General features: G+C 51.6%; 60 protein-coding genes and 1 pseudogene (1 of these 61 cut by a window edge). 33 read left to right on the forward strand and 28 right to left on the reverse strand.

Annotation, left to right across the window (positions count from 1 at the left end):
• Positions 1 to 197: 197 nt before the first annotated feature.
• Together mobB and mobA are read right to left on the reverse strand one after the other, a co-directional pair.
• Positions 198 to 716: a molybdopterin-guanine dinucleotide biosynthesis protein MobB gene (mobB, locus tag OGX83_RS00040; RefSeq protein ID WP_095533157.1), complete on the reverse strand. Its 519-nt coding sequence runs from the start codon at positions 714 to 716 to the stop codon at positions 198 to 200.
• Positions 698 to 1282, reverse strand: a complete 585-nt coding sequence (mobA, locus tag OGX83_RS00045) for a molybdenum cofactor guanylyltransferase MobA (RefSeq protein ID WP_003028614.1) — start codon at positions 1280 to 1282, stop codon at positions 698 to 700. The genes mobB and mobA overlap by 19 nt, the downstream gene beginning before the upstream one ends.
• A gap of 69 nt (positions 1283 to 1351) precedes the next feature.
• On the opposite strand from mobA, the gene OGX83_RS00050 reads away from it, so the two are divergent.
• From OGX83_RS00050 to dsbA, 3 genes are all read left to right on the forward strand, one after another.
• Entirely contained in the window at positions 1352 to 1621 is a 270-nt protein-coding gene (locus tag OGX83_RS00050) for a YihD family protein (RefSeq protein ID WP_003028616.1), read from the forward strand.
• Between the two features lie 76 nt (positions 1622 to 1697).
• Positions 1698 to 2684, forward strand: a complete 987-nt coding sequence (locus tag OGX83_RS00055) for a serine/threonine protein kinase (protein ID WP_057066642.1) — start codon at positions 1698 to 1700, stop codon at positions 2682 to 2684.
• A 16-nt stretch (positions 2685 to 2700) separates the two neighbouring features.
• On the forward strand, positions 2701 to 3324 hold the full coding sequence (dsbA, locus tag OGX83_RS00060; RefSeq protein ID WP_003028621.1) for a thiol:disulfide interchange protein DsbA: 624 nt from the start codon (positions 2701 to 2703) through the stop codon (positions 3322 to 3324).
• Between the two features lie 13 nt (positions 3325 to 3337).
• Here the strand turns inward: dsbA and yihG are convergent, their stop codons facing one another.
• Positions 3338 to 4201, reverse strand: a complete 864-nt coding sequence (gene yihG / locus OGX83_RS00065) for a 1-acylglycerol-3-phosphate O-acyltransferase, YihG family (RefSeq protein ID WP_225624899.1) — start codon at positions 4199 to 4201, stop codon at positions 3338 to 3340.
• On the opposite strand from yihG, the gene OGX83_RS00070 reads away from it, so the two are divergent.
• The 3 genes from OGX83_RS00070 (at position 4086) to spfP (ending at position 7637) form a co-directional block, all read left to right on the forward strand.
• Positions 4086 to 4421, forward strand: coding sequence for a hypothetical protein (locus tag OGX83_RS00070; RefSeq protein WP_231504644.1), 336 nt, complete (start codon positions 4086 to 4088; stop codon positions 4419 to 4421). The genes yihG and OGX83_RS00070 overlap by 116 nt on opposite strands.
• Positions 4422 to 4636: 215 nt before the next feature.
• On the forward strand, positions 4637 to 7423 hold the full coding sequence (polA, locus tag OGX83_RS00075; protein WP_286587207.1) for a DNA polymerase I: 2787 nt from the start codon (positions 4637 to 4639) through the stop codon (positions 7421 to 7423).
• A gap of 166 nt (positions 7424 to 7589) precedes the next feature.
• Positions 7590 to 7637, forward strand: a complete 48-nt coding sequence (spfP, locus tag OGX83_RS22825) for a small protein SpfP (RefSeq protein WP_071892919.1) — start codon at positions 7590 to 7592, stop codon at positions 7635 to 7637.
• A 119-nt stretch (positions 7638 to 7756) separates the two neighbouring features.
• On the opposite strand, the gene yihA is transcribed toward spfP, so the two are convergent.
• Complete coding sequence (yihA, locus tag OGX83_RS00080; protein ID WP_286587208.1) at positions 7757 to 8389, reverse strand: ribosome biogenesis GTP-binding protein YihA/YsxC; 633 nt, start codon at positions 8387 to 8389, stop codon at positions 7757 to 7759.
• Between the two features lie 209 nt (positions 8390 to 8598).
• Here yihA and OGX83_RS00085 point away from each other — a divergent pair.
• The 3 genes and pseudogenes from OGX83_RS00085 to hemN all read left to right on the forward strand — a co-directional run bounded on the left by OGX83_RS00085 (position 8599) and on the right by hemN (position 11025).
• Positions 8599 to 8784, forward strand: a pseudogene (locus OGX83_RS00085) (hypothetical protein).
• Positions 8785 to 8953: 169 nt separating this feature from the next.
• Positions 8954 to 9463: a Der GTPase-activating protein YihI gene (gene yihI, locus OGX83_RS00090; protein ID WP_003028627.1), complete on the forward strand. Its 510-nt coding sequence runs from the start codon at positions 8954 to 8956 to the stop codon at positions 9461 to 9463.
• A gap of 188 nt (positions 9464 to 9651) precedes the next feature.
• On the forward strand, positions 9652 to 11025 hold the full coding sequence (hemN, locus tag OGX83_RS00095) for an oxygen-independent coproporphyrinogen III oxidase (protein WP_286587209.1): 1374 nt from the start codon (positions 9652 to 9654) through the stop codon (positions 11023 to 11025).
• A gap of 87 nt (positions 11026 to 11112) precedes the next feature.
• Here the strand turns inward: hemN and OGX83_RS00100 are convergent, their stop codons facing one another.
• The 4 genes from OGX83_RS00100 to glnA all read right to left on the reverse strand — a co-directional run bounded on the left by OGX83_RS00100 (position 11113) and on the right by glnA (position 15497).
• The gene (locus OGX83_RS00100; RefSeq protein WP_020996121.1) at positions 11113 to 11223 is read right to left on the reverse strand and encodes a YshB family small membrane protein; all 111 of its coding nucleotides are present in this window, start codon (positions 11221 to 11223) and stop codon (positions 11113 to 11115) included.
• 112 nt (positions 11224 to 11335) lie between these two features.
• On the reverse strand, positions 11336 to 12745 hold the full coding sequence (glnG, locus tag OGX83_RS00105; RefSeq protein WP_003825317.1) for a nitrogen regulation protein NR(I): 1410 nt from the start codon (positions 12743 to 12745) through the stop codon (positions 11336 to 11338).
• Between the two features lie 10 nt (positions 12746 to 12755).
• Positions 12756 to 13805: a nitrogen regulation protein NR(II) gene (gene glnL / locus OGX83_RS00110; RefSeq protein ID WP_008786986.1), complete on the reverse strand. Its 1050-nt coding sequence runs from the start codon at positions 13803 to 13805 to the stop codon at positions 12756 to 12758.
• 282 nt (positions 13806 to 14087) lie between these two features.
• Complete coding sequence (glnA, locus tag OGX83_RS00115; protein WP_008786987.1) at positions 14088 to 15497, reverse strand: glutamate--ammonia ligase; 1410 nt, start codon at positions 15495 to 15497, stop codon at positions 14088 to 14090.
• Between the two features lie 379 nt (positions 15498 to 15876).
• Here glnA and typA point away from each other — a divergent pair, with 379 nt between their 5' ends.
• Complete coding sequence (typA, locus tag OGX83_RS00120; RefSeq protein ID WP_008786988.1) at positions 15877 to 17700, forward strand: ribosome-dependent GTPase TypA; 1824 nt, start codon at positions 15877 to 15879, stop codon at positions 17698 to 17700.
• Positions 17701 to 17767: 67 nt separating this feature from the next.
• On the opposite strand, the gene OGX83_RS00125 is transcribed toward typA, so the two are convergent.
• A complete protein-coding gene (locus OGX83_RS00125; protein WP_008786989.1) occupies positions 17768 to 18556 on the reverse strand; it encodes a DeoR/GlpR family DNA-binding transcription regulator in 789 nt (262 codons plus the stop codon).
• A 39-nt stretch (positions 18557 to 18595) separates the two neighbouring features.
• Positions 18596 to 19492, reverse strand: a complete 897-nt coding sequence (locus tag OGX83_RS00130) for a sugar kinase (protein WP_008786990.1) — start codon at positions 19490 to 19492, stop codon at positions 18596 to 18598.
• Between the two features lie 172 nt (positions 19493 to 19664).
• Here OGX83_RS00130 and yihU point away from each other — a divergent pair, with 172 nt between their 5' ends.
• From yihU to fabY, 10 genes are all read left to right on the forward strand, one after another.
• Positions 19665 to 20555: a sulfolactaldehyde 3-reductase gene (gene yihU / locus OGX83_RS00135; RefSeq protein WP_008786991.1), complete on the forward strand. Its 891-nt coding sequence runs from the start codon at positions 19665 to 19667 to the stop codon at positions 20553 to 20555.
• A 25-nt stretch (positions 20556 to 20580) separates the two neighbouring features.
• Positions 20581 to 21468 carry an aldolase gene (locus tag OGX83_RS00140; protein WP_234691960.1) on the forward strand — a complete coding sequence of 296 codons (888 nt, stop codon included), beginning with the start codon at positions 20581 to 20583 and terminating at the stop codon, positions 21466 to 21468.
• 31 nt (positions 21469 to 21499) lie between these two features.
• Entirely contained in the window at positions 21500 to 22510 is a 1011-nt protein-coding gene (locus OGX83_RS00145; RefSeq protein WP_153687766.1) for a zinc-dependent alcohol dehydrogenase, read from the forward strand.
• Between the two features lie 69 nt (positions 22511 to 22579).
• Entirely contained in the window at positions 22580 to 24013 is a 1434-nt protein-coding gene (locus tag OGX83_RS00150) for an MFS transporter (protein ID WP_008786994.1), read from the forward strand.
• Between the two features lie 104 nt (positions 24014 to 24117).
• Positions 24118 to 25443 carry an MFS transporter gene (locus OGX83_RS00155; protein WP_048215206.1) on the forward strand — a complete coding sequence of 442 codons (1326 nt, stop codon included), beginning with the start codon at positions 24118 to 24120 and terminating at the stop codon, positions 25441 to 25443.
• 30 nt (positions 25444 to 25473) lie between these two features.
• A complete protein-coding gene (locus OGX83_RS00160; RefSeq protein WP_235125979.1) occupies positions 25474 to 26364 on the forward strand; it encodes an aldose epimerase family protein in 891 nt (296 codons plus the stop codon).
• Positions 26365 to 26454: 90 nt separating this feature from the next.
• Positions 26455 to 27054, forward strand: coding sequence for a glucose-1-phosphatase (gene yihX, locus OGX83_RS00165; RefSeq protein ID WP_008786997.1), 600 nt, complete (start codon positions 26455 to 26457; stop codon positions 27052 to 27054).
• Positions 27048 to 27920: a virulence factor BrkB family protein gene (locus OGX83_RS00170; RefSeq protein ID WP_008786998.1), complete on the forward strand. Its 873-nt coding sequence runs from the start codon at positions 27048 to 27050 to the stop codon at positions 27918 to 27920. The genes yihX and OGX83_RS00170 overlap by 7 nt, the downstream gene beginning before the upstream one ends.
• The gene (gene dtd / locus OGX83_RS00175; protein ID WP_003825289.1) at positions 27917 to 28354 is read left to right on the forward strand and encodes a D-aminoacyl-tRNA deacylase; all 438 of its coding nucleotides are present in this window, start codon (positions 27917 to 27919) and stop codon (positions 28352 to 28354) included. The genes OGX83_RS00170 and dtd overlap by 4 nt, the downstream gene beginning before the upstream one ends.
• Positions 28355 to 28398: 44 nt before the next feature.
• The gene (gene fabY / locus OGX83_RS00180) at positions 28399 to 29340 is read left to right on the forward strand and encodes a fatty acid biosynthesis protein FabY (protein WP_003825286.1); all 942 of its coding nucleotides are present in this window, start codon (positions 28399 to 28401) and stop codon (positions 29338 to 29340) included.
• A gap of 17 nt (positions 29341 to 29357) precedes the next feature.
• On the opposite strand, the gene OGX83_RS00185 is transcribed toward fabY, so the two are convergent.
• The 3 genes from OGX83_RS00185 to OGX83_RS00195 form a co-directional block, all read right to left on the reverse strand.
• A complete protein-coding gene (locus tag OGX83_RS00185) occupies positions 29358 to 29804 on the reverse strand; it encodes a helix-turn-helix domain-containing protein (protein ID WP_048215203.1) in 447 nt (148 codons plus the stop codon).
• On the reverse strand, positions 29801 to 30112 hold the full coding sequence (locus tag OGX83_RS00190) for a type II toxin-antitoxin system HigB family toxin (RefSeq protein ID WP_048215202.1): 312 nt from the start codon (positions 30110 to 30112) through the stop codon (positions 29801 to 29803). The genes OGX83_RS00185 and OGX83_RS00190 overlap by 4 nt, the downstream gene beginning before the upstream one ends.
• A gap of 84 nt (positions 30113 to 30196) precedes the next feature.
• Positions 30197 to 31126, reverse strand: coding sequence for an alpha/beta hydrolase (locus tag OGX83_RS00195; protein WP_111466282.1), 930 nt, complete (start codon positions 31124 to 31126; stop codon positions 30197 to 30199).
• A 219-nt stretch (positions 31127 to 31345) separates the two neighbouring features.
• On the opposite strand from OGX83_RS00195, the gene OGX83_RS00200 reads away from it, so the two are divergent.
• Together OGX83_RS00200 and nadS are read left to right on the forward strand one after the other, a co-directional pair.
• Positions 31346 to 31657 carry a hypothetical protein gene (locus OGX83_RS00200; RefSeq protein WP_060683044.1) on the forward strand — a complete coding sequence of 104 codons (312 nt, stop codon included), beginning with the start codon at positions 31346 to 31348 and terminating at the stop codon, positions 31655 to 31657.
• A complete protein-coding gene (nadS, locus tag OGX83_RS00205) occupies positions 31658 to 31945 on the forward strand; it encodes a NadS family protein (protein ID WP_038635893.1) in 288 nt (95 codons plus the stop codon).
• A 43-nt stretch (positions 31946 to 31988) separates the two neighbouring features.
• On the opposite strand, the gene fdhE is transcribed toward nadS, so the two are convergent.
• Genes fdhE through fdnG form a run of 4 tightly spaced genes read right to left on the reverse strand, consistent with a single transcriptional unit; the run spans position 31989 to position 37512 of the window.
• The gene (gene fdhE, locus OGX83_RS00210; protein ID WP_286574073.1) at positions 31989 to 32918 is read right to left on the reverse strand and encodes a formate dehydrogenase accessory protein FdhE; all 930 of its coding nucleotides are present in this window, start codon (positions 32916 to 32918) and stop codon (positions 31989 to 31991) included.
• Positions 32915 to 33550, reverse strand: a complete 636-nt coding sequence (fdoI, locus tag OGX83_RS00215) for a formate dehydrogenase cytochrome b556 subunit (RefSeq protein WP_003028686.1) — start codon at positions 33548 to 33550, stop codon at positions 32915 to 32917. Before fdoI ends, fdhE begins: the two co-directional genes overlap by 4 nt.
• Positions 33547 to 34449: a formate dehydrogenase O subunit beta gene (gene fdoH / locus OGX83_RS00220; protein ID WP_003825273.1), complete on the reverse strand. Its 903-nt coding sequence runs from the start codon at positions 34447 to 34449 to the stop codon at positions 33547 to 33549. Before fdoH ends, fdoI begins: the two co-directional genes overlap by 4 nt.
• Before the next feature lie 12 nt (positions 34450 to 34461).
• A complete protein-coding gene (gene fdnG, locus OGX83_RS00225) occupies positions 34462 to 37512 on the reverse strand; it encodes a formate dehydrogenase-N subunit alpha (protein ID WP_100247862.1) in 3051 nt (1016 codons plus the stop codon).
• A 194-nt stretch (positions 37513 to 37706) separates the two neighbouring features.
• Here fdnG and fdhD point away from each other — a divergent pair, with 194 nt between their 5' ends.
• Complete coding sequence (gene fdhD / locus OGX83_RS00230; RefSeq protein WP_071992584.1) at positions 37707 to 38543, forward strand: formate dehydrogenase accessory sulfurtransferase FdhD; 837 nt, start codon at positions 37707 to 37709, stop codon at positions 38541 to 38543.
• Here fdhD and OGX83_RS00235 read toward each other — a convergent pair.
• Positions 38510 to 39016, reverse strand: a complete 507-nt coding sequence (locus tag OGX83_RS00235; protein ID WP_032945569.1) for a YgjV family protein — start codon at positions 39014 to 39016, stop codon at positions 38510 to 38512. The genes fdhD and OGX83_RS00235 overlap by 34 nt on opposite strands.
• 58 nt (positions 39017 to 39074) lie before the next feature.
• Complete coding sequence (locus OGX83_RS00240) at positions 39075 to 39596, reverse strand: Crp/Fnr family transcriptional regulator (RefSeq protein WP_100271687.1); 522 nt, start codon at positions 39594 to 39596, stop codon at positions 39075 to 39077.
• A gap of 129 nt (positions 39597 to 39725) precedes the next feature.
• Here OGX83_RS00240 and OGX83_RS00245 point away from each other — a divergent pair, with 129 nt between their 5' ends.
• Positions 39726 to 39938 carry a YdgH/BhsA/McbA family protein gene (locus OGX83_RS00245; protein ID WP_003825262.1) on the forward strand — a complete coding sequence of 71 codons (213 nt, stop codon included), beginning with the start codon at positions 39726 to 39728 and terminating at the stop codon, positions 39936 to 39938.
• A 42-nt stretch (positions 39939 to 39980) separates the two neighbouring features.
• Here OGX83_RS00245 and OGX83_RS00250 read toward each other — a convergent pair whose 3' ends face one another.
• Both OGX83_RS00250 and OGX83_RS00255 read right to left on the reverse strand, forming a co-directional pair.
• On the reverse strand, positions 39981 to 40304 hold the full coding sequence (locus OGX83_RS00250) for an AzlD domain-containing protein (RefSeq protein WP_003825260.1): 324 nt from the start codon (positions 40302 to 40304) through the stop codon (positions 39981 to 39983).
• A complete protein-coding gene (locus OGX83_RS00255; protein ID WP_003825259.1) occupies positions 40304 to 40963 on the reverse strand; it encodes an AzlC family ABC transporter permease in 660 nt (219 codons plus the stop codon). Before OGX83_RS00255 ends, OGX83_RS00250 begins: the two co-directional genes overlap by 1 nt.
• Positions 40964 to 41064: 101 nt before the next feature.
• On the opposite strand from OGX83_RS00255, the gene OGX83_RS00260 reads away from it, so the two are divergent.
• Entirely contained in the window at positions 41065 to 41613 is a 549-nt protein-coding gene (locus tag OGX83_RS00260; protein ID WP_286587210.1) for a helix-turn-helix domain-containing protein, read from the forward strand.
• 83 nt (positions 41614 to 41696) lie between these two features.
• Here the strand turns inward: OGX83_RS00260 and rhaM are convergent, their stop codons facing one another.
• From rhaM to rhaB, 5 genes are all read right to left on the reverse strand, one after another.
• Positions 41697 to 42011 (reverse strand): L-rhamnose mutarotase, encoded by a 315-nt coding sequence (gene rhaM / locus OGX83_RS00265; protein ID WP_003825253.1) that lies wholly within the window; start codon positions 42009 to 42011, stop codon positions 41697 to 41699.
• Positions 42008 to 43156, reverse strand: a complete 1149-nt coding sequence (gene fucO / locus OGX83_RS00270) for a lactaldehyde reductase (RefSeq protein WP_286587211.1) — start codon at positions 43154 to 43156, stop codon at positions 42008 to 42010. Before fucO ends, rhaM begins: the two co-directional genes overlap by 4 nt.
• 74 nt (positions 43157 to 43230) lie before the next feature.
• Positions 43231 to 44058: a rhamnulose-1-phosphate aldolase gene (gene rhaD, locus OGX83_RS00275; RefSeq protein WP_008787010.1), complete on the reverse strand. Its 828-nt coding sequence runs from the start codon at positions 44056 to 44058 to the stop codon at positions 43231 to 43233.
• Between the two features lie 146 nt (positions 44059 to 44204).
• On the reverse strand, positions 44205 to 45464 hold the full coding sequence (gene rhaA, locus OGX83_RS00280) for an L-rhamnose isomerase (protein ID WP_008787011.1): 1260 nt from the start codon (positions 45462 to 45464) through the stop codon (positions 44205 to 44207).
• Positions 45461 to 46930, reverse strand: a complete 1470-nt coding sequence (gene rhaB, locus OGX83_RS00285; protein ID WP_270423513.1) for a rhamnulokinase — start codon at positions 46928 to 46930, stop codon at positions 45461 to 45463. The genes rhaA and rhaB overlap by 4 nt, the downstream gene beginning before the upstream one ends.
• Positions 46931 to 47233: 303 nt before the next feature.
• Between rhaB and rhaS the strand changes: the two genes are divergently transcribed.
• Together rhaS and rhaR are read left to right on the forward strand one after the other, a co-directional pair.
• Positions 47234 to 48082 carry an HTH-type transcriptional activator RhaS gene (rhaS, locus tag OGX83_RS00290; RefSeq protein ID WP_008787013.1) on the forward strand — a complete coding sequence of 283 codons (849 nt, stop codon included), beginning with the start codon at positions 47234 to 47236 and terminating at the stop codon, positions 48080 to 48082.
• 147 nt (positions 48083 to 48229) lie between these two features.
• Entirely contained in the window at positions 48230 to 49078 is an 849-nt protein-coding gene (gene rhaR, locus OGX83_RS00295) for an HTH-type transcriptional activator RhaR (RefSeq protein WP_048215191.1), read from the forward strand.
• On the opposite strand, the gene rhaT is transcribed toward rhaR, so the two are convergent.
• On the reverse strand, positions 49075 to 50109 hold the full coding sequence (gene rhaT / locus OGX83_RS00300) for an L-rhamnose/proton symporter RhaT (protein ID WP_003825242.1): 1035 nt from the start codon (positions 50107 to 50109) through the stop codon (positions 49075 to 49077). The two genes, rhaR and rhaT, sit on opposite strands and share 4 nt — an antisense overlap.
• Before the next feature lie 289 nt (positions 50110 to 50398).
• On the opposite strand from rhaT, the gene sodA reads away from it, so the two are divergent.
• Positions 50399 to 51019, forward strand: a complete 621-nt coding sequence (gene sodA / locus OGX83_RS00305; RefSeq protein WP_003825239.1) for a superoxide dismutase [Mn] — start codon at positions 50399 to 50401, stop codon at positions 51017 to 51019.
• A gap of 233 nt (positions 51020 to 51252) precedes the next feature.
• Positions 51253 to 52236, forward strand: a complete 984-nt coding sequence (gene kdgT / locus OGX83_RS00310; RefSeq protein WP_020996114.1) for a 2-keto-3-deoxygluconate transporter — start codon at positions 51253 to 51255, stop codon at positions 52234 to 52236.
• A gap of 41 nt (positions 52237 to 52277) precedes the next feature.
• Here kdgT and OGX83_RS00315 read toward each other — a convergent pair whose 3' ends face one another.
• On the reverse strand, positions 52278 to 53174 hold the full coding sequence (locus tag OGX83_RS00315) for a dihydrodipicolinate synthase family protein (RefSeq protein ID WP_286587212.1): 897 nt from the start codon (positions 53172 to 53174) through the stop codon (positions 52278 to 52280).
• A 152-nt stretch (positions 53175 to 53326) separates the two neighbouring features.
• Between OGX83_RS00315 and yiiM the strand changes: the two genes are divergently transcribed.
• The 4 genes from yiiM to OGX83_RS00335 all read left to right on the forward strand — a co-directional run.
• Complete coding sequence (gene yiiM, locus OGX83_RS00320) at positions 53327 to 54001, forward strand: 6-hydroxyaminopurine reductase (protein WP_128317275.1); 675 nt, start codon at positions 53327 to 53329, stop codon at positions 53999 to 54001.
• 227 nt (positions 54002 to 54228) lie between these two features.
• A complete protein-coding gene (locus OGX83_RS00325; protein ID WP_128612238.1) occupies positions 54229 to 54933 on the forward strand; it encodes a GntR family transcriptional regulator in 705 nt (234 codons plus the stop codon).
• A gap of 8 nt (positions 54934 to 54941) precedes the next feature.
• Entirely contained in the window at positions 54942 to 55895 is a 954-nt protein-coding gene (locus OGX83_RS00330; RefSeq protein WP_020996111.1) for a sugar phosphate isomerase/epimerase family protein, read from the forward strand.
• 122 nt (positions 55896 to 56017) lie between these two features.
• On the forward strand, positions 56018 to 56044 hold the 5' portion of the coding sequence (locus tag OGX83_RS00335; RefSeq protein ID WP_095533158.1) for an MFS transporter. Its footprint extends 1224 nt past the window's final position; 27 of the gene's 1251 nt are visible here — the first part of the coding sequence; it begins with the start codon at positions 56018 to 56020; its stop codon lies off the right edge, out of view.

Raw genomic sequence — 56044 nt, forward strand, 5'->3', positions numbered from 1 at the left:
TGCGGCGTGCCGCCTTATCCGGCCTGCAGGGGCCGGGCTGAACGTATTTTGTAGGCCTGATAAGCGCAGCGCATCAGGCAACGCGGCGGTATATTGCCGGATGCGGCGTATCGCCTTATCCGGCCTACAGGGGCCGGGCTGAATGTATTTTGTAGGCCTGATAAGCGCAGCGCATCAGGCACATCACAACACCACGGTTACCATCTTATCCATTGCGTAACAAAATCAGCAAGTTGCTGTATGTCGTTGATATCTAACAATGGAACATCCACTGTCAGCGGAACATCACTGGCAACCGCGATAACATATTCGTCTATCGCCAATTCTTCAGGACTATGCCCGCAACCGTCGCGAAAAAGCACGATCTTAGCGACAGGTTCATGCTTAAACCCTTCAACCAGCACCAGGTCCAACGTTGCTGCATCCATCCGGCTTACCAGATACGCTAAATCCAGTTCGGGCTCTTCCGGTGTTTCTACCATTAATGCCCAACGTTGCTGGCTGGCGACCAGCGTTTGTGCTGCACCGGCTTTGCGCAGTTCATAGCTATCTTTACCGGGCTTGTCGACATCCATATTGTGATGAGTATGTTTAATCAATCCGGGACGTATACCTCTGGCACGTAGTTCCGGGATCAACTTTTTGAGCAGCGTGGTTTTTCCCGTGCCGCTCCATGCCGCAATGGCGAGTAATGGGATCATGATTTTTCCTGCCATTTTGCGAGCTCTTCGGGGGTGTTCACGTTTACGAACGCATCTTTATGATCGCTGAAATCGACAGCATGACCGCCAGCCAGACGCATAAAGACCATAACGCGTCGTTCACCGGACTGAAGATAATCCTGCAGCAAAGGCTGCATAGAGCGGTGCATCAGCGCAATGGTTGGGTGATCTCTTTCCCCATCATGCACCCAGACAACGGGTGCAGCTTTACGTTGCTCTTTTAAACGAGCGACCAGATCGTGAGGAATATAGGGCATATCGCACGGGCAAAACAGAAACCACTCCCCCGTTTGCTGCAGGAATACCGATAGCATCCCGGCCAGTGGGCCAGGGAAATCGGCCAAGGAATCGGGAATAACTTTCAGGCCGCTTTGCTGGTATATATCCCGGTGGCGATTGGCATTAACCACCACGGTTTCGACCTGCAAAGCGAGAATGTCGGCCACATGCCGCCAAAGAGGTTTACCGTCCAGTTCAAGCAGACCTTTATCGGTTCCACCCATCCGTCTGGCCTTACCGCCGGCCAGCACAACCCCTGTTATTGCACTATCCAGAATCACTGATATCGCCTCTTTTAATGTGGGATTGACCCTGCTAACGTATCTGTATTGAGCCTAAGGAGCACAACCATGAAATGTAAACGTCTGAATGAAGTTATTGAACTCCTCCAGCCAGCCTGGCAGAAGGAACCCGATCTTAACCTGATGCAATTTTTGCAGAAACTGGCGCAAGAGTCAGGTTTTGACGGCGAACTGGCGGATTTAACTGATGACATTCTGATCTATCACCTGAAAATGCGAGACTCAGCGAAGGATGCTGTCATCCCAGGTATTCAGAAAGATTATGAAGAAGATTTTAAAACCGCACTACTCCGCGCTCGTGGCGTAATTAAAGAGTAAAAGCTTGTAATCGCCGCCACCGAAAGCGCTGCGAAATGATATCCTGAATCATTCGTAGTATTTTCCGGATGATGGGATGAACGACAACGCTTTTAATTTCCAGACGCTACACCCGGATACCATCATGGATGCACTGTTTGAGCAGGGGATCCGGGTGGACTCCGGGCTTACCCCGCTTAACAGCTATGAAAACCGTGTCTATCAATTCCAGGACGAAGACCGTCGACGCTTTGTTGTTAAGTTTTATCGCCCTGAACGCTGGTCTGTCGATCAGATCCAGGAAGAGCACCAGTTTGCTCTGGAACTGGTAAGCGATGAAGTCCCGGTAGCTGCGCCGTTGGTACTGAACGGCCAAACGCTGTTAAGCCATCAGGGTTTCCATTTTGCGATCTTCCCCAGCGTCGGTGGACGACAGTTTGAAGCCGACAACATCGATCAGATGGAGGCGGTGGGGCGCTATCTCGGGCGTATGCACCAGACCGGATGCAAGCGTACTTTTACCTTCCGACCGACGATTGGCCTTGAAGAATACCTGACTGAACCGCGTAAAGTTTTTGAACACGCACAGCTTATCCCATCAGGGCAAAAAGCGGCTTTCCTGAAGGCAACGGATGCGCTTATCGCGGTGGTTACCGATCGCTGGCATACGCGTTTTACTACGTTACGCCTGCACGGTGATTGTCATGCCGGTAATATTCTGTGGCGCGATGGCCCGATGTTTGTCGATTTAGATGATGCCCGCAATGGTCCGGCTATTCAGGATTTATGGATGCTCCTCAATGGTGATAAAGCTGAACAACGCATGCAGCTAGAAACCATTATCGAGGCTTATGAAGAGTTTAGTGAGTTCGATATCTCTGAAATCGGACTGATAGAACCTTTACGCGCTATGCGTTTAGTTTATTATCTTGCCTGGCTGATTCGACGTTGGGCTGACCCTGCGTTCCCAAAAAACTTCCCGTGGTTAACCGGGGAAGATTACTGGCATCGTCAGACCGCGACCTTTATTGAGCAGGCAAAAATTCTGCAAGAGCCCCCCTTACAATTAACGCCAATGTATTAATCGGAGAAACTTGAACATGAAAAAAATATGGCTGGCGCTGGCTGGTATGGTCTTAGCTTTTAGCGCATCTGCAGCGCAGTTCCAGGATGGTAAACAATACATCACCCTGGAGAAGCCTGTTGCGGGTGAACCGCAAGTGTTGGAGTTCTTCTCCTTCTACTGCCCGCACTGCTATCAGTTTGAAGAAGTGCTTCATGTATCTGATAACGTGAAGAAAAAACTGCCGGAAGGTACTAAGATGACCAAATACCACGTCGAGTTTCTCGGGCCTTTGGGCAAAGATCTGACGCAGGCATGGGCGGTTGCAATGGCGCTGGGCGTTGAAGATCAGGTCACTGTTCCGCTGTTTGAAGGGGTTCAGAAAACCCAGACCGTTCAGTCTGTTGCTGATATCCGTAAAGTGTTTGTCGATGCGGGTATTAAAGGCGAAGACTATGATGCGGCATGGAACAGCTTCGTAGTGAAATCTCTCGTGGCACAGCAGGAAAAAGCAGCGGCTGATTTACAGCTGCAGGGCGTTCCGGCGATGTTCGTGAATGGCAAATATCAGGTCAACCCGCAGGGCATGGATACCAGCAGCATGGATATCTTTGTACAACAGTATGCGGATACCGTGAAATACCTGGTCGGTCAGAAGTAAAAGCAAAAGCCGGTCACTGACCGGCTTTTTTATTTGCAGCTTTAATCGCGTCGAGCTGCGCGTCTTTCTCACTCCACAGCGTATTCAACCACAGCTGAAAGCGGCGCTTGAATGCCTTATCGTTCACGTAATCACCGTGTAACTCTTCATGGATTGGCTCCAGATTCACCCGCACGACAATCCTCGTTAGCTTACCGCTCAGCATATCGTAGAACGGTCGGCTACTGTTTTCCGGATAGCATAACGTGACATCCAGCATTTTATCGAACTGTGACCCCAGCACATTTAATGCCATCGCAATACCGGCCGCCTTGGGTGGGAGCAGGTTTTGATAAGGAGAACGGGTTTGCTCACGCTTCTCATGAGTAAACCGCGAACCTTCGACAAAATTCACAATGGTTGTCGGGTGCGCACGAAATTTCTCGCAGGAACGACGCGTCGTTTCGACATCTTTACCACGGCGTTCCGGATGGCGAAGCAGATAGCCACGTGAATAGCGTTTCATAAACGGCATATCCAGAGCCCAGCAAGCCAGGCCAATAAAGGGCACCCAGGCCAACTGCTGCTTGAGGAAATATTTATTCATCGGGATGTGCTTACGTAACAGAACGCAAAGCACAACGATATCGGCCCAGCTGTAATGATTACAAATGAGCAGATACCAGTTTTTCTTGCTAAGACCTTCCAGTCCTTCAACATCCCACTTCAGCCGTGGATTAAGGTGCAGCAGTAGCGCCAGACCTTCACACCAGCAGTACATCATGAAATTACAGAAGACAGAAACCTTGCGCCAGACGACAGGAATGGGCAAAAGGAGTTTCACAACCCCGGCAAGGATGATCGGCACAGAACAAAAAATTGTGACCAATATGGTCAATACGATACTCAGCAACAGCGTTATCGCAGCGAGTATTCTCGTCATAATTAAATTATTCAAAAGGTTAGCCATAGACAGTGCGCGAAAGAGGCGCAAGGGGCTGATTTTATCAGAAAACGAACCAAATGATGGATCTTCCCTGAATAGAAAAAAAGAGAATATCTATCCACATCAGGATATAAGCTGTAAAAATGGAATAAAATGCCGTGCGTTTATTTAACTAATTGAAATTAGTGTATAAATACAATGGAGCATTAATTGCCTTGCTATATTTAAAGAGCTGAAAATTATTTATTCACAAAGTTATCCACAGCTGTCTTTGCGAGCAAAGCAGAAGATCTGCAAAAGTTTTTCGACAAATGCGGCGAAAAACTCATGTTTTCATCCTGTCTGTGGCATCCTTTACCCATAATCTGATAAACAGGCACGGACATTATGGTTCAGATCCCAGAAAACCCACTTATCCTTGTAGATGGCTCATCTTACCTGTATCGCGCATACCACGCGTTCCCACCGCTGACTAACAGCGCAGGAGAACCTACGGGCGCGATGTACGGTGTCCTCAACATGCTGCGTAGCTTGATTCTGCAATATCAACCAACCCATGCAGCGGTGGTATTCGACGCCAAGGGTAAAACCTTCCGTGATGAATTATTCGAACATTATAAGTCTCACCGCCCACCGATGCCGGACGATCTGCGTGCGCAGATTGAACCTCTGCATGCGATGGTAAAGGCGATGGGGCTGCCACTGTTGGCTGTTTCTGGCGTGGAGGCGGACGATGTTATCGGTACGCTGGCGCGGGAAGCAGAGAAGATCGGTCGCCCGGTGCTGATTAGCACCGGTGATAAAGATATGGCTCAGTTGGTGACGCCGAATATCACCCTTATCAACACCATGACCAATACGATCCTCGGCCCGGATGAAGTGGTAAATAAGTACGGCGTCCCGCCGGAACTGATCATCGATTTCCTGGCGCTAATGGGTGACTCCTCAGATAACATTCCTGGCGTTCCAGGCGTAGGCGAAAAAACCGCTCAGGCACTGCTGCAGGGGCTGGGTGGGCTGGATACCCTCTATGCCGAATCAGACAAAATAGCGGGGCTGACCTTCCGTGGTGCGAAAACCATGGCAGGCAAACTTGAGCAGAACAAAGAGGTGGCGTACCTCTCTTATCAATTGGCTACCATCAAAACAGATGTTGAGCTGGAATTGACCTGTGAGCAGCTGGAAGTGCGTCAGCCCGCTGCAGAAGAACTGCTTGGCCTGTTTAAACAGTATGAATTTAAACGTTGGGTTACCGACGTTGAAGCGGGTAAATGGCTACAGGCAAAAGGGACGAAGCCGGCGGCAAAACCGCAAGAAACTATTGTCGTCGATGAAACGCCTGAGGAGCCGGCCACGGTTCTTTCGTATGAAAACTATGTGACGATTCTGGACGAAGCGACGCTGGAAGAGTGGATCGCTAAGCTGAAAAAAGCACCAGTCTTTGCCTTCGATACTGAAACTGACAGCCTGGACAACATTTCCGCGAATCTGGTTGGCCTGTCTTTTTCCATTGAACCGGGTGTGGCGGCGTATGTTCCTGTTGCCCACGATTACCTGGATGCCCCTGACCAGATCGCGCGCGACCGCGCGCTGGAGCTGCTGAAGCCGCTGCTGGAAGATGAGAACGCGCACAAAGTCGGGCAAAACCTGAAGTACGATCGCGGCATCCTGGCGAACTATGGCATCGAGCTGCGCGGCATCACCTTTGACACCATGCTCGAATCCTACATTCTTAACAGCGTCGCTGGACGACACGATATGGACAGCCTGTCGGACCGCTGGCTGAAACATAAAACCATCACCTTTGAAGAGATCGCCGGAAAAGGCAAAAACCAGCTGACCTTTAACCAGATAGCACTGGAAGAGGCTGGTCGTTACGCTGCGGAAGACGCCGACGTTACGCTACAGCTGCATCTGAAGATGTGGCCAGAATTGCAGCAGCATAAAGGGCCGTTGAACGTCTTTGAAAATATCGATATGCCGCTGGTGCCGGTTTTGTCTCGCGTTGAGCGCAACGGTGTGAAAATCGATCCGGCTGTTCTGCACAAGCATTCAGAAGAGCTGACGCTGCGTTTGAATGAGCTGGAGCAAAAAGCGCACGAGATCGCCGGAGAAGTGTTTAACCTCTCTTCCACCAAGCAACTGCAAACAATCCTGTTTGAAAAGCAGGGTATTAAGCCGTTGAAGAAAACCCCTGGCGGCGCGCCATCAACGTCGGAAGAGGTACTGGAAGAGCTGGCGCTGGATTATCCGTTACCGAAAGTGATCCTGGAATATCGTGGTTTAGCAAAACTGAAGTCGACCTATACGGATAAGCTTCCGTTGATGATTAACAAGAAAACCGGACGCGTGCACACCTCCTACCATCAGGCGGTTACCGCCACCGGGCGCTTGTCTTCAACGGATCCAAACCTGCAAAACATCCCGGTACGTAATGACGAAGGTCGTCGTATTCGTCAGGCGTTCATTGCGCCAGAAGACTACGTGATTGTCTCTGCGGACTACTCGCAGATTGAACTGCGTATCATGGCGCACCTTTCACGTGATAAAGGTCTGCTTACCGCGTTTGCCGAAGGGAAAGACATTCACCGCGCAACGGCGGCAGAAGTCTTTGGTTTACCGCTTGATTCTGTGACCAGCGAGCAACGCCGCAGCGCTAAAGCCATTAACTTCGGTTTGATCTACGGGATGAGCGCCTTTGGTTTGGCGCGCCAGTTGAATATTCCGCGCAAAGAAGCACAGAAGTACATGGATCTCTACTTTGAACGCTACCCTGGTGTGTTGGAATACATGGAACGCACCCGCGCGCAGGCGAAAGAGCAAGGCTATGTAGAAACGCTGGAAGGTCGCCGTCTCTATTTACCGGATATTAAATCCAGTAATGGTGCTCGTCGCGCTGGTGCTGAACGTGCGGCCATTAACGCCCCGATGCAGGGAACTGCTGCAGACATTATCAAACGAGCCATGATTGCCGTGGATGGATGGCTGCAAACCGAGCAACCGCGCGTGCGCATGATCATGCAGGTACACGATGAACTGGTGTTTGAAGTGCACAAAGATGATCTGGAAAGCGTCTCCAAAAAGATCCACCAACTGATGGAAAACGAGACTCAGATTGACGTGCCGTTGCTGGTGGAAGTCGGGAGTGGTGAAAACTGGGATCAGGCGCACTAAGGGTTTACTTAATAACGCTCCTTTTTCGTAACTAAGCAACATAAGAGAGAGCTTTTTGTGATGTCCATTAGAATTCCCTATGTAAGGAATGAAAAAAAATTACAAAAAGTGCTTTCTGAGCTGCTCAAAAAAGAGTAAAGTTATTCTCGTAGGGTACAGAGGTAAGATGTTCTATCTTTCAGACCTTTTACTTCACGTAATCGGATTTGGCTGAATATTTTAGCCGCCCCAGTCAGTAATGACTGGGGCGTTTTTTATTGTGCGAAAGAAAAGTTTTGCACATGCTGTAGGCCGGATAAGACGCGCAGCGGCGCCATCCGGCATATCGGTGGGTTATTCCCCTTCCTGCACCTCTTCAACCGGTGCCAGTTCACTAAACCAGCTATCCAGTTTTTGCCGCAGTTTGTCCACACCCATTTTTTTCAGCGATGAAAATGCTTCTACCTGCACATCACCGTTAAATGCCAGTACGGCTTCACGTACCATATTCAGCTGCGCTTTGCGTGCACCGCTGGCCAGCTTATCTGCTTTAGTCAGCAGTACCAGAACCTGAACGTTGCTCTCAACTGCCCACAGGATCATCTGTTGATCGAGATCTTTTAACGGGTGACGAATATCCATCAGTACCACCAGACCTTGCAGGCTCTGACGCTTTTCCAGATATTCAGCCAGCGCGCGCTGCCATTTACGCTTCATTTCTTCTGGAACTTCGGCATAACCGTATCCTGGCAAATCGACCAGGCGTTTGCCGTCAACGACTTCAAACAGGTTGATGAGCTGAGTACGACCCGGCGTTTTAGATGTACGCGCCAGACCTTTTTGATTCGTCAGGGTATTTAGCGCACTGGATTTGCCTGCGTTGGAACGGCCAGCAAAAGCCACTTCGATACCGGTATCGGAAGGTAAGTGGCGAATATCAGGCGCACTCATCACAAAGTGCGTCTGTTGATAATTCAAGTTAGTCAAAGCAGTCCTCTCCATCAATCAGGGCTTTGCAGCGATTATACCTGAACCCCAGCAAAAGGCTGGTTTTTCGACGAGTGAGCTGTGTAAGTAAAAACCTCGCGCTTTGTGAGACATTGCCGACAGTTTCTATACGAGATGACAGAGTAAAAAATGACAGAACTAAAATAAATCATATGGTTACATTTGGGCGCTATTCTTAAAATCAGAAATTGTTACCCAGGTTACTTGTACGTTTAAACCAAAACGGTAAAGTAGCGTCCATAGCGAGGAAGCTGACAGGATAGACGACTCAGGATGAGGGTCAGGAGCGCCAGGAGGCGAAGACACAGGATTGTCAGGAAGACAAACGTCCGGAGACGTTAGTAAAAGGAAATGGAAACAACACGGAATGTTAGAGGCTAAGGGAAAAACAGGGTGTGTTGATAGCCAACAGGGATTGTAGAGCCCGTAAGGGTTGAGAGTCAGGAAAAAAGGCGACAGATTACTCTGTCGCCTTTTTTCTTTATTTCTGCTAGATTCCGGCGCAATTATATACTGAATAAAAACAGCCAAAGACGAATCATGATGAAACCAACTTCTACACCACGCGGTAAAGGTCCTGCAAAAGCGCGTCGTAAAACACGCGAAGAAATTAACCAGGAAGCTCGCGACCGTAAGCGCCAGAAAAAACACCGTGGTCATGCGGCAGGTAGCCGTGCGTCCGGTAGCGAAGGCGCATCTGGTGGCGGAAACCAAAATAAGCAAAAAGATCCTCGTATTGGCAGCAAAACCCCCATTCCATTGGGCGTGACCGAAAAAGTCACCAAACAGCACAAACCGAAGAGTGAGAAACCTATGCTTTCACCACAGGCTGAGTTGGATTTACTGGAAACGGATGAGCGCCTGGATGCGCTGCTGGAGCGTCTTGAAGCAGGAGAAACCCTGAGCGCGGAAGATCAGTCCTGGGTTGATGCCAAGCTGGATCGCATCGATGAGCTGATGCAAAAGCTGGGTCTTTCTTACGATGACGAGGAAGAAGAGGAAGAAGAAGAAAAGCAGGAAGACATGATGCGCCTGCTGAAAGGCGGCAACTAACGGTTTTACACCGTGGGTCTTCCCGTCCTGCTTATAACCCTTCCGGTTATATGTTATCTGGTGTGGTTATTCGTTAAACTACAGCGGTTGTCGCGGCGACAGAAGTGGCTGCGCAACCGACTTATCACCCGTACTGGGGTTAAGTCGGTACGCCGTACCCGCCAGAGACGCCATCGGAAGGAGTGAGCATGTCAGAGCAGTTAATAGACTGGGACCTGGCCCTGATCCAGAAATATAACTATTCCGGGCCACGATATACCTCGTACCCGACCGCGCTGGAGTTTTCTGAAGACTACGGCACTGAAGCATTTCTAAAGGCCGTGGCGCGTTATCCTGAGCGTCCTCTCTCGCTGTACGTTCACATCCCGTTCTGCCACAAGCTGTGCTACTTCTGCGGCTGTAACAAGGTCGTGACTCGCCAGCAGCATAAAGCCGATCAATACCTCGATGTCTTAGAACAAGAAATTATTCATCGCGCACCGCTGTTCGCCGGACGTCATGTCAGTCAGCTGCACTGGGGCGGCGGCACGCCAACGTATCTGAATAAAGCGCAAATCAGTCGTTTGATGTCGCTGCTGCGTGGCAACTTTAACTTTAACGACGACGCTGAAATCTCGATCGAAGTGGATCCGCGTGAAATTGAGCTGGATGTGCTCGATCATTTACGTGCTGAAGGTTTTAACCGCCTGAGCATGGGGGTACAGGACTTCAACAAAGAAGTTCAGCGCCTGGTGAACCGTGAGCAGGATGAGGAATTCATCTTTGCGCTGCTGAATCATGCGCGTGAGATTGGCTTTACCTCGACGAATATCGATCTGATTTATGGTTTGCCAAAACAGACGCCGGAAAGTTTCGCCTTCACCCTGAAACGCGTTGCTGAGCTGAATCCAGATCGACTGAGTGTCTTTAACTACGCGCACCTGCCGACGCTGTTTGCCGCTCAGCGCAAAATTAAAGATGCCGACCTGCCCAGCGCGCAGCAGAAGCTGGATATCCTGCAGGAAACCATCTCTTCACTGACCGAAACTGGCTATCAGTTCATTGGCATGGATCACTTTGCCCGTCCGGATGACGAACTGGCCATTGCTCAACGCAAGGGTGTGCTGCATCGTAATTTCCAGGGTTATACCACCCAGGGTGATACCGATCTGCTGGGAATGGGCGTGTCAGCCATCAGTATGATTGGTGACAACTACGCGCAGAACCAGAAAGAGCTGAAGCGCTATTATCAGCAGGTAGACGAGCAGGGGGACGCGCTGTGGCGCGGAATTGCCCTGACCCGTGACGACTGCATTCGTCGGGATGTTATTAAGCTCCTGATCTGCAACTTCCGCCTCGACTATGCCGCTGTGGAACAGCAATGGGATCTGAACTTCGCTGACTATTTTGCCGAAGACCTGAAACTGCTGGCGCCGCTGGCGAAAGATGGGCTGGTGGATGGGAATGAGAAGGGGATTCAGGTCACGCCGAAGGGCCGTCTGCTGATCCGTAATATTTGCATGTGCTTCGATGCGTATCTGCGCCAGAAAGCGCGGATGCAGCAATTCTCGCGGGTGATTTAACGCTTTTCCGGGTGGCGCTTCGCTTACTGTGCCTACGAAAATCTCAATACGTAGGTCGGGTAAGCGAAGCGCCACCCGGCGAACCCGCTAGCTGAACAGCCCAACCAGCGCTGCGCACAATACTGCGGCGACCGCAGTTTGTGGCGTATGGCTTTCGACCGCACCGCTCGACAGCAGATTAATGATTGATTCCAGCATGATGACTTCCCCCCGTTAGTCGGGCACGATCATACTTAACTCATCGGAACAGTAAAGCGCAAAATAGCAGCTATTTGCGCTCAATTATTAATCTTTACACAGTGACGATATGTCACTCCATTCCGAGTTCTTTTAGCTTACGCGTCAAGGTATTACGACCCCAACCGAGCAAGCGTGCCGCTTCCTGTTTATGCCCCTGGGTATGACGTAGCGCGGTAGTCAACAGCGTGCGCTCCATCTCGGGTTGGGCCTCAGAAAGCAAGTTTTGATGACCGGAGCGTAATGCCCGATCCGCCCACTGTGCCAATAGCGTTGCCCAACTATCCGGCTGCATATGGGACGGTGCATCTGGCACAGAGGTTTCAAACAGCTCGGTTGGTAAGTCCTGAATCAGGACTTCCTGCCCGGCGGCCATGACGGTTAACCAGCGGCAGGTGTTCTCAAGCTGACGTACGTTACCTGGCCAGGCCAGACGGGTGAGCGCAGCCTCGGTTTCCGGGTGTAATTGTTTGGCTTCCACCCCCAGTTCGCGGGCGGCCTCCTGCAGGAAATGACGCGCCAGGCGGGGGATATCTTCCCGACGTTCGCGCAGTGGCGGCAGATGTACCCGAATGACGTTCAGGCGATGGAATAAGTCCTCACGGAATTTGCCTTCCTGCACGCGCAGTTCAAGATTCTGGTGCGTGGCGGCGATAATGCGTACATCTACCTTTACGGGCGCGTAACCGCCAACGCGGTAAAACTGTCCGTCGGCTAATACGCGCAATAAACGCGTTTGCACGTCCAGCGGCATATCGCCAATTTCATCGAGGAACAGCGTACCGCCGTCTGCCTGTTCAAAGCGCCCCTGACGAATGGTGTTCGCCCCGGTAAACGCGCCTTTCTCGTGGCCAAACAGCTCAGATTCGATCAAATCTTTCGGGATTGCCGCCATGTTCAGCGCGATAAACGGCGCTTTGACGCGCGGGCTATGACGGTGCAACGCATGGGCGACCAGCTCTTTACCGGTTCCTGACTCCCCATTAATCAATACGCTGATTGAAGACCGGGACAGGCGACCAATAATGCGAAAGACGTCCTGCATTGCTGGCGCTTCGCCGATGATGTCGGTTGTGGGGCCGTTAATCTGAACATTGCGCGGCTGCTGTTGTTCCTGATAATGACTGATGGCGCGCTCGACCAGCGCCACCGCTTCATCAATATCAAAAGGTTTGGGCAGATAATCAAACGCTCCTTGCTGATAGGCGCTGACGGCAGCATCCAGATCGGAGTGCGCGGTCATTATGATGACCGGAAGCATCGGATGCCGCTGTTTAATCTGTTTTAACAGCGTCAGGCCGTCCATACCCGGCATGCGGATATCCGACAACAGCACGTCCGGCGTTTTGCTGGCCAGCGCGTCCAGTACCTCTTTACCACTTTCAAATGTGGTACAGCTTAGCCCTGCCCCTGCGAGCGCACGTTCAAGCACCCAACGGATGGAACTATCGTCATCAACGACCCAGACTATTCCTCGTTGCATAAACGTCACCTTATTTCCTGATAGGCAGGTAAACCGAGAACTCGGTATGACCCGGCCAACTGGTAAATTCAATTTTGCCGGAATGTTGATCAATCAAATTACGGGCGATAGATAATCCAAGGCCGGTACCGCCTTCGCGACCGCTAACCATTGGGTAGAACAGCGTATCCTGCAAATGCGAGGGAATACCTGGACCGTTATCCTCTACATCAATTCGTGCCGCCAGACGGTAACGCATGCCGTGTAGCGTGAGCTGAAACGCGGTGCGGGTGCGCAGAATGATCTCGCCGCCTTCCGGTCCCAGCGCCTGCAAAGCATTGCGTACGATGTTCAGCAAAACCTGCTCGATCTGGTCCGGGTCGTGCAGTAATTCGGGCAGACTTGGGTCGTAATCCCGGATTAGCGTGACGTTTTCCGGCAGCTCCATCGAGACCAGCGCCACCACGCGTTCCGCCACTTTGTGAATACTTTCCGTGATGTGCATGCCGGGCTGTTGTGGCCCCAGCAGACGGTCGACCAGATTACGCAGGCGGTCCGCCTGTTCAATAATGACTTTGGTATATTCGGTCAGCGCCGGGTCCGGAAGCGCTTTACTGAGAAGTTGCGCCGCACCGCGTAATCCGCCCAGCGGGTTTTTAATTTCATGTGCCAGACCACGCACCAGATCGCGGGCAGCAATCTGCTGGGCGTGCTGGAGCTGTTCCTGACTCAGACGGCGCTGGTTATCCATAGGGGCCATCTCCAGCAAGATAAGGCCATCAGGCAGCCTCTGAGCGGTCACAGAGAGGATATGTGAGTGGCTGTCTATCACCAGCGTCACTTCGTTATCCGTAAAGCCCTGGCCTGCTTCCAGGCTCTCTCGCATCAGTCCGATGTTTAAGGAGAAATAACTCAACAGATCGGGAAGCGGTGTACCAAACAGTTTGCGGGAGCTTTGGGCGAGCAACTGCTGTGCCGCCGGGTTGGCGTAATGTACAGCCAGCTCATCGTCGACGAGTAAGATGCTGTTGATTAAAGAATTTAGGATCTGCCCAGCATCGGGCAGCGTGCCGGTTGCCATTCAGCAGTCTCCTGAAAAGTGTTGCACCAATTTAGTGCATTATAGCTTTTTACATCAAAAAAGCGCGAAAAAGCAGGTTGTTAGTGGAGAAAAAAGCCCATCCAGAGATGGGCTACAGATGACTGGCAAACATAGATGCCGGATGGCGGATTTGCCTTATCCGGCCTACAAGGTAATGTTACCCTCCAGGCCTGATAAGTTTGCGCCATCAGGCGTCCTATCATTCACCATCGATCTCAAGCCTGCCTGAGCAGGCTAAAAGTTCCACGGCAACTCAAACGATTAAACGCTGTAGTACAGCTCAAACTCTACCGGGTGCGGAGTCATGCGCACGCGGTCATCTTCTTCGCGACGCAGCGCAATGTACGCATCGATCGCTTCATTGGTGAACACGCCGCCTGCGGTCAGGAACTCGCGGTCCAGATCCAGTTCTTTCAGTGCTTCTTCCAGAGAACCAGCAACCTGTGGGATCTCTTTCGCTTCTTCCGGCGGCAGGTCGTACAGGTTTTTGTCCATTGCTTCGCCCGGGTGGATCTTGTTCTTAATACCGTCAAGACCAGCCATCAGCAGCGCTGCGAAGCACAGGTATGGGTTAGCAGCCGGGTCCGGGAAACGCACTTCGATACGACGCGCTTTCGGAGAAGCAACTACCGGGATACGGATAGACGCAGAACGGTTACGGGCAGAGTAAGCCAGCATTACCGGTGCTTCGTAACCCGGGACCAGACGCTTGTAAGAGTTGGTGGTCGGGTTAGCCAGGGCATTGATCGCTTTAGCGTGTTTGATTACGCCACCGATGTAGTACAGCGCCTGCTCAGACAGACCTGCATATTTGTCACCGGAGAACAGGTTTACGCCGTTCTTGGACAGGGACATGTGGCAGTGCATGCCGGAACCGTTATCGCCAAACATTGGTTTTGGCATAAAGGTCGCGGTTTTACCGAAACGGTGAGCGACGTTGTGAACGACATATTTGTAGATCTGAATTTCGTCCGCTTTTTTGGTCATGGTGTTAAAGCGGGTCGCGATTTCGTTCTGACCGGCAGTCGCCACTTCGTGGTGATGCGCTTCAACAACCAGGCCCATTTCTTCCATGATCAGACACATGGTAGAACGGATATCCTGAGAAGAATCTACCGGAGGAACCGGGAAGTAACCGCCTTTCACGCCTGGACGGTGACCTTTGTTACCACCTTCGTATTTGGTGGAGGAGTTCCATGCGCCTTCGATGTCATCGATAGCCACGTGGGAACCGGAAATAGTTGCGCCGAAACGGATGTCGTCAAACAGGAAGAATTCTGGCTCTGGCCCGAACAGAACGGTGTCTGCGATGCCGGTAGAACGCAGATACTCTTCAGCACGTTTAGCGATGGAGCGCGGGTCACGGTCGTAGCCCTGCAGCGTACCTGGTTCCAGGATATCGCAACGGATGATCAGGGTAGACTCTTCAAAGAACGGGTCGATGAGAGCAGTAGACGCATCTGGCATCAGAACCATGTCTGATTCGTTAATGCCTTTCCAGCCACCGATTGAGGAGCCGTCAAACATTTTGCCTTCTTCAAAGAATTCGGCATTTACCTGATGAGCAGGAATAGTGACGTGCTGTTCTTTACCTTTGGTATCAGTGAAGCGTAAATCAACAAACTTCACTTCGTGTTCGTTCAGCATCGTCAAAACGTGTTCAGCGGACATACTTACTCTCCCGGATTGGTCATTGTCGTCGTGGTAACGAAGTCTTCAATTCTGCAAAAATTGGCCGTGTCGCCATAAAAAATATAAAGCGAAATCTGTGCCAACTTTTAAATTGCCCCTAAAAGGCGTTATCATGCGCACCATCGTGCAAAGGGGCTGCACCATGAAGGTTGTATTGCACCATTATAGTGCTTTAATGTGAACATTAAGCACCATATTGGTGCAAAGCATGTCAGATTACCCCTTTTAACGCTCCGTGAATGTGATCACAAAGAAACTCTGCAATACTTGTTTGCGGAGGATGTTTGTGATCCTGTTTTGTACTGCGATTAATCCGTGTACAATAACGCGCTATTTCTAAAATGCCTGAGGCAAAGTTGTGATCGAAAATTTGCGTAACATCGCCATCATCGCGCACGTAGACCATGGTAAAACGACCCTGGTAGACAAGCTGCTCCAACAATCCGGTACGTTCGATGCACGTGCTGAAACCCAAGAGCGCGTGATGGACTCCAACGATTTGGAGAAAGAGCGTGGGATTACCATCCTCGCTAAAAACACCGCTATCAAATGGAATGACTACCGTATCAACATCGTTGATACCCCGGGGCACGCCGACTTCGGTGGTGAAGTTGAACGTGTAATGTCCATGGTCGACTCTGTGCTGCTGGTGGTGGATGCAATGGACGGTCCGATGCCGCAGACGCGCTTCGTGACCAAAAAAGCCTTTGCCCATGGCCTGAAGCCAATTGTTGTTATCAACAAAGTTGACCGTCCTGGCGCGCGTCCTGACTGGGTTGTTGATCAGGTATTTGACCTGTTCGTTAACCTCGACGCTACCGACGAGCAGCTGGACTTCCCGATCGTTTACGCTTCTGCGCTGAACGGTATCGCGGGTCTGGATCACGAAGACATGGCTGAAGACATGACTCCGCTGTATCAGACTATCGTTGATCGTGTACCGGCTCCGAGCGTAGATCTTGATGGCCCGCTGCAGATGCAAATCTCTCAGCTGGACTACAACAACTACGTTGGCGTAATCGGTATCGGCCGCATCAAACGCGGTAAAGTTAAACCGAACCAGCAGATCACTATCATTGATAGCGAAGGCAAAACCCGTAACGGTAAAGTCGGTAAAGTTCTGACCCATCTGGGTCTGGAACGTATCGAGAGTGATATTGCCGAAGCAGGCGATATCATCGCGATCACCGGTCTGGGCGAACTGAACATCTCCGACACCATCTGCGACCCGCAGAATGTTGAAGCGCTGCCAGCTCTGTCCGTTGATGAACCGACCGTTACCATGTTCTTCTGCGTAAACACCTCTCCGTTCTGCGGTAAAGAAGGTAAATATGTTACCTCTCGTCAGATCCTTGACCGCCTGAACAAAGAGCTGGTGCACAACGTTGCGCTGCGCGTTGAAGAAACCGAAGATGCGGATGCGTTCCGTGTATCCGGTCGTGGTGAGCTGCACCTGTCTGTTCTGATCGAAAACATGCGTCGTGAAGGTTTCGAAATGGCGGTTTCCCGTCCGAAAGTAATCTTCCGCGAAATCGACGGCCGTAAACAAGAGCCGTTCGAAAACGTAACGCTGGACGTTGAAGAGCAGCACCAGGGTTCTGTGATGCAAGCTCTGGGTGAGCGTAAAGGCGACCTGAAAAACATGAATCCAGATGGCAAAGGCCGCGTACGTCTTGACTACGTGATCCCAAGCCGTGGTCTGATCGGCTTCCGTTCAGAATTCATGACCATGACTTCCGGTACCGGTCTGCTGTACTCCACCTTCAGCCACTACGACGACGTTCGTGCGGGTGATGTGGGTCAGCGTCAGAACGGCGTACTGATCTCCAACGGCCAGGGTAAAGCAGTTGCGTTCGCACTGTTCAGCCTGCAGGACCGCGGTAAGCTGTTCCTGGGTCACGGTGCTGAAGTTTACGAAGGCCAGATCATCGGTATTCACAGCCGTTCTAACGACCTGACTGTAAACTGCCTGACCGGTAAGAAACTGACCAACATGCGTGCGTCTGGTACTGACGAAGCAACGGTTCTGGTTCCGCCGGTTAAGATGACTCTGGAGCAGGCTCTGGAATTCATCGATGACGACGAACTGGTAGAAGTAACACCAACCTCTATCCGTATCCGTAAGCGTCACCTGACTGAAAACGATCGTCGCCGTGCAATGCGTGGCGCGAAAGAAGAGTAATTAACACTCTTTTTCAGGTAAGCACAAAAAAGCCGCTGATTATCAGCGGCTTTTTTTATCTAAAAGATCAGGTCGTTTCCTGCTCTGCAATGACTAGCTCAATATTTTCTAAATCAAGCAATTGCTTGAATGAATTTGGTGGCTGGGAATCGGTAAAAAATGCCCGAATTTTACGCATATTACCGATGGATACAGCGGCTGAGGCGGTAAACTTAGTATGATCAGCAACTAACAGCGTATTACGTGCATGCTTAATCATCGTTTTGGCGACAAGCGCTTCGTTAACGTCAAATTCTAATAGTGTGCCGTCTTCCTCGATGGCACCAATACTGGTAATCAAATAGTCGGCTCTAAATCCTTCAATAAAGTTCACTGCTCCTGGGCCAACAATACCGCCATTATGAGCACGTAACGTTCCACCGGGCACCATAACCTCAAGATCTTGATTCTTATATAAGATCTGCGCAACACGAAGACTGTTAGTAATGATGCGAAGATCCCGACGGTTCAGCAAAGCTCGTGCGACGGCTTCCACCGTTGTACCAATGGTAATAAATACCGTACAGCGTTCAGGAAGATAATCAGCAACCGCTTCCGCTATCGCTTCTTTTTCCTGGGTAAGGGACAACTCTCGCTGTTCAAAGGCGGTATTCATGACGCTGGATACACGTCCGGCTCCACCATGATGTCTGGTGATCAAGCCCTGTTCGCTTAACTTACGAATATCCCGGCGCACGGTTTGCGTGGACACGTCCAGCAATTGTGCGAGCTCTTCGATATTCATATAGCCGCGTTCTGTAATGTAATGAACAAGTTGATCGTGTCGCGGATTACCGGTGACTTCAATGATGCTCATGAATACTCCTGGACTTCTTCCCCGTAATTGTTGGCTATTTTACGCATAAAGTGACAAAAATGATTCGGTTTGCGCACGATTAGGAATTCCGGCTCGTCCGCCCGCCTGAGTGCATTTCATCGCCGCCACCGCACTTGCGAAGCGAATCGCCTGGTCAGTCGGCATTTGCTCTGCAAGAGCTGCTGCCATTGCACCATGGAAAACATCGCCTGCACCGGTTGTATCCACAACATTGACAGAAAATGCAGTCTGTTGACACATATGACCATTTTCGATCCATAGTGACCCTTCGCCGCCAAGCGTAACGTACACTTTACCATTGGTTTGCTCAGCGGCCAGTTTAAGTGCCTGTTGTGCATCATCTTGCCCGGTCATTCTCTTCAGACCTGGAGTTGAAAAAACGGCATGATCGGCAAGCGCCACCAATGGGGTTATATCTTGTGGTGTCATATCGGCATCCAACAGCGTTGGAACTCCGGCGGCACGTGCCAGTTCGAAGGATTTCAACGTCCCTTCATGCCAACGTACATCGGCCAGAACGATGTCATAACGGGAAAAATCAATCGACTCCAGCCACCTTGCATCCGTATCGAGATCCGGGCTTGGATAGTTCACGATAATGCGTTCGCCATGCTGGTCGACCAAAATTGCGGACTGGGATGAACGGGAGTTCGGGTATTGCCGGCAGAACGCCGTATTGACCCCCCAGCTCTGAAGCTCGTTAAGCAAGGTATTCCCACAACTGTCATCGCCTACACGGCCTATAAAATCAACGTCAATACCAAGCCGGGCAATGGCGACAGCTGCTGTTGCCGCCGGGCCGCCACCTGTCTCCAGATATTGATTTGACTGATATTTCCCCCCGCCATCGGGCAGGTTGTTCAGAGAATAAATACGGTCCTGAACGGTGATTCCAACACATGCAATTCTGGTCATATTTGGTTAGTCCTGTGTGATCTTGTCTTCTTTTGTTCATTTTAATGACATAAATGATCAAATTAGTGACACGCGTCTTGTTTTTAGTCATAAATTACAAATATGCTCAAAAACAGACGAAAACGAGTTTTTAATTGTAATTATTTTGTCAACCTGACACAGGAGAGCATTCATGACAACCGTTGCATTTTTGGGCTTGGGCCAGATGGGCAGCCCAATGGCTAATAATCTGTTGCAAAAGGGACATGCTTTGCGTGTGTTCGACGTAAACCAACAGGCAGTCAATGAATTAGTACAAAAAGGTGCGACTGCTGCTCAAACACCCGCTGAAGCCGCTAAAGGTGCCGAATTCATAATCACTATGCTGCCAAATGGCGACATCGTTCGGCAAGTTCTGCTGGGTAAAGATGGCGTCAGCGAAGGCCTGTCCCCCAATGCCCTGGTTATTGACATGTCCACGATTCATCCATTGCAGACCGATGAGTTGATTCATGAGATGAAAGAGAAAGGCATCAGCATGATGGATGCTCCTGTGGGCAGGACGTCAGTTAACGCGATTGACGGCACGCTGCTGATTCTTGCTGGCGGAACGCCTGAACAGGTTGAACGTGCTCGCCCTGTGCTGATGTGTATGGGGAATGAGCTGGTGGAAGCTGGCGGTCCCGGTATGGGGATCCGCGTAAAGCTCATCAATAACTATATGAGTATTGCGCTGAACGCCTTGTCAGCGGAAGCCGCTGTTCTTTGCGAGTCATTGGGTTTGAGCCTTGATGTGGCCATTAAGGTCATGAGCGGTACTGCCGCAGGCAAGGGGCACTTTACGACAACCTGGCCTGGCAAGGTACTTAAAGGAGACCTTTCTCCGGCATTCATGGTGGACCTCGCGTTGAAAGACCTGCGTATTGCCGTCGATGTCGCTAGTCAGACCGGTGCGCCGCTCAATATGGGCATTGCAGCAGAAACCTATTACACCCGTGCCAGCGAGAACGGTCGAGGCCGTCAGGACTGGAGTGCGCTGTTATCTCAGGTTCGTCAGCAGGCTGGCCGACCAGATTCACTCTAAATTTTAAACAGTTACAGGAGTTATTATGTCTTCCCACAATACCCCATACACGCTGAAAGATATTTCTCGCCCTGGCGGTGGATTTGCCATGCTGGCCGTTGATCAGCGTGAAGCAATGCGTCTGATGTTTGCAGCCTCTGGACATCCGAAACCTGTTGCCGACAGCGTATTGACTGATTTTAAAGTTGCAGCAACACAAATTCTGTCTCCCTACGCTTCAGCGGTTCTGGCAGATAAACAATTTTGTCTCGATCAGATTGTCTCTCAAGGTGCAGTCGCTGATTCATGTGGACTGATTGTGGCGGCTGACCATTTTGTTCCGGGTAATGGTATTCCGGTTGATAGTGTCGAAATTGACAGAGCAATTGATCCGCATAAAGCCCGCGAAATGGGTGCGAAAGCCATGAAGTTGTTAGTGCTGTGGCGTGAAGATGAACCCGCAGAAGAACGTTTGGCTATGGTGGCTGAGTTTGTTCAACGCTGTCGTACCGCAGGGCTGGTCAGCATCATTGAGCCGGTCGTTCGTCCTCCTCGTCGTGGCTGGGAATTTGACCGGGAAAGCGCCATCGTTGCCGCAGCGGCTGAACTCGGCTGCACCGATGCTGACCTCTATAAAGCTGAAATGCCATTAGGCGGCAAAGGTGATGAACAGACCCTACTTGCTGCGTGTCAAAAGTTGCATGAACAAATGAAAATGCCGTGGGTCATTCTCTCTTCTGGTGTTGATGCGGACATTTTTGGCCGCGCGGTCCGTATCGCCATGAAGGGTGGAGCTTCCGGATTCCTGGCAGGGCGTGCCGTTTGGGCATCGGTTGTTGGTGCTCAAGATCCGCAAACAATGTTGCGTGATGTGTCGGTTCCACGCTTACAACGCCTGGCAGAAATCGTCGATGAAGGGATTTCTCAGCGTTAATCACCCATTTTAACGAATCTGGAGAAGAACCATGGATAAGATTACCCAAGTTCTATTTTCTGATATTGGGAAGGTGACCACCCAATATGTTGAGCTGCCGCACCAGGAACTTAAACCGCAAGAAGTCCGCATTGCTCCGGTGTTTTACGGAATATGTGGCTCTGATCTGCATGTACTGAAAGGAGGACACCCATTTGCAAAACCTCCGGTTGTGCCTGGACATGAAATTGCGGCACGCGTAACTGAAGTGGGCAGTGAAGTAACGAATGTTAAGCCGGGCGATCATGTCGTAGTCGACCCAATTATGGCCTGCATGGAGTGTCGTGCTTGTAAAGCGGGTCGCTTTAATCTGTGTGAACCTCCACAGGTTGCTGGCTTCCGGGCGCCGGGTTTTGCCCGCTCGCAGCACATTGTACCTGCACGAAACTGCCATGTTGCACCTGCTTCGTTACCACTAAAAGCACTGGCTTTCGCTGAGCCCGCAGCCTGCGCGCGTCATTGCGTGAGCCGTATGCCGAAAGCGTCATTGGAAAGTGTATTAGTGATTGGTGCAGGGACAATTGGTTTATCCATCGTTCAAGCATTGCGCATCATGGGCGCGGGAAAGATCACCGTCATCGAGCCTGATGCCGCCAAGCGCGCGTTGTCGTTAAAGCTAGGTGCCACGGAAGTCTGGGCTCCGGGGGAATTGGATGCACAGGTCCGTTTTACGGGGGCAATTGATGTTGTTGCCGCCCAGGCCACGCTGAATGATGCATTTACCCATGTTTATGCTGGCGGAACGGTAGTGTGCATGGGGGTACCGAGTGGCCCACGTGAAATTCCTCTTCCGATGATGCAGCGCTTTGAACGCGATTTGTTGAATTCCGGCATGTACATCCCGGAAGACTTCGATGCCGTGATTGAATGGCTTGCGGATGGGCAGTTTGACACCAGCGAACTGGTGACCGATCTCTTCCCTGTCGAAGATGCGGATAAGGCGTTTGAACGTGCGCAGCAAAATGACTCTATAAAAGTCATGCTGCAATTTGCTGAGGTTTGATGCTGTAACCCTCTGTCTGGCGCTGCTTAAGGGTAGCGCCATCCTACAACAATGAAAAAGGATGCTGCGATGAGTCACATCACCAGTCCTACACCTTACTCGATCGGTCGTCCCCAGGACGTGATTGATATTGTTAATAAACATTCAGCAGTAAACACCAGTGTCGGCGTCATTTTTATCGCTCTTGGTGGCATTCTAATTGATGCCTATCAGGCGGCGATGGTGGGTTTTGGTAATAAATATATCGCATTGCAATTTGGTATTTCACCGGGGCTGGCGGCGACGGTTAACGCCTCTGTTTTAGTCGCCGCCCTGATTGGTGGATTACTGGCGAACCGTGTGATTAACCGCTTTGGTCAAAAGCGTGCATTTATCATCGGAATGGGCCTGTGCACAATAGGTGCCGCAGCTGTCGCGATAGCCCCGAACATCTGGTGGGTGCTGGTGTGTCGCGTAATCATGGGATTTGGCTTGGGTATTGATTTCCCGCTGGCAACAAATGCGGTGGCAGAACTACGCGGCTCAACATCTAAGAAAACCGGTTCGTCAGTTAATCTCTGGCAAATGGCCTGGTATGTATCAACTACGGTCGTCTATCTTGTGCTGCTTCCACTGTTGTTGTCGGGTATCGCGGAAGAGCAATTATGGCGCTATGGTATTTTCATTGGTGCTATTTTTGCCGTCATTATCATGATTCTGCGTTATTTCTTCATCGGTGAGTCTGCAATGTGGGCCGCACGAGTCGGACGTTATGATAAAGCCTGCGATATTCTGGCTAAACGCTATGGTGTTCATGCTCGCGTTGCTGCCAAACCAAAAAACGATGATTTTTCTGCTGAAAAAACAGAAAGTAAGTTTCATGGCGGCTATGGGATTTTATTTAACTCACGTTATCGCAAACGCACTATTCTCGGCTGCGTTGTGGCGACGATGCAAGCCTGGCAATATAACGCCGTGGGTGTTTATTTACCGCTGACTTTGGCGGGAATACTGAGCGGTGGATTAACCGGGGCTCTTAGCGGTTCTGCGGTAGTGAATGCCCTGTGTGGCATTACAGGTGGATTGATTGGTTCTCTTATCCTCCAGCGTTTGGGAACTCGCCTTCAGTCGATGTATGGTTTCGCCGTCGTAACGGTTGCATTACTGGCTTTAGGTGCATTAGCAACCACCAACCCATGGCTTTCTTTAGGTTTGTTGGGCGCAATCATTTTCTTCCATTCAGCGGGCCCGGGCGGCCTGGGAATGACCATTGCCACACTTTCTTATCCGCCATCTATTCGCCCGACAGGCGTAGGATTTGCTCGTGCAATTATGCGTACTGGGGCGATTGCCGGACTTATTTTCTGGCCTATGTTGTGGGGTGCATTAAAGACAGAAGCGTTCTATTGGCTGGCAATTGTTCCTTTTCTCGGCTTCCTGACATGCGTGTTGATTAAGTGGGAACCACTTGGTGCAAACGTTGACGCTGAAGACGCTGAGGTACTGGCTGAGTTGGATAAATAACAAGCAAGCGCGTCGCAACATGTCGACGCGCTTTTTCGTATAAATCCGCCGCTTTTTTAGTGATTTTATTGCGCAGATTTCTCGCCGACCCGGAGAGGAAAATTATGGCTGAAATAGAACATGTACCAGGGAAAGAGCTATCCGGCAAAGCCATGAGACGCGTTGTCATGGGCAGTTTCGCTGGCGCGTTGATGGAATGGTACGATTTTTTTATTTTCGGAACGGCGGCAGGGCTAGTCTTTGCTCCCCTGTTTTTCCCTGATAGCGATCCTTTTATTGGTTTAATCGCCGCATTCGCCACCTTTGGTGTGGGTTTTCTGTCACGTCCGCTTGGAGGCATTGTTTTTGGCCACTTTGGCGATAAAGTCGGTCGCAAAATAACGTTGATTTGGACGTTAGCGATAGTTGGTTCCTCAACGTTTTTAATCGGTTTCATTCCAACATACCAGGATATTGGGATCTGGGCCCCGATTATATTGATGGTTCTGCGCCTGGTTCAGGGGTTCGGTCTGGGTGGGGAATATGGCGGGGCTGCATTGATGACTATTGAATCTGCGCCTGAGGCGAAGCGCGGGTTTTTAGGTTCGCTCCCACAAACGGCAGCCTCAGTTGGGATTATGCTGGCGACAGGGGTGTTTGCATTATGCAATCACTTCCTGACCCAGGAAGAGTTTCTGGCCTGGGGATGGCGTATCCCTTTTTGGCTATCTGCCATCATGTTAATTGTTGGGATGTTCATACGGTTACATACTGAAGAAACACTGGATTTTAAAAAACAAAAAACGGCTGTCTCACAGGAACAATCAGCACCACCGTTGATTGAACTTTTCCGTAAGCATCCACGGAATATTCTGTTGGCGCTAGGGGCCAGGCTGGCGGAGAGCGTTTCGTCGAACATCATTAATGCCTTTGGTATTGTCTATATTTCCAGCCAGTTGGCATTATCAAGGGATATTCCACTCAACGGCATGCTAATCGCCTCAGCAATTGGCATTGTGTGTTGTCCATTAATTGGTTGGATCTCTGACCGCGTTGGGCAACGGAAGATGTATTTATTTGGCGCTGGTTTTTGCATCCTTTTTGCATTTCCATTCTTCCTGCTGCTGGATACGAAAAGCACACTTATCATCTGGTGCTGCATGATCCTTGGCTATAACCTGGGGCCAACGATGATGTTTGCAGTACAACCCACCTTATTTACCCGTATGTTCGGAACACGAGTGCGCTATACGGGTCTTTCCTTTGCCTATCAGTTCTCAGCAATTCTGGGTGGGTTAAGCCCGCTCATTGCCTCCAGCTTGTTGGCGCTGGGAGGCGGGAAACCGTGGTATGTAGCACTGTTTCTGTTTGTTATCTCAATACTTTCATTCATTTGCGTCTGGCTTATCGAGCCACATTCAGACAATAAAAATGACGCTAATAACATTTAACTTCTTACCGAAATATCAGAGAGCAATAACATGAACAATGAATTGAATACTGAGCATTATCAAGCATTACAACGTGCTTTTGATACCGCCTGGCCGGGACCGATCGGCCAACCTATTTTTCTGGAAAAAGGACATCTACGTCTGCAAATTTTTCCGCGCGATGGTGCCAGAATCACCTCGCTTCAGGCGTTTGGTTTTGAAGTGTTACGTCAATGGGAGCCACAGCGTAAAGCATTTCAGTATGGCTGCTTTCCTATGGTTCCTTGGGCAGGTCGCCTTGGCGATGCAACATTGACCGTGGGGGAGAAACAGTATGTATTACCTGCTAACAAACCGCCTCATGCTCTACATGGTATGGCCTGTTATTCATCATGGGAAATTGTCGAACATAAAGCGGATACCTTGAAACTGCGCATGCTACTGGGCGCTCCTTGGCCCTGGCAAGGAGAGGTCCTGCAGACGTTGACTCTTGAAGACGATGCGTTAATTCTGCGACTTGAAATTCACACCATGTCTGAAACTTTTCCGGCATCTGCTGGATGGCACCCCTGGTTTGCAAAACAACTGGGCCAGCAGAATGAAGAAGATGAATTACTGGTATGTTTTAAGGCCGACTGGCAGGAAGAAGCCGGGAATAATGAGTTACCAACAGGTAATAAAATCCCCCCACAATCAGGCCCGTGGGATGACTGCTTTGGTTTTAATGATGGTCTCAATGTCAGATTACAGTGGCCAGGTAAGCTGAGTATGACGATGACATCGAGTGCGCAAAGCCTGGTTGTTTTTGACAAACAGCCCGACGCAACATGTGTCAATCCGCTTACTCAGGCGCCAAATGCGATAAATAGGACACCGCAGTTTGTCAGTGCAGGTCTTCCGTTGGTGATTGAGTCGCGCTGGCAATTTACACAGGAATTCTGATGGCTTAGCCAATAATCCCGACAGGGACTCATAGTCAAACTTCTCCTTTCCCGCTACAGTTATTCATCCACGGCGAATAAGGAGAAGGGCATGCTCTATATCTTTGATTTGGGTAATGTGATTGTCGATATCGACTTCAATCGCGTGTTAGGTACTTGGAGCGATCTGAGCCGTGTACCGCTGGCTTCGTTAAAGCAAAGTTTCACCATGGGAGAGGCTTTTCACCAGCACGAGCGAGGTGAAATAACGGATGAAGCCTTTGCCGAAGCGCTATGTCATGACATGGCGCTACCGCTAAGCTATGAGCAGTTCTCCCACGGCTGGCAGGCCGTTTTTGTTGCCTTGCGTCCTGAAGTCATCGACATCATGCAAAAGCTGCGTGAGCAGGGGCATCGGGTGGTCGTCTTGTCGAATACTAACCGTCTGCACACGACGTTTTGGCCGGACGAATACCCCGAAATCCGTCAGGCTGCTGACCATATTTACCTTTCCCAGGATCTTGGCATGCGTAAACCGGAAGCGCGGATTTACCAGCATGTCCTGCAGTCTGAAGGTTTTTCTGCGCATGAGGCGGTATTTTTCGACGACAACGCCGATAATATTGAAGGGGCTAATCGGTTAGGGATTACCAGCATCCAGGTTGTCGATAAAACGACCATTCCGGACTATTTCGCGAAGTTGCTATGCTAAAAAATGTTCAGCAACAAGCCAGGCACCATACGCGTCCTGTTCGGGCCTGGCTGAAGCTACTATGGCAGCGGATTGATGAGGACAACATGACGACGCTGGCAGGGAATCTTGCCTATGTCTCATTGCTCTCATTAGTGCCGCTTATTGCCGTAGTTTTTGCGCTTTTCGCTGCATTTCCGATGTTTTCTGACGTCAGCGTCCAGCTACGTCATTTCATTTTCGCAAACTTTATCCCGGCGACGGGAGATGTCATTCAGCGTTATATCGAACAGTTCGTTGCCAACTCGAACAAAATGACGGCCGTTGGGGCGTGCGGGTTGATTGTGACAGCGCTATTACTGATGTATTCCATTGATAACGCGCTGAATACTATCTGGCGTAGCAAGCGTACTCGGCCTAAAGTTTACTCTTTCGCCGTCTACTGGATGATTTTAACGCTGGGGCCGCTGCTGGCGGGGGCCAGTCTGGCAATCAGCTCTTATCTGTTGTCATTGCGCTGGGCCAGCGATCTCAACACGGTGATCGATAACGTCCTGCGTATTTTCCCGCTGGTGCTCTCCTGGCTCTCTTTCTGGCTGCTTTACAGCATCGTACCGACTACACGTGTACCTAACCGTGATGCGGTTATTGGCGCCTTTGTGGCCGCTGTGTTGTTCGAAACCGGAAAGAAAGGATTTGCGCTCTATATCACGATGTTCCCGTCTTATCAGCTCATTTACGGTGTCCTGGCGGTGATCCCCATTTTATTCGTCTGGGTATACTGGACCTGGTGTATCGTCTTGCTAGGCGCGGAAATAACTGTCACTCTCGGGGAATACCGCAAACTTAAACAAGCCGCAGAACAAGAAGAAGCAGAGCAACCATGATTGCATTAATTCAGCGCGTAACCCGTGCCAGCGTCACCGTGGAGGGCGAGGTGACGGGTGAAATTGGCCCAGGACTTTTGGTCCTGTTAGGTGTCGAAAGGGATGATGACGAACAGAAAGCGAACCGCCTGTGCGAGCGCGTACTCGGCTATCGAATCTTTAGCGATGCCGAAGGCAAAATGAACCTTAACGTGCAGCAGTCAGGGGGCAGCGTGCTGGTGGTTTCACAGTTCACGCTGGCGGCAGATACCGAACGCGGCATGCGCCCGGGGTTTTCAAAAGGGGCTGCGCCCGATCGTGCAGAGGCGCTGTATGAGTACTTTGTTGAGCGTTGCCGCCAACAGGAAATGAATACGCAAACCGGTCGATTCGCTGCGGATATGCAGGTTTCACTGGTTAATGATGGCCCCGTGACGTTCTGGTTACAAGTATGAACCAGCTACCGGTGTGGCCGCGGACAACAAGAGAGAATACGACGATGTATCACCTTCGAGTACCGCAAACAGAAGAAGAATTGGAGCGTTACTACCAGTTTCGCTGGGAGATGCTGCGTAAACCGTTGCACCAGCCTAAAGGCTCCGAACGGGATGCCTGGGATGCGATGGCGCATCACCAGATGGTGGTGGACGAAGAGGGGAATCTGGTCGCAGTAGGACGTCTGTACATCAATGCGGATAACGAAGCCTCCATACGCTTTATGGCCGTTGACCCCTCCGTGCAGGAGAAAGGGTTGGGCACGCTGATGGCGATGACCCTGGAGTCTGTGGCGCGTCAGGAAGGGGTAAAACGCGTAACCTGTAGCGCCCGTGAAGATGCGGTCGAATTTTTTGCCAAACTGGGGTTTGTGAGCCAGGGAGAAATCACTACGCCGCAAACCACGCCGGTGCGTCACTTTTTGATGATTAAACCCATCGCGACGCTGGACGACATTCTCCATCGCGGGGACTGGTGCGGACAACTACAGCAAGCCTGGTACGAACATATTCCATTAAGCGAGAAAATGGGTGTGCGCATTCAGCAATATACCGGGCAGAAATTTATCACCACGATGCCCGAGACGGGCAATCAGAACCCGCACCATACGCTGTTTGCCGGGAGCCTGTTTTCACTGGCGACGCTAACGGGCTGGGGGCTAATCTGGCTAATGCTGCGCGAGCGTCATCTCGGCGGGACGATAATCCTTGCTGACGCGCATATACGGTACAGCAGGCCGATCACCGGGAAACCTACAGCCATCGCCGATCTGGGCTCGCTGAGCGGAGACCTGGATCGTCTGGCAAGAGGTCGTAAGGCGCGCGTTCAGATGCAGGTCGGGGTATTTGGCGACGACACGCCGGGTGTGGTGTTTGAAGGCACTTACATTGTGCTACCCGCAAAACCGTTTGGCGCATATGAAGAAGGCGGGAACGAGGAAGAGTAAGTCAGAGGGTATCTTCTCTACTCGATGAATGCGTCTGCCGGAAGATTAAAGCGTTCTGCAAGCGCTTTAATATGGCTTACAGTCAGTGCTCTGCGACCATTTAAGATGTTGCTGACGTTCGATTTTGAACCGAGTTCGTTGGCAAGGTCTGCTGCTTTGAGACTGTATTGGTCCATGAGCGTACGCAATACTGAAACGCCAGAGGGTGTTTTCTCCAGGTGTTGGTTGAGTGCTTTGAATTCCGGCGCATGTTTTTCATATTTACTGATTCGGGCACAGAGCAATTCAAATAGTGGGTTTTCAAGATCGTCGTGGTCGACCAGATACTCCACTAGCGCAAGTGCCCTGCGATACTCAGTGTCATTTCGGTCTTCCCCCAACAGTGGGATGGTTTTTACCGCATCGCTGAAGGTATCAACAATCTTTTTTGCGCTGGCTGCATCCATATGACGATGCGTTCTCATTCTTTATTACCCCGATAATATGCTGTCAGTTTGTCATATTCGGCATGGGAAACGATATGTTTGACAAATATCTTATGTGACCTGAAATCTATGTAGGAGATGAGTCTTAGGCTGTTACCAGAAACATCAATCACCCACCATTTATCTCTGTACTTAAAATTATCCAGTGAAGGAATATACTGCTTCATCTCTTCAGGCTGAATGAATGTTTTTTTCTCCAAAACATTCAGTAAATCAGCGAGAGCAAGCTGATGATTTGGATACATGAGCATTGCCTCGTTAAAAGGTTTTCGGCTGATAACATGCACGGTGTAGTTCCATTACAAGGTTTTCAACCTGAAAACAAAATAACGCAACGCAATTAAGTTTACAAGATGAAAACACTATATTAATTAAGCATGTCTTACTGCTGTAGAATTTATGGCGCGCCAGGCAACATCCCGCATTGCGCTTCGTGCCGCTTGACTCACCCCTGCTAGCTGGAAAAATCCGTGGATAACACCGAGATAGCGTTGGCAGGTGCAATCCACGCCCTGCTCCTGGAACCGTTGATACAGGGCCTCACCTTCATCTCGCAGTGGGTCGAATTCAGCTGTAATGATGTGCGTGGGCGGTAAACCGTTGAAGTCTTCGCGCCAGAGCGGGCTGACTTCGGGATGCAATGGATCGGTTTGCGGCATATACATCTCGTAGCCCGACAGCAGTGTGTCGCGGGTGATAATGTAATCCTGTCCATTATGGTCATAGCTCGCAAAGCTGGCGGTTGCATCCAGCATCGGGTAGATCAGCATAAGCTGCGCAGGTTGCCATTGCCTGGTAGCTTTCAGGCGTAGTGCGGTGACCAGCGCCAGATGCCCGCCAGCGCTGTCGCCAGCCAGCGTAATGTTGTCCCGGTCTACTCCCAGTTTCTTGGCATACTTCCAGATAATATTGGCCCCCGATTCAGCATCGTTATGTGCTGCCGGGAAGATGTGCTCTGGTGCGAGGCGATACTGCACCGCAATGACCCGACAGCCGCTGTACCAGGCGAGTTGCCTTAGCTGGTTATCATGAGTGGTAAATCCGCCGCTGACAAAGCAGCCGCCGTGATAATAGATAACGCAGGGGAGATTTCCCGTGCAGCCCCGCGGCGAAACTACGCGAAACATCATGGCATCGAGTTCAATATCTTCAACCTGTACGCGGGTTTCAGTGTCTCCGGCCAGTACCGTGCTGGCGATGTAGCCTGCTCTCCGGTCATCAATATTCTGCTCGCGCGAAGAAGGACGTCCCGCCGCGATAAATGCCTCAACCAGCTGTGCAATCCCGCTTTCCAGTGCCATTTTCACATCCCCTTATCTGTATGGATATACAGGTTTATAACCTGGATAACTAAGAATGAAAATGGGAAAAATGGGGGGGGTTATGATTCTGGAAAGCTGCTCGCAGATTAAATACCGTCATTGGTTTCTGCTGTTTGAATTCTGTATTGTGAGGAAAATGTACTATACGCCATTGACGTATAGTTAATTTCTATTAATATAGTCCAATGGCGTACTAAAATGCTATTCATAGAAACGGAAATCTTCACTGAAGACGTCAAAAAATTACTGGATGATGATGAATACCGTAGATTACAGATATTCCTTGCGATTCAGCCTGATTGTGGCGATCTGATACAAGAAACGGGTGGACTGAGAAAGGTTCGCTGGAGAGCGCGAGGGAAAGGCAAACGTAGCGGTGTGAGGATCATTTACTTTCATCAAATCAGAAAATCACAAATTCGATTGTTGCTGATTTATCAGAAAGGGATCAAGGATGATCTGACTCCACAAGAAAAAGTGCTGCTGCGTATGTTGAATGAGAGGTGGTAAATGGATAAGGCACTATTTGAGCGATTAACTCAAAGTATGGTTCAGATGAATGAGATCGCTGAAGGAACGCGACAACCTTCCCGTACCTTTCATATTGACGCCATGAAAATAAAGGAAATTCGCCAGTCTTCAGGATTATCACAGACTCGTTTCGCAGATTTGATATCGGTAAGCGTGGATACGTTGCGAAATTGGGAGCAAGGGCGTCGTTCACCGACCGGTCCAGCAAAAGCGTTGTTACGTGCTATTGCCAATGATCCAAAACATGTCATTCAGGCACTAAGATAATCCCCGGCAGTTTGGTTCAATTGCCGGGGGAAGATCTTAAAACTTACTCCCCTTCACCCGGGAACAGGAACGGGTTGATAGAGCTGCGGGCAAAGCCCTCTTGCTCCATGTGCGCGTCCAGCATCAGTGAAGCGAGATCGTCAGCCACGGCTTCAACTTTAGGGTCTTTTTCCTGATAGAGAATCTTCAGATAAGTCCCACAGTCGCCGCAGCTTTCAGCTTTAATTGCCGCCTGTTCGTTATCCAGCGACCAGTAGTTCAAATCACGGCTTTGCTCGCAGTTGCTGCATTTCACGCGCACCACGTGCCACTCGGTTTCACACAGGTTGCAGTGCAGATAACGCAGCCCCTGAGTGGTACCGATTTGCACCATGCTGGAGACCGGCATTGAACCACACACCGGGCAGTACTGACGCTGTTCACCGTATTCCGCACGGGCTTTGCCGGGGATCAGGCTTGCCATCTGCGCCCAGTAGAGCGACAGGGCAGCCCAAATGAACGGCGCTTTATCGCTGCTGACGGAGGCGAAATCAGAGGCAAACAGCGCGCTGGCCATCAGCTCCAGTTCCTGCTCTGAGGCTTTTTCCAGATTTTCGATCACGGCAAGCGCAGGGCCGCTCATTTCTGGTTTCAGCTCAGCAATTAACGATTGCAGCAGTTTTTGCCAGTGCTTGTCGCGTGGCAGAACGTGGATATCCAGCGGCGGTTTGCCCTGATCGTTCGCTTCTTTGATGCGAGCGGTCAGATCCATCTGCAGCGGATGGTCGTACAACACCACTTCCTGCGCGTGGGCAATCAGCGCGGCAAAGCGCAGGAAGTCGCCCAGCGGGTTGTTCTCGGCCAGCTCGCGCAGGCGCTCAGCGCGGCGGTTATACAAATTTTTGAGTCTGGGGAATAATAACGGCGGAATCATATCCGCCGTGCGTTTCTCGCTCTTCTCCAGCTCATCTTGCGGGATTATGCGAATACTCATTCAGATGACTTTTCCTGTTTCTGGCGGACTTCACGGTACCAGCGTGGGTGATGTTTCTTCGCCCATGAACTGGTAACCCATCCTTCCACCATCGCGGTAATGGTGCCTTTCACCCAAAGGGCGGCGTAAATGTGCACCATGATAACCACAATTAACGCTACTGCGGCAAATGAATGCAGCATTAACGCGAATCGGATCACCGGGATTGAGAAAGCAGGCGCAAAATACGGACGCCAGATGACCACTCCGCTCACCAGCAACAGGACCAGGAAGATAATCGCCGCCCAGAATACGCATTTCTGGCCGAAGTTATAACGTCCCGTGTCACCTACTTCCTCGTTGACGACAATCTTACGAATATTCTTCGCCCAAAAGATATCATCCCGATTGATTAGATTGTGGTGCCAGTAACGGAAAAACATGATGATAAACGAGGCAAACATGATCACGCCGACAAACGGGTGCACAATTCGCGCCAGTTGTGGAGTGCCCATGATGTGCATCAGCCAGTTAAAAGACGGGAAGAGAAAGCCCATCCCGCTCACCGCCGCCAGAATGAAGCAGAAGGCGGTGATCCAGTGGTTGATGCGTTCCGGCGCCGTGTAGCGCACGATGGTGTCACGTCGTTTCATTTGCGCACCTCGTCGTCTTTTTCATGCAGATTGTCTTCTTCTTCTTCCGCACGGTTCGGGCCTACGCCGACGTAGTGGAAGATGCTGGCCGCAAATGTCGCTGCAAAGCCGACGGCTGCGAGGGGTTTCCAGATGCCTTTCCAGAACTTAACGGTTGCGCTGATCTCCGGGTTCTCCGGCAGGCCGTGATACAGATTCGGTTTGTCCGCATGGTGCAATACGTACATTACGTGCGTACCGCCAACACCCGCCGGATCGTACAGACCCGCGTTTTCGTAACCACGCGTTTTCAGCTCCGCCACGCGCTCGCCTGCCAGCGTTTTCATCGACTCTTTGGTGCCGAAATGAATGGCGCCGGTTGGACAGGTTTTCACGCAGGCCGGTTCTTGCCCGACCACAACACGGTCAACGCACAGCGTACATTTGTAGACGCGGTTGTCTTCCGGATTGAGGCGCGGCACGTCGAACGGGCAGCCCGCGATGCAGTAGCCACAGCCGATACACTGCTCAGACTGGAAGTCGACAATACCGTTGGCATACTGAATGATTGCGCCTTCAGCCGGACACGCCTTCAGGCAGCCCGGATCGGCGCAGTGCATACAGCCATCCTTGCGGATAAGCCATTCCAGTTTGTCGTTTTGTTCCACTTCCGAGAAGCGCATCACCGTCCAGGATTTGGCGGTCAAATCAGCCGGGTTGTCGTACACCCCAACGTTGTTGCCCACTTCATCACGGATGTCGTTCCATTCAGAACACGCCACCTGACACGCTTTACAGCCGATACAGGTGGTGACGTCGATAAGCTTCGCCACTTCTTCCTGATGGTCCCGCGCCTGAGGCGCGGGGGTGAAACCGTTAGTGGCGGAACGACGAATGATGTCTTGCGATTGATAAGCCATAGGTCGTCTCCGTTACACCTTTTCCACGTTCACGAGGAAGGACTTAAATTCCGGCGTCTGCGTGTTCGCATCACCGACGAATGGCGTTAACGTGTTAGCGATAAAGCCTTTTTTCGCCACACCTTCGTAGCCCCAGTGAATCGGAATACCGATAGTGTCGATATCCTTACCGTTAGCCTTCAGCGTGCGAATACGTTTGGTCACCACAGCCTTGGCCTTAATGTAGCCGCGATTAGAGGAAACTTTGACGGTATCGCCGTGGGAGATACCGAGCTTATTCGCCAGCTTCTCGCCAATTTCCACAAACTGTTCCGGCTGAGCGATGGCATTCAGCAGCGCATGCTTGGTCCAGTAGTGGAAGTGCTCGGTCAGACGGTAGGTTGTACCGACGTACGGGAACTTATCTGCTTTACCCAGTGCTTCTTCGTCACCTTTAAAGATGCGCGCGGCAGGGTTAGAGATAACGTTCGGGTGCAGTGGGTTAGTCCCCAGCGGTGTTTCAAACGGCTCGTAGTGTTCCGGGAACGGACCTTCCGCCATCTTATCGATAGCAAACAGGCGTCCCATCCCTTCCGGCTGCATGATGAACGGCCCTACGTTGCTGCCAGGTGCGGCGGCACTGTAGTCCGGAATATCCATCCCGCTCCACTTCGCCCCATCCCATTTCAGGATCTGACGTTTTGGATCCCACGGATTCCCCTGCGGATCAGCGGAGGCGCGGTTATACAGAATGCGTCGGTTAAGCGGCCATGCCCAGGCCCAGCCCAGCGTATTACCAAGGCCTGACGGGTCGGCGTTATCGCGACGTGCCATCTGGTTGCCTTCCGGCGTCCAGCTACCGGCAAAAATCCAGCAGCCGCTGGAGGTCGTGCCATCGTCACGCAGTTGGGCGAACGAGCTAAGCTGTTGGCCTTTCTTGACGATAACCGCACCGGTTGCCGGGTCGGTAATGTCGGCCAGCGCTTTACCGTTACTCTCCATCGCCACTTCTTCCGAAGCTGGTTCGTGCGGGGTGGAGTAGTTCCAGGTCATGCTCAGCACCTGTTCCGGGTTCGCGCCACCTTGCTCGGCATACATCTTGCGCAGACGCAGGAAGATACCGGCGAGGATTTCGCCATCGGTAACGGCAATCCCCGGGGCGTCCGCGCCTTTCCAGTGCCACTGCAGCCAGCGACCGGAGTTAACGATAGAACCGTTCTCTTCGGCGAAGCAGGTGGACGGCAGACGGAATACTTCGGTCTGGATTTTCGACGGATCAACATCGTTTGACTCACCGTGGTTCTGCCAGAAAGTGGAGGTCTCGGTGTTGAGCGGGTCGATAGTGACCAGGAACTTCAGTTTGGACAGTGAAGCCACAACTTTGTTTTTGTTCGGGAATGACGCGACCGGGTTAAAGCCCTGGCAGATATAGCCATTCACTTTGCCCTGATTCATCATCTCGAAGTACTGCAGGACGTCGTACCCTTTATCCCACTTCGGCAGCCAGTCGAAGCCCCAGCTGTTTTCCGCTGTCGCTTTATCGCCAAAGAAGGCTTTCATCATCGAAACGAAGAATTTCGGGTAGTTGCCCCAGTAGTTCACCTGACCTTCCAGCAACGGTTTTGGCGTGTTGGCTGCAAGGTAGGTTTGCAGGTCAGTTTGTTTCTCGCTTGGCAGCGTCATATAGCCTGGCAGGCTTTGTGACAGCAGGCCTAAGTCGGTCAGGCCCTGAATGTTGGAGTGACCGCGCAGGGCGTTAACACCGCCGCCTGCCATCCCCATGTTGCCAAGCAGCAACTGGATCATCGCCATGGTACGGATGTTCTGCGCACCCACGGAGTGTTGTGTCCAGCCCAGGGCGTACAGGAACGACGCGGTTTTATCTTTGGCGCTGGTTTCTGCGATGTACTCACAGACCTTCAGGAAGTCGGCCTTTGGTGTACCGCAGATGTTTTCTACGACGTCTGGCGTGTAGCGGGAGACGTGCTGTTTCAGCAGGTTCCATACGCAGCGCGGATGTTGCAGGGTGACGTCGCGTTTGGCGAAGCCTTTTTCATCCAGCTCGTAGTTCCAACTGGTTTTGTCATACTTGCGTTTGTCCGCGTCGTAGCCGGTGAACAGGCCATCTTCGAAACCGTAATCCTCACGCACGATCAGGCTGGCGTTGGTATAGGCCTCAGTGTATTCGCGGTTAAATTTTTCGTTGTTCAGCAGGTACAGCAAAACGCCTGACAGGAAAGCAATGTCAGTACCGGAACGAATTGGCGCATAGAAATCAGCCACCGCAGCGGTTCGCGTAAAGCGTGGATCGATAACAATCAGCTTCGCGCCGTTGTGAATTTTGGCTTCCATCGCCCAGCGGAATCCGACCGGGTGAGCTTCAGCGGCGTTACCGCCCATCACCACGACGAGGTTGGCGTTTTTAATGTCGACCCAGTGGTTGGTCATCGCACCGCGACCAAATGTTGGAGCAAGACTTGCTACCGTTGGTCCGTGTCAGACGCGTGCCTGGTTGTCGACCGCGAGCATACCGAGCGCGCGGGAGAATTTTTGCGTTAAATAGCCGGTTTCGTTACTGGAAGCGGAAGCACACAGCATTCCGGTGGAAAGCCAGCGGTTAACGGTTACGCCTTCAGCGTTTTGTGCAACGTAGTTAGCGTCGCGGTCTTCTTTCATCAGCTTAGCGATGCGGTCAAATGCCTCATCCCAGCTAATCTGTTGCCACTTATCTGAGCCTGGTGCGCGATATTCCGGGAATTTCAGGCGGCTTTCGGAGTGGATGAAGTCCACAAGTCCTGCCCCTTTCGGGCACAGCGCGCCGCGGTTCACCGGGTGATCCGGGTCCCCTTCAATATGGAAGATGGATGCTTTGGCGTTTTTTGCGCCGTCACCGAGACTGTACATTAACAGTCCACAGCCAACGGAACAGTAGGTGCAGGTGTTACGGGTTTCGCGGGTGCGCAGCAGTTTATATTGCCGTGTTTCCGCGAGCGCTACGCCGGGTGCAAAGCCCAGTGCCGCTGCCGTGGTGCCTGCCATACCGCCAGCGCAGATCTTAAAGAACTGCCTTCTGCTGACCTGCATGGTTCGCTCCTTGTTTCGACATTGTCACGTTCCCTTCGCTTTTCTATAACGCGAACGCGAGGGAAGTGGTTGTTATTTTTCTTTGCGGACGGGACCGCAAAGGTCCAGAATTGGGTGAATTTCCCTCCGTCCAGGAGGGGTTTGTAAAGAATACCACAATGTTGGTATGTGTGTTCCAATATGGTTAAAAGAAAGTGAATAAGATTATTCAAGAAAACATCAAGAATGTGACATCTCCGACAGGATCTCGTCAGTTGACCCTCTGGAAACGCGAGGATTTGCAACATCCTCAGCCTGATGAGGTAGCTGAAGAAGTGCCTGTAGCGCTGGTATACAACGGGATTTCACACGTGGTGATGATGGCATCACCGAAAGATCTTGAGCATTTCGCGATGGGTTTTTCACTTTCTGAAGGCATTATTGAGTCCCCGCAGGATATCTACGGAATGGACGTAGTGCCTTCCTGCAACGGATTGGAAGTGCAGGTTGAACTGTCCAGCCGTCGCTTTATGGGGCTGAAGGAGCGTCGTCGCGCGCTGGCCGGTCGCACCGGTTGCGGCGTTTGTGGCGTGGAGCAGCTCAATGACATTGGCAAGCCGGTCCAGCCGCTGCCGTTTACCCAGACATTCGATCTGGCGAATCTTGATAACGCTTTACGACATCTCAACGATTTTCAACCCGTGGGGCAACTGACAGGCTGCACGCACGCGGCTGCCTGGGTACAGCCGTCAGGTCATCTGGCGGGCGGGCATGAAGATGTTGGACGTCATGTTGCGTTGGATAAACTGCTGGGACGACGTGCAATCGAAGGGGAAACCTGGCAACAGGGCGCGGTATTAGTCTCCAGCCGCGCCAGTTATGAGATGGTGCAGAAGTCGGCGATGTGCGGTGTGGAGATTCTGTTTGCTGTTTCTGCGGCGACAACGCTCGCCGTGGAAGTTGCCGAACGTTGTAACCTGACGCTGGTGGGTTTTTGCAAACCGGGCAGGGCGACGATCTATACGCATCCGCAACGTCTGGTCGCGCTGTGACGCCACCAGGCGGCCAGAATACTGCCGGAAAATGCCAGTTCCATGATTACGGCAACTGGCGAGCCAACAATCACATTGTTCAGCAGCCAGCACAGGCTGCCACACAAGGTGTATCCCCGTAATTTTCCGCTGCGTTTTTGAAATGACGCAAAGGTCATCAGCAGGCTTCCCATCAGCGGCAAAATACTCGACAGATTTTGCCAAAGATAAATGCTACACAGCAGCGACCCCAGCATAAATCCCCACATCACCCAGCGGTGAAAGGTGACGATGGCCGTCGCATAGCGGCATGCGGCAATGATCATTAACCCAGCCGCAGCGTGTTGATCCAAAAGATAGAAATGGATAGCTAACAGAGACGTAGAACTGGTGAGCAGCGTTAAAGTGATAGCCCGGCGTTGAAAATGAAAAGCGGAAATATCCAGTAAGAAGCTGATGCCAGCCAGCATCTGAGAAAGAAGAAATGCGTTCATTGTGGTCGTCATTTATTAAAGAGTGACGGGACAATAATCGACGCATCACCGTAAGGCGTTAACCTTTGTTAAGACGCTGGCGAATACGGGACAGGCTAACGGGGGTAATGCCGATATAGCTGGCAAGATCGCGCTGGGTGAGCTGTGACTCCCAGTCCGGGAAGTGTGTTTGTACGTACTGATAGCGTTGCTCTGGGGTATTGAGCAGCAGCATTTGCTCTTTTTTCTCTTTGTAGATCAATTGCTGGACCAGTAGCTGAGTCTTAATATCCTGATTTTCCGGTGCATCCAGCAAAGCTAAGGGGATTTCAGTGGTTTCTCCAGCGGCGATCATTTGCAGACTGTAATCGGCAGGGGTGTTAGTTAGCCAGTTCAGGTACAGAAAGCAGTATTCCCCGGCAAAGTAGAACTCTTTAACCCTTTCAACGCCGTTGTCCGCGTGATAAACCGCGCGAGCCACACCATGATGTAAAAGATGAATTTTACTTTGTGGTTCACCCTGACGAAGTAACCAATTACCCGCCGGTTGCGTTTTTCTACGGCTGCCAGCAAGCCATTGTGATTCCTGATTACGTAACATCTTATATCTCAAATAATTTGAATAAGACTGGCAAATCCTTCCGCTTTCAGTTGTTCGGGTATCAGCCTATTATTTATCACATCAAGGCACGGTGCCTTACTCAAACAACTAAGTTAAAGGGTTTATATTATGAAAAGCATCAAAACTTTTGTCGCAGTTATCGCTCTGGCTACTTCTTTTGGTTCTTTCGCTGCTCAGACAGTGACCGCAACCGGTTCTACGCTGGAAAGCGCTGAAGCAAAAATCGCCGCTCAGGCTGAACGTGCGGGCGCCAGCGATTACAAAATCACTCAGGCATACACCGGTAACCGCGTGCACATGACCGCCGAACTGCTGAAATAAGATACCTTAGTACTGTCGAAAGAGCGCCCTTGAGGCGCTTTTTTAGTTTATACCCGCCATTCGCAGCAATGCGGTCACCACTGCGGCAGCGACGATCACCACGATTAGCGGCATCTTGCGCCAGGCGAGAAATACCGCAAAAGCCACGCCCAGCACGCGCGCCATGCCAGCGAAGTGTTCACCTTCGTAAAAGGTGGTCGCCAGCGCAACGGAGAACAGTAATACCGTTGCGGCGTCGGAAAGCAGCGCCTGCGAGCGTTCCGAGAACGCTAATCGGCTCCCAAGCTTCGCTCCTCCTAAACGCATTAAATACGTTCCCAGAGATAACATGGCGATACCGACGATAAACAGCGTCATGTTGCCCATTATTTTTTCCTCGTCAGTAAGCCAAACAGTGAGAGCAAAACAGGTAAACCGACCGGCGCAAAGGGGATGGCGGCAAGCGACAACCCGGCGCCGCTACAGGCGCGAATCAGCGTGGTGCGGTTTTTAAAGGCCGGGACCACTAAGGCTAATAAAATTGCAGGGAAGACGGCATCCAGACCGATGGTTTCCGGGGCGGGGAGCAGTTTGCCGACGCCCGCGCCGATCAGTGTGCCAACAGGCCAGAAAATCGCGACGCCCAGACCGCACAGCCAGAAGGCGGCTTTACGTTGTTCGGGCGTTTTTTGCGACAGGCCAAAGACTACGCTTTCGTCGTTCATGATATGACAGCCGAGGAAACTCGCAGCCCGGGAGCCCACCAGATCGCGCACCGTGACGCCAAACGGCACGTGTCGGGCGTTGACCAGTAAACCGGCAGCCGCCGCCGCCAGTGGGTTACCGCCGCTGGCGACGATACCGATAAACATAAACTCGGACGCACCCGCCAGTACCGTAATCGAAAGCACAAACGGTACCCACAGCGGGAAGCCGTAGGCCATCGCCAGCGAGCCGTATGACATGCCGACTACGCCGACGGCCAGACAGACCAAAAATATTGCTTTTATCGTGTCGCCTTTGAGACTGGAAAAATAATGTTTCATACCGTTTTAGCCATATCGAACGAATTTCCATTATAATGAACGCGACCAGTTAATATTACAAGTCGAACGAATCGTTCGATATAGAGAACATGGAGTCGTGAATGACCCAGCCCATCAGTATGATCGCGAAAAGCCTTGTGCGTGAACGTCAGCGCACCGGTTTGTCATTGGCAGAGATTGCCCGTCGCGCAGGGATTGCAAAATCGACACTCTCGCAATTGGAAGCGGGCAATGGCAATCCTAGCCTGGAAACGCTCTGGTCGCTGTGTGTGGCGTTGGATATTCCCTTTGCTCGCCTGCTGGAGCCGCAGGAACAAAAAACGCAGGTGATTCGCAGCGGCGAAGGAACAAAGGTGGTGGCTGAGCAGGCCCACTACCAGGCCATTTTACTGGCCGCCTGCCCGCCGGGGGCGCGGCGGGATATCTATCTGCTGCTGACACAGCCGGGCGCGGATCGTATTTCACAGCCGCATCCACCGGGATCGGTTGAACACATCATCGTGACGCAGGGTAAGGCGATGGTAGGATTGACGGAAGCGCCGGAGGAGTTAGGTGAGGGGGACTATATTTGTTACCCCGCCGATCGGGCGCATATTTTTAAAGCGCTGGAGCCTGACACTCAGGCGATTCTGGTTTCTGAGCAAAATTGAATTGCCGGATGGCGCTATCGCTTATCCGACCTACAAAAAATAAAACCGTAGGCCCGGTAAGCTTGCGCCACCGGGCATATAACTTACTGCAAATAAAACACTTCTTTTAGCTCTGCGCTAACCGGGCTGTTGTCCGGGTTTGCTGGCATTACGTCACGCATATGCTTCCACCAACGTTGGCAAACGTCGGTGCTGGCAACGGCATTCCAGCGTTCTTCGGACTCAATCTCAACGGTGGCGAACAGCAGATTGCGCGCCTGATCGAGATAAATCGCGTAGTGATGGGCGCCGTGCTCTTTCAGCACCGCTTCCAGCTCTGGCCAGATGGGATTGTGCCGACGTTGATATTCAACGTGCGCGTCGGCATTCACCTGCATCACAAAGGCCTTGCGGATCATAACGCCTCCAGATACAGCTCACGGACCTCGTCGCGGCTGGCGGTGCGCGGGTTGCACGGCGCACACGGATCGGCCAACGCTTTATCCAGCCAGCCTTCAATATCCTCTTTCGTCACGCCAAGGGAACTAAAGCCCGCAGGAATACCGACACGCTTGCTGAGTGCACGAATCGCGTTGATGGCCTCCATACTTGCCGCTTCATCGCTCATGTCACGGGTATCGACGCTCATCGCCTGCGCCACGCGGGCAAAGCGCGCTACGGCGTTCGGACGGTTAAAGTTTTCGATTACCGGCAGCAGGATGGCGTTGCAGACGCCGTGTGGCAGATTATGGGTTGCGCCCGGCTGGTGCGCCAGCGCATGCACTAGACCCAGACCAGCGCTGTTAAATGCCATCCCCGCCAGATACTGACCAAATGCCATTTGTTCACGGGCTTCGAGGTTATGACCGTCGTCGACCGCTTTTGGTAGCCACAGGTTGATCAGGCGAATCGCTTCCAGTGCGTTAGCGTCGGTGAGCGGATGTGCACCGACGGAAACATAGGCTTCCACCGCGTGGGTCAGGGCGTCCATACCGGTTGCGGCGGTGACGGAGGCCGGGATTTCCAGCATGACGCTGGCATCATCCACGGCGATATCCGGGATGATATTCGGGTCGATGATCACCTCTTTAACCTTACGGGCAGAGTCGATAATGACCGCGTTGCTGGTCATCTCTGCTGCCGTACCGGCGGTAGTGTTGATGGCGACCAGCGGGACGCCAGCATTTTTCACTTTACCCACGCCGGAGTAAGCGGTAGAAGGGCCAGGGTTGGCTGTCAGGATTTTTACCGCTTTGGCGGTATCGATCGGGCTGCCGCCACCGAAGGCGATGATGTAGTCACATTCTGCGTTCTGATAGGCCGCAAAACCTTTTTGTACCAGCTCTTCTGTCGGGTTCGGGAATACTTCATCAAACAGGTGGTAAGACATTTGATGTTTATCCAGCGCGGCAAACAGGCTATCCAGCAGGCCCAGTTTTACCAGTTGACCATCGGTGACGATCAGCGCTTTGCCCCATTGTTTATTCGCCACGAGATTCACCATATCGGCAATCGCGCCGGCGCCATGCAGGCTAATTTTTGGCAGTGCCAACATAAAGCTCATCACTATTCTCCTTAATAATAAAATCCTGTAGGCCGGATAAGGCGAAGCCGCATCCGGCGTTGAGTTGGGAGGTATCAGTACAGCTCTATGGCGCTTGCCAGCGGCGTAACACCAAAGCGTTTGCCAAGTGCGACCAGCTCTTCACGTGAGATGGTCTGCTTCATACCGCCCATCGAAAAGATTTTGACCAGAACTTCGGCTGATTTCTCTGCGGTATCTATCAAACCGAACGCTTCGTCGAGGGTAGGTCCGCTTCCGAACACGCCGTGGAACGGCCAAAGTACCAGCGAGTGTTTCTGCATTTCCTCGGCGGTAGCCTGACCAATTTCATCTGTACCCGGCACCATCCACGGCAGAATGCCAACGCCATCCGGGAACACCACCAGGCACTCGGTGCTGCCTTCCCACAGCTTGCGGGTAATCAGCGCTGTGTTGTTTTCCAGTACGTAGGTCAGAGCGATCAGGTTGGTGGCATGGCAGTGCATGATCACGCGGTCTTTACCGTTCGTCGCTTTAATGCGTTCGCAGTGAGAGAGGAAGTGAGCCGGCAGTTCAGAGGTCGGCACGGCCTCGTGGGTCAGGCCCCAGAGGATGTGGTAGCCCGCACCGTCGCTGTCTATTTGTACCACGCCCAAGTTTGCCGCGGGATCGAGCTGGACGTTACGGAAAAACTTACCGGAACCGGTGACGATAAACGGTGTGTTTGCCAGCAGCGGCATCGGCTGACTTAGCGCAATATAGCGTGGTTTTTCGTGGAAATCGGCGCTAAACGGCGCAATATCTGCTTCATCAAGACGCAGCGTCAGGTTGCCGCCATTACGCTCGTCCCAGCCTTTCAGCCACGCATCAGAAGTGGCTTTGATCATCCCCTGGACGAACCAGGAAGTCGTAATTTTTTGCATGTTCGGTGTTCCTGTTTATTGCCCGAACGTTATCGGGTCTTACGTAGGCCGGATAAGCGAAGCGCCATCCGGCAATCGTGTTTCATTTATTATTGCCGGATGGCGACGTGGGGCGTCTTATCCGGCCTACAAGCCTGGCGTCACGGTTAGCTACGTTTGCTCAAAATCTCTTTTTCATAAGCGCGCACGCTGTCCAGCCACTGGCTGCCCGCAGGCGTGTCGTGGCGCTGGCAATACATCTCCCAGACGGCCTGCCACGGCAGCGATTTTTGCTCTTCCAGCAGGGCCAGACGTGCGGTGTAGTCGCCGCTGGCTTCGAGCTGACGCAGTTGCTCGGTGGGTTCTAACAGCGCGCGCAGCAGGGCTTTTTTCATATTGCGGGTGCCGATCACCCACGCGGCGATGCGGTTAATGGAGGCGTCGAAGAAGTCGAGGCCAATGTGTACGCGGTCGAACAGGTTGTGGCGAACGATCTCGCTGGCAATCGCCTGAGTTTCATCATCCAGCAGCACCACGTGATCGCTGTCCCAGCGCACCGGACGGCTGACGTGCAGCAGCAGGCGTGGTACATACAGCATGGCGGCGGAAATTTTGTCGGAGATCACTTCAGTCGGATGGAAGTGGCCCGCATCCAGACACAGTGCGGTCTGGCGGCTGGTGGCGTAACCCATGTAGAACTCGTTAGAGCCCACGGTGTAGCTTTCCGCACCGATGCCAAACAGCTTGCTTTCGACGGCATCGATATGGTGCGCCGGGTCGAGTTTCTCGCTGATCACTTCGTCCAGTGCGTCCAGCAGACGCTGGCGCGGCGCTAAACGGTCAACGGTGATGTCTTTCATGCCATCCGGGATCCAGATGTTCATCACCGATGGTGTACCCAACTGCTCGCCAAAATACGCCGAGACGCGACGGCTGGCTTTGCAGTGATCGATCCAAAACTGGCGAATGGTGTCGTCGGCGTGCGCCAGCGTGAAACCGTCGGCGCTCAGCGGGTGTGAGAAGCAGGATGGGTTGAAATCCAGCCCTAACTGGTTCGCTTTCGCCCACTCCACCCAGTTTTTAAAGTGCTCAGGTTTGATTTGGTCGCGGGCAACCGGCGTATCAGATTCCAGATAGATCGCGTGCAAATTCAGACGTTTTGGACCAGGAATCAGGCTCAGCGCCTGCTCCAGATCGGCCCGCAGTTCGGTGGCGTTACGCGCTTTACCCGGATAGTTACCGGTAGCCTGAATACCGCCAGTGAGCGAGCCTTCCGGATTTTCGAAACCGGCGACATCATCGCCCTGCCAGCAGTGCATGGAGACCGGCAGACGATCGAGCTGGCGTAAGGCCGCCTCGACATCAATGCCTACCGCGGCGAAACGCAGTTTTGCCAGTTCCCAGGCTTGTTCAAGTTGAGTGGTCATGCGCAAAGCTCCTTTGTCTGTCGTAGTGATTGAAACTGCGCCTGGTAGCGGGCAATTTCACTTTCAGGATTGGGAATGAAGGTGGTCAGTTCGTAGTTGGCGCGCACCACCTGACGGAAATCATCGACGTTGTTCAGCTCGTCCAGCGTCATCAGTTGGATGCCAATATTGCCGAGCGTGGAAGCCTCAATCGGCCCGGACATCACGCGAATACCGCAGGCATCCGCACATAGCTGGTTCAGTAAGGTGTTCTGGCAGCCGCCACCGACAATGTGCAGTTGGCTAAATGCTGCACCACGCAGTTGTGCCAGTTCTTGCAGGATGTCGGCGTACAGCAACGCCAGGCTGTCGAAGATACAGCGCGCCAGTTCGGCGTTTTGCAGGGGAACGGGTTGGCCTGATTCACGGCATGCTGCCTGAATTTCTGCACTCATATCGTCGGGGTTGATAAAGCGATCGTCGTTCGGGTTTATCAGGAACTGGCAGGCCGGCAGCGCTTGCGTTTGGCTGATAAGTGTTGGCAGGTCGGTAATCTGGTGCTCTTTTAATACGCGCTGGAGCAGCCACAGCCCCATAATATTTTTCAGGACACGGTAGCGTCCTTCCGCGCCGCCTTCGTTGGTAATATTCGCCGCCAGCGCCGCATCGTTGGTATACGGTGTTCTGCTCTCAAAGCCCATCAGCGACCAGGTCCCGGAAGAGAGATAGGCGCTGTTTTTGTCGGCCAGCGGAGAAGCAATGACCGCGCTGGCCGTGTCGTGACTGGCGACGGCGACAACCGGAATTTGGTTTTTCTGTGGGCAAATCCAGTGGCCGATCACGTTCCCTGGATGCGTCGGGCGACCAAACCAGGCTTTGTCTGCCCCGGTCCATGCCAGCAGTGTGTCATCCCAGTCGTCGGTATTGATATTGACGAGCTGGGTGGTGGTGGCGTTGGTGTATTCCCAGTTCATTTTGCCGGTCAGGCGAAAGCTGAAGTAGTCGGGGATCAGCAGGGCATGGGCCACCTGCGGGAGCAGTTCTGGCTGCTGTTCAACCAGCGCACGCAGTTGATACAGGGTGTTAAAGGGCAGAAACTGAATGCCGCTACGGCGGTAAATTTCACCTTTACCCGGCTGCTCCATCGCCTGCGCCATAATGCCGGTCGTGCGGCTGTCACGGTAAGAGACCGGCAGACCGACACGTTGACCGATGTTATCGATCAGAACGTAATCCACGCCCCAGGTATCAATGCCGATGCTGTCTATCCGAATGCCTTCATCGCAGACTTTTTTCAGGCCAAGACGAATATCGTTTTCCAGGCTGTCGATGTCCCAGGTGTCAAAACCGTCTGTTTTTTGCAGGCAGTTCATGAAGCGGTGGATTTCACGTAGCGTCAGGGAGCGGTGTTCACTGTCGTAACGCGCCAGCATTACGCGCCCACTGGATGCGCCGAGATCGACTGCGACACAATGGCGAAAAGTCATAGCGAGGTCCTTCTGAGTTTTATTGCACTCAGTCTAAGAACCCCAGATAACGCGTACCTTCTTGACAGTGACAGCCACAATTAGCAGCTGGCAACATGGCAAAGGTGAACGTGACGCTGTTCACAATTTCTATTAATAGGACCTGTTTTAGCGGATGTGACGCCTTCCGCAATTCGCGATCTTTCCCGCCATTTCTTGAAGAATTGACCGTGTTTACGCACTTTGGCGTCAAAAATTTAAGGTGAGGGTGATAACCCTTAATTACTATTCAGCCATGTTCATTTGATCGGGAAGGATGTCATCATGACGGTATTGCATTGCGTGGATTTTTTTCCGACAGGTAAAGCGCCAGTGGCTATTGAACCGCGGCTTCCTCAACCTGCGTTTCCAGAGCATCATCATGATTTTCATGAAATTGTTGTGGTCGAACATGGAACGGGGATCCATGTGTTCAATGGGCAGCCTTACACCATCAGCGGCGGTACAGTGTGTTTCGTTCGCGATCATGACCGGCATTTATATGAACATACTGACAATCTGTGCCTGACCAATGTGTTGTATCGCTCCCCGGATGCGTTTCAATTTCTGGCTGGGCTGAATCAGCTTTTACCTCAGGAACAGAACGGGCAGTATCCCTCCCACTGGCGGGTGAATCAGGGGGTGTTGCAGCAGGTTCGACAACTGGTGGGGCAGATGGAAGCGCTCGGTGAGGGGATGGATACACCAACGGCGGCAAACCGCGAGATCCTGTTTATGCAGCTGCTGGTGCTGCTGCGTAAAAGCAGCCTGATGGAAGCAGCGACCGATAACGACGCGCGGCTTAACCTCCTGATGGCGTGGCTGGAAGATAACTTTGCCGACGAGGTGTGTTGGGAGGCGCTGGCCGAGAAGTTTTCCCTCTCTTTGCGCACTCTGCATCGCCAGCTCAAACAGCAAACCGGATTGACGCCGCAGCGCTACCTTAACCGCTTGCGGCTGATCAAGGCCCGGCATCTGCTTCGCCACAGTGATGACAGTGTGACAGACATCGCTTATCTCTGCGGATTCGGCGACAGTAACCACTTTTCGACGCTTTTTCGTCGTGAGTTCAAGTGGTCACCACGCGATATTCGTCAGGGGCGCGATCTCGTTGTGGCAAGCCGCCTCCAGTAACGCGAAAGCTATCAACGTTTTTTACCGCCGAATCTCAGATAATCATGTCCCTTAACGCCGGATGGTGGCTACGCCTTATCCGGCCTACGTGTCACGTAATCTGTAGGTCGGATAAGGCGTAGCCGCCATCCGACAGGGAATATTGTGATGGCGAATCATCTGGTCCTTCTGAAATCAGACTTCTTTGCGCATGAGCAGCAGGCTGTGGCCGTGGCTGACCGTTATCCGCAGGATGTCTTTGCTGAGCATACCCACGAGTTTTGCGAGCTGGTCATGGTCTGGCGCGGTAATGGTCTGCATGTCCTTAACGATCGCCCGTACCGGATAACCCGTGGCGATCTGTTTTACATTCGCGCCGAAGATAAACACTCCTACACCTCCGTGAACGACCTGGTGTTGCAAAATATCATCTACTGCCCGGAGCGGTTGACGCTGAATGTTGACTGGCAAGGGGCGATCCCCGGATTTGACGGTACGCCGAGGCAGCCGCATTGGCGACTCGGCAGCGTTGGCATGAGCCAGGTCCGACAGGTGATAAGCCAGCTTGAACATGAAAGTAATCAACGTGATGCACAGGCTTTTACCATGGCTGAGCTGCTGTTCGGGCAGCTGGTGACACACCTTAAGCGGCATCGTTATGCCACGGATACGCTCCCGGCGACCTCCAGTGAAACGCTGCTGGATAAACTGATCACCGCGTTAGCCGGTAGCCATGAGCATGCGTTTGAACTGGATACGTTTTGCGAGCGCGAACAATGCAGCGAGCGCGTTTTGCGCCAGCAGTTTCGCAGCCAGACCGGGATGACCATCAACCAGTATCTCCGCCAGGTGCGGGTTTGCCATGCGCAGTATCTGCTCAAACATAGTCGGTTGATGATTAGCGAGATTTCCATGCGCTGCGGCTTTGAGGACAGTAACTACTTTTCGGTGGTATTTACGCGGGAAACCGGGATGACGCCGAGCCAGTGGCGTCATCTCAGTACTCAGCATGCTTAGCTGGCCATTCCCAGACCGACAATGTTTGCCGCGACAATGATCACTACGCAGCCGAGGCTTAGCACGCTGACCGGACGACGACCCGCGTTTTTCCACTCTTTCAATACCAGACCGACAATCCCGCCGCACAGAACATAGAAGCTCATGTGCAGCATCCAGCTTACATAGTCATACTGCGCCGGAATACGTGCGTGGCCCCAGGCGTAGAAGAAGAATTGCAGATACCACATCAAGCCACCAAGCGCAGAGAGCAGCACGTTGGTGATAATCAGCGGTTTGGCTAACGAGAAGTCGGCTTTTATCGACAAGTTCTTCACTTTTGCCAGACGAATGAAGCAGAAGCCCAGGTTAACAAGCGCGCCACCGCCCATAATGACCACATAGCTAGGCAGGGCGACATACAGCGGATCGACGCCCAACGCGGCGGCGGCATCGTGCATCGGTTTCGCCGCGTTCATCGCAAAGGACATCCCGGCGGAGAAAATACCGCACATGACGGCCAGAACCAGACCTTTTTTCAGGTTGAAATCTTCCGCTTTGATGCCCATTTTGCGTTCTTTTAACTGACCGGCACGGGTAACAATACCCACGCCAATCAGCGCGACCAGTACGCCAAGCAGCGTCATGCGGCCACCAGAGGTATTGATCAGTACATCAAAATTGCCGTTGATAATCGGGGTCATCAGCGTGCCGACAATCAGCGTAATACCTATCGCAATCCCGATACCCATCGACATACCGAGATAGCGCATGGTCAGGCCATAGTTGATATTGCCAATCCCCCACATTGCACCAAACAGAAATACCGGCGCCAGCGTGGAGAGGCTGAAGGAGCTGAAGTAGGCCCAGAAATCGGGAAGTAACATGGCGCTGATGGTCCACGGCAGGATTATCCAGGAGACGATCCCGCCAACCGACCACATCGTTTCCCATGACCAATGTTTGACTTGCTTGAACGGGGCATAGAAACAGGCGGCACTGGCTGCCCCTATCAAATGCCAAAAGATACCCATCGTAATCGCGTTACTCATGACTTAATCCTCGTTATTTTTTATCGTCGGTAATGACCCCTCCGACCTAACGAGTTTAAAAATTACGCAGGTGGTTAACCTTTTGACGATTGCCGCCCTTTTGCGCATGTTGGCAATTATCACGTTAAGTGGGTGATTCGGCTCACATCTTTAACAATGGGTTTGATTCATTAAGACCCTGTAAAAAGTACGGCATTGATAATCATTTTCAATATCATTTAATTAACTATAATGACCCAACTGCTTACGCGGCGTTAACACTGGCCGCCCGACAATACTGGAGATGATTATGAGTTATACACTGCCATCCCTGCCGTACGCTTATGATGCCCTTGAACCGCACTTCGATAAGCAGACGATGGAAATTCACCACACCAAACACCACCAGGCTTACGTAAACAACGCCAACGCTGCGCTGGAAAGCCTGCCTGAATTCGCCAGCCTGTCCGTTGAAGAGCTGATCACCAAACTGGATCAACTGCCAGCAGACAAGAAAACCGTACTGCGTAACAACGCGGGCGGTCACGCTAACCACAGCCTGTTCTGGAAAGGCCTGAAAACCGGTACTACGCTGCAGGGCGACCTGAAAGCGGCTATCGAACGTGACTTCGGCTCCGTTGACAACTTCAAAGCTGAATTTGAAAAAGCAGCGGCAACCCGCTTTGGCTCCGGCTGGGCGTGGCTGGTTCTGAAAGGTGACAAACTGGCTGTTGTTTCCACCGCCAACCAGGATTCCCCGCTGATGGGTGAAGCTATCTCTGGCGCTTCCGGTTTCCCAATCGTGGGCCTGGACGTTTGGGAACACGCTTACTACCTGAAATTCCAGAACCGTCGTCCGGACTACATCAAAGAGTTCTGGAACGTCGTGAACTGGGACGAAGCTGCCGCGCGTTTCGCAGCAAAAAAATAAGTTCTACGCTTTAACAAAGCCCTGCAAGCGATGCTTGTGGGGTTTTTTTGTGATCAAACTCAATATAAAAACAATGATCCACTTAAATTGAAACAAGGTTTTATTATGCGAGTGGGATCACTTTTATAGTCTCTATGAATGTCTATCTTCTTTTCATCAAGACGGGCGCATCTCAAAGCAAGATGCAATCGCCCATAAAAATTGCCCCATTTTTATGTCTACAGGTGATGGAAATGCAGATCAAACGTACGATAGAGAAAATCCCAGGCGGTATGATGCTGGTGCCGCTTTTCCTGGGCGCGTTGTGTCATACCTTTTCCCCCGGCGCCGGGAAATATTTCGGTTCTTTTACCAACGGTATGATCACCGGTACCGTGCCTATCCTGGCAGTCTGGTTCTTTTGCATGGGGGCGTCGATCAAGCTAAGCGCCACCGGCACCGTGCTGCGTAAATCAGGTACGTTAGTCATCACCAAGATTCTGGTGGCGTGGGTGGTTGCAGCGATTGCTTCACGCATTCTGCCGGAACATGGTGTAGAGGTTGGATTCTTCGCAGGGTTGTCTACGCTGGCGCTGGTGGCCGCGATGGATATGACCAACGGCGGGCTGTATGCCTCGATTATGCAGCAGTACGGCACCAAAGAAGAGGCCGGGGCGTTTGTCCTGATGTCGCTGGAGTCTGGCCCGCTGATGACCATGGTGATTCTGGGAACCGCCGGGATCGCGTCGTTTGAACCACACGTATTTGTTGGTGCGGTATTGCCGTTCCTGATTGGCTTTGCGCTGGGGAATCTGGACCCTGAACTGCGGGAGTTCTTCAGCAAAGCGGTGCAGACGCTGATCCCGTTCTTTGCCTTCGCATTAGGTAACACCATTGATTTGAGCGTGATTGCGCAGACCGGCGTGCTGGGTATTCTGCTGGGCGTGGCGGTGATTATCATCACTGGTATTCCATTGATTATCGCCGATAAACTGATTGGTGGTGGCGATGGTACGGCGGGGATTGCCGCTTCCAGTTCTGCGGGGGCGGCGGTTGCTACGCCTGTGCTGATTGCTGAAATGGTTCCGGCATTTAAACCGATGGCACCGGCAGCAACTTCCCTGGTCGCCACGTCGGTGATTGTGACCTCCATTCTGGTGCCGATTATCACGTCTATCTGGTCGAAAAGGGCCAAAGCAAGGGCGGCAGAAATTGATATTCGTGGCACCGTGAAGTAAGTCTCTTAAGCCGGATGGTCTGCACCATCCGGCTTAATTATTTACCCTTTGACGACAAACACCTCATCGATTGTTCGACACTCACTCTCGTTCAACTCTCCACCGGCATTACGTGACACGCTGGTACAATAGCCAAACTTACGCGATACCACGGTTTTGATGGTGGTGACAAAATCTTCGCCGATGGCATAGATGGACATGTAGGTGCCAATCTGGTCCTGAATATCGCGAAGCGCTGCCAGGTCGCCCTGTTTGAACGCTTCCCGCGCGCTGACAAACAGTTCCGGCATGACGTTGTTCAACCCTGAAATAATCCCCGCGCCACCTGCTAACAGGTTGGGAATGTAGTATTCGTCATAGCCGGACAGCACGGCAAAATCCTCCCGCACGGCGCGGGTGGTCTGAATCATACTGCGGGTATGGGACTGGCAGTCGACGGTGTCTTTAATGCCAGCGAAATTCGGGAACTCGGCGGCGAGGGTGGCTACCAGTTCGGGGGTTAAATCGCAGCCGGTGCGTGCCGGGAAGTTATAAGCAAACCATTTGCCGCTGAGTGTCTGCCCCAACTGACGGAAGTAGCTCAGCAGCTGTTTCGCCGTTTGTCCGTAGTAGTAGGGCGGCAGGATCATCACGGCATCGTAACCTGAGCGATACGCTTCCTGCGCCATCAATAAAACATCATTCTGGCAGGTGGATGAGACGTTGGCGACCATCTTTAGCGAGCTCATTGCGCGGGCCTCGCGGATCAGCAGCAGCCTTTCTTCGAGCGTAAAGGAGGCAAATTCCCCGATGCTGCCCATCAGCAAAATCACGTCGATTTTGGCCTCGGTAAGGCGTTTGAGATGCAGGCTTAGACCGTTGAGATCGATCTTGCCATCATTGTCCATTGGCGTAATGGAAGGACACCAGACGCCAGCAAATTGCGATTGACCAGTCACGTTGTCGACTCCTTATTTGAAATGATGTTTCAAAACTAGATTACATTGATAGCATGTGTCCCTAAGTTTCATGTGAACCGTTCTCTCATTTTGAGCGACTGGGGTAAAATAAATGTGGTGTAATGGGGGAAATTTATCGGGAGAGGGAACAGATGCGATATCCGGTCGATGTTTTTACAGGCAAAGTTCGGGACTACACGGGAAGCCGTCCTAGCGCGATTGCTAAAGTCCAGATTGACGGTGAGCTGATGCTGACCGAACTGGGGCTGACGGGGGATGAACAGGCGGAAACGAAAATTCACGGCGGGCCGGATCGCGCGCTGTGTCACTATCCGCGTGAGCACTACCAGCACTGGAGACAAGCATTTCCGGAGCAGGCGGAGCTATTTGTCGCGCCTGCGTTTGGTGAGAACCTCTCTACTGAGGGGCTAACTGAAGAGAATGTGTATATTGGCGACATTTTCCAGTGGGGAGAGGCGCTGATTCAAGTCACGCAGCCGCGCTCGCCATGCTTTAAGCTGAATTTCCATTTTGGCATCAGCGATATGGCCAGCCAGATGCAGGATGCGGGTAAGACAGGCTGGCTGTGCAGCGTCATCGCGCCTGGTCAGGTGTCAGCAGACGCGCCGTTGATCCTGGCGTCACGCGTGAGCGACGTCAGCGTACAGGAGGCAATTGCTATCGCCTGGCATATGCCGTTTGATGATTCGCAATATCATCGTTTACTGTCGGCTGCCGGGTTATCAAAAAGCTGGACCAGAACGATGCAAAAGCGCCGTTTAAGCGGCAAGATCGAAGACAATTCCCGCCGTTTGTGGGGAAAATAAACCTACCTTCATCTGGCAATTAAATCAGGTGGCGACACCTGATTTACCTCTCCCCCGTGGTTCATCCCCTGCGTACCAAACCGGGCAAAAACCTGACGATCATAGTTTGCTTCAAAGCCATTCTTGATACCTGGCCCACAAAAAGAAACTCTGCGTTGAAAAAAAACTTGAGTATTTCCTGCACTCAAATATCTTAGCTTAAAATTGGTTTAAACCAGATGAGAGAAATGAAAAAGAAAAACAATGTTGATGTGCTCAGGGAGCGCTTTGAAAGCTGGTTAAACGAGAAGAATTTACCAGCGGGGTCCAAATTGCCTTCGGAAAGGGAGTTATGTGAGCTGCTGGATGCAAAGCGTATGACCTTACGTCAGGTTCTGATTGAGCTTGAGATCGATGCGCGTATTTTCCGTAAGAACCGCAGTGGTTGGTTTATTTCGTCGAAGCGATTTATTTATAACCCTAAATCACTTTCCAGCTTCAATGCTGAAGCCTGTGCTCAGGGACGTAAGCCTTTTTGGGATTATTTAACCAAAGAAACCATTGATACAGTCCCACACCATGTTGAGGATGTTTTTCTCTCTTCGGGCGATCGTTATTTAGTTACCGGTTGGTGCGGTCTTGATTCACATAAAGTGTTTTACCATGAATCCTATATTGATGCCGATGTTGCGCCAGGATTCATTAATAAATTGGGCAATCAGTCTTTTGCCAGCGTCTGGGAAGATGCATTTGGCCATGTTTTAAATATCAAAGAAATGGTTTTTAAACCGGTCAATATGCCAGAAGTGGCCTGCAAAGAACTGGGTGTTGCGCCTAATACGTATGGAATTTTAGTAGAAAAACATCGGGCTACCCGAGATAAAAAAGTGGTTCAGGTTGATTTCGAATACTGGCGACTTGAATCAGTGGAACTTGTTATTCGCGATGAATGAGAAAAATAATGGGAAAATGTAACCAAGAACTTCTTGCGGAACGCGCGAGAAATATACCGCTGTACCTACATGCTTATGCTTTTCATCTGAATATGCGTTACGAGAGAGTCCTGCCGGGGGATCTTCTGGATATTGCGCATCAGCAAAAATTGAAGGGTGTAAAAATACATGTTGAGGATGGTGAATCCCAATCACTGCAGAAACTGAACGATCAGCAGCTACACGATTTTAAAGAGAAGGCCAAAAAATATAATCTGGATGTGCATATCGAAACGAGCGCATCGGATAAGGCGACATTGACGGATGCCATCCGTATTGCTGTTGCTACTGGTGCAACTTCAGTGCGTTTCTACCCGCGTTATGAAGGGCATCTCAACGATGTTATGGCGAAGATTGCCAATGATATTGCATGGCTGTCTCAGTATGACGATTGCGGACTAAGCTTTACTATCGAACAGCATGAAGATCTGCAAGGCCATGAGCTGGTGACGCTGGTTAACAATAGCGGGATGAAAAATCTCTCTATTCTGTTTGATTTTGGCAACATGATTAATGCCAATGAGCAGCCGCTTTCTGCGTTAGAGGTTATGTCTCCATTAATCACCCAGGTGCATATCAAAGACGCTAAAATTATTAAAGAAGGTAAAGGCTGGGGGCATGAGGCTTGTCGTTCAGGACACGGCGATTTACCCATGGAAGAGATGCTTAAGGCATTATTACTTTTAGGTGAAGATAAACCGCAAGTACATGCTTTTGGCCTGGAAGAAGAAGTTGAATATTATGCCCCTGCATTTCGCTTCGACGATGAGGGTGATAATCCATGGATCCCATGGCGCGATGCAAGTTATACGCCGCTGCCTGACAGCAACATGATTGATGCGCGATTGGCGCAGGAAAAAGAACATGCTCTTGCCCAAATAAAATACATTCGTGATATATGTGACAAGTTTATAGGCAATTAATTAGTTTTCTTAAAATATTATTAAATGCGGAAAGGATTATGAAAATAATCCCCTGGCTTTATTAATTATACAATTTAATTTAGATATTTCTCTCAACAAGCAATGAGGGTTTAATCATGTTCATGAATAAATGGGCAAGGCTCTGTTTT

This window comes from Citrobacter sp. Cpo074, assembly GCF_030332745.1.
Lineage (GTDB): Bacteria > Pseudomonadota > Gammaproteobacteria > Enterobacterales > Enterobacteriaceae > Citrobacter > Citrobacter portucalensis.

Excerpts from the sequence above, each read along its gene's own strand:
- OGX83_RS00100 (WP_020996121.1), bottom strand. The coding sequence starts at position 11,223 with ATGCTGGAATCAATCATTAATCTGCTGTCGAGCGGTGCGGTCGAAAGC.
- fdoI (WP_003028686.1), bottom strand. The coding sequence starts at position 33,550 with ATGAAACGACGTGACACCATCGTGCGCTACACGGCGCCGGAACGCATC.
- rhaR (WP_048215191.1), top strand. The coding sequence starts at position 48,230 with ATGGCGAATCATCTGGTCCTTCTGAAATCAGACTTCTTTGCGCATGAG.
- glnL (WP_008786986.1), bottom strand. The coding sequence starts at position 13,805 with ATGGCAACCGGCACGCTGCCCGATGCTGGGCAGATCCTAAATTCTTTA.
- rhaA (WP_008787011.1), bottom strand. The coding sequence starts at position 45,464 with ATGACCACTCAACTTGAACAAGCCTGGGAACTGGCAAAACTGCGTTTC.
- rhaD (WP_008787010.1), bottom strand. The coding sequence starts at position 44,058 with ATGCAAAAAATTACGACTTCCTGGTTCGTCCAGGGGATGATCAAAGCC.
- OGX83_RS00235 (WP_032945569.1), bottom strand. The coding sequence starts at position 39,016 with ATGAACGCATTTCTTCTTTCTCAGATGCTGGCTGGCATCAGCTTCTTA.
- mobB (WP_095533157.1), bottom strand. The coding sequence starts at position 716 with ATGGCAGGAAAAATCATGATCCCATTACTCGCCATTGCGGCATGGAGC.
- OGX83_RS00140 (WP_234691960.1), top strand. The coding sequence starts at position 20,581 with ATGTCTTCCCACAATACCCCATACACGCTGAAAGATATTTCTCGCCCT.
- kdgT (WP_020996114.1), top strand. The coding sequence starts at position 51,253 with ATGCAGATCAAACGTACGATAGAGAAAATCCCAGGCGGTATGATGCTG.
- OGX83_RS00260 (WP_286587210.1), top strand. The coding sequence starts at position 41,065 with ATGACCCAGCCCATCAGTATGATCGCGAAAAGCCTTGTGCGTGAACGT.
- OGX83_RS00255 (WP_003825259.1), bottom strand. The coding sequence starts at position 40,963 with ATGAAACATTATTTTTCCAGTCTCAAAGGCGACACGATAAAAGCAATA.
- OGX83_RS00330 (WP_020996111.1), top strand. The coding sequence starts at position 54,942 with ATGGGAAAATGTAACCAAGAACTTCTTGCGGAACGCGCGAGAAATATA.
- rhaB (WP_270423513.1), bottom strand. The coding sequence starts at position 46,930 with ATGACTTTTCGCCATTGTGTCGCAGTCGATCTCGGCGCATCCAGTGGG.
- yihX (WP_008786997.1), top strand. The coding sequence starts at position 26,455 with ATGCTCTATATCTTTGATTTGGGTAATGTGATTGTCGATATCGACTTC.
- fdhE (WP_286574073.1), bottom strand. The coding sequence starts at position 32,918 with ATGAGTATTCGCATAATCCCGCAAGATGAGCTGGAGAAGAGCGAGAAA.
- dtd (WP_003825289.1), top strand. The coding sequence starts at position 27,917 with ATGATTGCATTAATTCAGCGCGTAACCCGTGCCAGCGTCACCGTGGAG.
- OGX83_RS00195 (WP_111466282.1), bottom strand. The coding sequence starts at position 31,126 with ATGGCACTGGAAAGCGGGATTGCACAGCTGGTTGAGGCATTTATCGCG.
- OGX83_RS00160 (WP_235125979.1), top strand. The coding sequence starts at position 25,474 with ATGAACAATGAATTGAATACTGAGCATTATCAAGCATTACAACGTGCT.
- OGX83_RS00150 (WP_008786994.1), top strand. The coding sequence starts at position 22,580 with ATGAGTCACATCACCAGTCCTACACCTTACTCGATCGGTCGTCCCCAG.
- OGX83_RS00050 (WP_003028616.1), top strand. The coding sequence starts at position 1,352 with ATGAAATGTAAACGTCTGAATGAAGTTATTGAACTCCTCCAGCCAGCC.
- sodA (WP_003825239.1), top strand. The coding sequence starts at position 50,399 with ATGAGTTATACACTGCCATCCCTGCCGTACGCTTATGATGCCCTTGAA.
- nadS (WP_038635893.1), top strand. The coding sequence starts at position 31,658 with ATGGATAAGGCACTATTTGAGCGATTAACTCAAAGTATGGTTCAGATG.
- dsbA (WP_003028621.1), top strand. The coding sequence starts at position 2,701 with ATGAAAAAAATATGGCTGGCGCTGGCTGGTATGGTCTTAGCTTTTAGC.
- yihU (WP_008786991.1), top strand. The coding sequence starts at position 19,665 with ATGACAACCGTTGCATTTTTGGGCTTGGGCCAGATGGGCAGCCCAATG.
- polA (WP_286587207.1), top strand. The coding sequence starts at position 4,637 with ATGGTTCAGATCCCAGAAAACCCACTTATCCTTGTAGATGGCTCATCT.
- OGX83_RS00185 (WP_048215203.1), bottom strand. The coding sequence starts at position 29,804 with ATGAGAACGCATCGTCATATGGATGCAGCCAGCGCAAAAAAGATTGTT.
- rhaM (WP_003825253.1), bottom strand. The coding sequence starts at position 42,011 with ATGATCCGCAAGGCCTTTGTGATGCAGGTGAATGCCGACGCGCACGTT.
- OGX83_RS00145 (WP_153687766.1), top strand. The coding sequence starts at position 21,500 with ATGGATAAGATTACCCAAGTTCTATTTTCTGATATTGGGAAGGTGACC.
- fdoH (WP_003825273.1), bottom strand. The coding sequence starts at position 34,449 with ATGGCTTATCAATCGCAAGACATCATTCGTCGTTCCGCCACTAACGGT.
- rhaS (WP_008787013.1), top strand. The coding sequence starts at position 47,234 with ATGACGGTATTGCATTGCGTGGATTTTTTTCCGACAGGTAAAGCGCCA.
- OGX83_RS00325 (WP_128612238.1), top strand. The coding sequence starts at position 54,229 with ATGAAAAAGAAAAACAATGTTGATGTGCTCAGGGAGCGCTTTGAAAGC.
- rhaT (WP_003825242.1), bottom strand. The coding sequence starts at position 50,109 with ATGAGTAACGCGATTACGATGGGTATCTTTTGGCATTTGATAGGGGCA.
- OGX83_RS00125 (WP_008786989.1), bottom strand. The coding sequence starts at position 18,556 with ATGAGCATCATTGAAGTCACCGGTAATCCGCGACACGATCAACTTGTT.
- yihI (WP_003028627.1), top strand. The coding sequence starts at position 8,954 with ATGAAACCAACTTCTACACCACGCGGTAAAGGTCCTGCAAAAGCGCGT.
- yiiM (WP_128317275.1), top strand. The coding sequence starts at position 53,327 with ATGCGATATCCGGTCGATGTTTTTACAGGCAAAGTTCGGGACTACACG.
- hemN (WP_286587209.1), top strand. The coding sequence starts at position 9,652 with ATGTCAGAGCAGTTAATAGACTGGGACCTGGCCCTGATCCAGAAATAT.
- glnA (WP_008786987.1), bottom strand. The coding sequence starts at position 15,497 with ATGTCCGCTGAACACGTTTTGACGATGCTGAACGAACACGAAGTGAAG.
- fucO (WP_286587211.1), bottom strand. The coding sequence starts at position 43,156 with ATGAGCTTTATGTTGGCACTGCCAAAAATTAGCCTGCATGGCGCCGGC.
- OGX83_RS00055 (WP_057066642.1), top strand. The coding sequence starts at position 1,698 with ATGAACGACAACGCTTTTAATTTCCAGACGCTACACCCGGATACCATC.
- OGX83_RS00070 (WP_231504644.1), top strand. The coding sequence starts at position 4,086 with ATGAAATTACAGAAGACAGAAACCTTGCGCCAGACGACAGGAATGGGC.
- fabY (WP_003825286.1), top strand. The coding sequence starts at position 28,399 with ATGTATCACCTTCGAGTACCGCAAACAGAAGAAGAATTGGAGCGTTAC.
- glnG (WP_003825317.1), bottom strand. The coding sequence starts at position 12,745 with ATGCAACGAGGAATAGTCTGGGTCGTTGATGACGATAGTTCCATCCGT.
- OGX83_RS00155 (WP_048215206.1), top strand. The coding sequence starts at position 24,118 with ATGGCTGAAATAGAACATGTACCAGGGAAAGAGCTATCCGGCAAAGCC.
- OGX83_RS00170 (WP_008786998.1), top strand. The coding sequence starts at position 27,048 with ATGCTAAAAAATGTTCAGCAACAAGCCAGGCACCATACGCGTCCTGTT.
- OGX83_RS00245 (WP_003825262.1), top strand. The coding sequence starts at position 39,726 with ATGAAAAGCATCAAAACTTTTGTCGCAGTTATCGCTCTGGCTACTTCT.
- OGX83_RS00240 (WP_100271687.1), bottom strand. The coding sequence starts at position 39,596 with ATGTTACGTAATCAGGAATCACAATGGCTTGCTGGCAGCCGTAGAAAA.
- OGX83_RS00250 (WP_003825260.1), bottom strand. The coding sequence starts at position 40,304 with ATGGGCAACATGACGCTGTTTATCGTCGGTATCGCCATGTTATCTCTG.
- OGX83_RS00130 (WP_008786990.1), bottom strand. The coding sequence starts at position 19,492 with ATGACCAGAATTGCATGTGTTGGAATCACCGTTCAGGACCGTATTTAT.
- OGX83_RS00200 (WP_060683044.1), top strand. The coding sequence starts at position 31,346 with ATGCTATTCATAGAAACGGAAATCTTCACTGAAGACGTCAAAAAATTA.